General features: G+C 73.0%; 50 protein-coding genes, 1 tRNA gene and 1 riboswitch (2 of these 52 only partly in view). Of the genes, 35 read left to right on the top strand and 16 right to left on the bottom strand.

Annotated features, from left to right (window positions below):
• The 19 genes from tmk to OF852_RS07825 form a co-directional block, all read left to right on the top strand.
• A protein-coding gene (gene tmk, locus OF852_RS07915) for a dTMP kinase (protein WP_271118631.1) crosses the window boundary here: on the top strand, positions 1-453 show its 3' portion. Its footprint begins 180 nt before the window's first position; only the last 453 of its 633 coding nucleotides appear in the window; the start codon falls outside the window, past its left edge; the stop codon is at positions 451-453.
• Positions 453-1607, top strand: a complete 1155-nt coding sequence (locus tag OF852_RS07910) for a DNA polymerase III subunit delta' (protein ID WP_442908608.1) — start codon at positions 453-455, stop codon at positions 1605-1607. The genes tmk and OF852_RS07910 overlap by 1 nt, the downstream gene beginning before the upstream one ends.
• Entirely contained in the window at positions 1604-3169 is a 1566-nt protein-coding gene (locus OF852_RS07905) for an alpha/beta hydrolase (protein ID WP_271118630.1), read from the top strand. Before OF852_RS07910 ends, OF852_RS07905 begins: the two co-directional genes overlap by 4 nt.
• 48 nt (positions 3170-3217) lie before the next feature.
• Positions 3218-3862, top strand: a complete 645-nt coding sequence (locus tag OF852_RS07900; protein ID WP_271118629.1) for a TetR/AcrR family transcriptional regulator — start codon at positions 3218-3220, stop codon at positions 3860-3862.
• Positions 3863-3911: 49 nt separating this feature from the next.
• Positions 3912-3984 (top strand) — tRNA-Thr (locus OF852_RS07895).
• 136 nt (positions 3985-4120) lie between these two features.
• Positions 4121-5203 (top strand): DNA glycosylase AlkZ-like family protein, encoded by a 1083-nt coding sequence (locus tag OF852_RS07890; protein ID WP_271118628.1) that lies wholly within the window; start codon positions 4121-4123, stop codon positions 5201-5203.
• Between the two features lie 162 nt (positions 5204-5365).
• On the top strand, positions 5366-6172 hold the full coding sequence (locus tag OF852_RS07885) for a hypothetical protein (RefSeq protein ID WP_271118627.1): 807 nt from the start codon (positions 5366-5368) through the stop codon (positions 6170-6172).
• 53 nt (positions 6173-6225) lie between these two features.
• Positions 6226-7215 carry a Gfo/Idh/MocA family protein gene (locus OF852_RS07880; RefSeq protein WP_271118626.1) on the top strand — a complete coding sequence of 330 codons (990 nt, stop codon included), beginning with the start codon at positions 6226-6228 and terminating at the stop codon, positions 7213-7215.
• A 9-nt stretch (positions 7216-7224) separates the two neighbouring features.
• Positions 7225-9075: a D-alanyl-D-alanine carboxypeptidase gene (locus OF852_RS07875; protein ID WP_271118625.1), complete on the top strand. Its 1851-nt coding sequence runs from the start codon at positions 7225-7227 to the stop codon at positions 9073-9075.
• 58 nt (positions 9076-9133) lie between these two features.
• The gene (locus tag OF852_RS07870) at positions 9134-9712 is read left to right on the top strand and encodes an isochorismatase family protein (RefSeq protein ID WP_271118624.1); all 579 of its coding nucleotides are present in this window, start codon (positions 9134-9136) and stop codon (positions 9710-9712) included.
• A 147-nt stretch (positions 9713-9859) separates the two neighbouring features.
• Positions 9860-10810, top strand: coding sequence for a MaoC/PaaZ C-terminal domain-containing protein (locus tag OF852_RS07865; RefSeq protein ID WP_271118623.1), 951 nt, complete (start codon positions 9860-9862; stop codon positions 10808-10810).
• A gap of 97 nt (positions 10811-10907) precedes the next feature.
• Positions 10908-12272 (top strand): MFS transporter, encoded by a 1365-nt coding sequence (locus OF852_RS07860; protein WP_271118622.1) that lies wholly within the window; start codon positions 10908-10910, stop codon positions 12270-12272.
• Positions 12269-13270 carry a MaoC family dehydratase gene (locus OF852_RS07855; protein WP_271118621.1) on the top strand — a complete coding sequence of 334 codons (1002 nt, stop codon included), beginning with the start codon at positions 12269-12271 and terminating at the stop codon, positions 13268-13270. Before OF852_RS07860 ends, OF852_RS07855 begins: the two co-directional genes overlap by 4 nt.
• Before the next feature lie 14 nt (positions 13271-13284).
• Positions 13285-14976 (top strand): thiamine pyrophosphate-binding protein, encoded by a 1692-nt coding sequence (locus OF852_RS07850; RefSeq protein ID WP_271118620.1) that lies wholly within the window; start codon positions 13285-13287, stop codon positions 14974-14976.
• Positions 14977-15002: 26 nt separating this feature from the next.
• Entirely contained in the window at positions 15003-16217 is a 1215-nt protein-coding gene (locus OF852_RS07845) for a CaiB/BaiF CoA transferase family protein (RefSeq protein WP_271118619.1), read from the top strand.
• Positions 16217-16933 (top strand): GntR family transcriptional regulator, encoded by a 717-nt coding sequence (locus OF852_RS07840; RefSeq protein WP_271118618.1) that lies wholly within the window; start codon positions 16217-16219, stop codon positions 16931-16933. The genes OF852_RS07845 and OF852_RS07840 overlap by 1 nt, the downstream gene beginning before the upstream one ends.
• Positions 16930-18375 (top strand): xylulokinase, encoded by a 1446-nt coding sequence (locus tag OF852_RS07835; protein WP_271118617.1) that lies wholly within the window; start codon positions 16930-16932, stop codon positions 18373-18375. Before OF852_RS07840 ends, OF852_RS07835 begins: the two co-directional genes overlap by 4 nt.
• Positions 18376-18402: 27 nt before the next feature.
• Positions 18403-19869, top strand: coding sequence for an NAD-dependent succinate-semialdehyde dehydrogenase (locus OF852_RS07830; protein WP_271118616.1), 1467 nt, complete (start codon positions 18403-18405; stop codon positions 19867-19869).
• Between the two features lie 95 nt (positions 19870-19964).
• Positions 19965-20525, top strand: a complete 561-nt coding sequence (locus OF852_RS07825) for a hypothetical protein (protein WP_271118615.1) — start codon at positions 19965-19967, stop codon at positions 20523-20525.
• 9 nt (positions 20526-20534) lie between these two features.
• On the opposite strand, the gene OF852_RS07820 is transcribed toward OF852_RS07825, so the two are convergent.
• Positions 20535-22421 carry an ABC transporter ATP-binding protein gene (locus OF852_RS07820; RefSeq protein ID WP_271118614.1) on the bottom strand — a complete coding sequence of 629 codons (1887 nt, stop codon included), beginning with the start codon at positions 22419-22421 and terminating at the stop codon, positions 20535-20537.
• Positions 22422-22435: 14 nt separating this feature from the next.
• Positions 22436-22642, bottom strand: coding sequence for an AsnC family protein (locus OF852_RS07815; protein ID WP_271118613.1), 207 nt, complete (start codon positions 22640-22642; stop codon positions 22436-22438).
• A gap of 111 nt (positions 22643-22753) precedes the next feature.
• Here OF852_RS07815 and OF852_RS07810 point away from each other — a divergent pair, with 111 nt between their 5' ends.
• From OF852_RS07810 to OF852_RS07800, 3 genes are read left to right on the top strand one after another with little or no spacing between them, the layout of a single operon-like run.
• On the top strand, positions 22754-23680 hold the full coding sequence (locus OF852_RS07810; protein WP_271118612.1) for an ABC transporter ATP-binding protein: 927 nt from the start codon (positions 22754-22756) through the stop codon (positions 23678-23680).
• Entirely contained in the window at positions 23677-24528 is an 852-nt protein-coding gene (locus tag OF852_RS07805; protein WP_271118611.1) for an ABC transporter permease, read from the top strand. The genes OF852_RS07810 and OF852_RS07805 overlap by 4 nt, the downstream gene beginning before the upstream one ends.
• Positions 24529-24530: 2 nt before the next feature.
• Positions 24531-25367, top strand: a complete 837-nt coding sequence (locus OF852_RS07800; protein ID WP_271121139.1) for an ABC transporter permease — start codon at positions 24531-24533, stop codon at positions 25365-25367.
• A gap of 52 nt (positions 25368-25419) precedes the next feature.
• Here OF852_RS07800 and OF852_RS07795 read toward each other — a convergent pair whose 3' ends face one another.
• The 5 genes from OF852_RS07795 to ribD all read right to left on the bottom strand — a co-directional run bounded on the left by OF852_RS07795 (position 25420) and on the right by ribD (position 30363).
• On the bottom strand, positions 25420-26763 hold the full coding sequence (locus OF852_RS07795; RefSeq protein WP_271118610.1) for an MFS transporter: 1344 nt from the start codon (positions 26761-26763) through the stop codon (positions 25420-25422).
• 139 nt (positions 26764-26902) lie between these two features.
• Complete coding sequence (gene ribH / locus OF852_RS07790; RefSeq protein WP_271118609.1) at positions 26903-27379, bottom strand: 6,7-dimethyl-8-ribityllumazine synthase; 477 nt, start codon at positions 27377-27379, stop codon at positions 26903-26905.
• Positions 27376-28683 (bottom strand): 3,4-dihydroxy-2-butanone-4-phosphate synthase, encoded by a 1308-nt coding sequence (gene ribB, locus OF852_RS07785; RefSeq protein WP_271118608.1) that lies wholly within the window; start codon positions 28681-28683, stop codon positions 27376-27378. Before ribB ends, ribH begins: the two co-directional genes overlap by 4 nt.
• Complete coding sequence (locus OF852_RS07780; protein ID WP_271118607.1) at positions 28680-29309, bottom strand: riboflavin synthase; 630 nt, start codon at positions 29307-29309, stop codon at positions 28680-28682. The genes ribB and OF852_RS07780 overlap by 4 nt, the downstream gene beginning before the upstream one ends.
• Position 29310: 1 nt before the next feature.
• Entirely contained in the window at positions 29311-30363 is a 1053-nt protein-coding gene (gene ribD / locus OF852_RS07775; RefSeq protein ID WP_271118606.1) for a bifunctional diaminohydroxyphosphoribosylaminopyrimidine deaminase/5-amino-6-(5-phosphoribosylamino)uracil reductase RibD, read from the bottom strand.
• 103 nt (positions 30364-30466) lie between these two features.
• Positions 30467-30594, bottom strand: a riboswitch (FMN riboswitch).
• A gap of 224 nt (positions 30595-30818) precedes the next feature.
• Here ribD and OF852_RS07770 point away from each other — a divergent pair.
• A complete protein-coding gene (locus OF852_RS07770) occupies positions 30819-31718 on the top strand; it encodes a type IV toxin-antitoxin system AbiEi family antitoxin domain-containing protein (RefSeq protein ID WP_271118605.1) in 900 nt (299 codons plus the stop codon).
• Between the two features lie 117 nt (positions 31719-31835).
• Here the strand turns inward: OF852_RS07770 and OF852_RS07765 are convergent, their stop codons facing one another.
• From OF852_RS07765 to OF852_RS07745, 5 genes are all read right to left on the bottom strand, one after another.
• Positions 31836-32585 (bottom strand): HAD family hydrolase, encoded by a 750-nt coding sequence (locus OF852_RS07765; protein ID WP_271118604.1) that lies wholly within the window; start codon positions 32583-32585, stop codon positions 31836-31838.
• The gene (locus OF852_RS07760; protein ID WP_271118603.1) at positions 32582-33178 is read right to left on the bottom strand and encodes a GNAT family N-acetyltransferase; all 597 of its coding nucleotides are present in this window, start codon (positions 33176-33178) and stop codon (positions 32582-32584) included. The genes OF852_RS07765 and OF852_RS07760 overlap by 4 nt, the downstream gene beginning before the upstream one ends.
• Positions 33178-34182 carry a tryptophan--tRNA ligase gene (trpS, locus tag OF852_RS07755; protein WP_271118602.1) on the bottom strand — a complete coding sequence of 335 codons (1005 nt, stop codon included), beginning with the start codon at positions 34180-34182 and terminating at the stop codon, positions 33178-33180. The genes OF852_RS07760 and trpS overlap by 1 nt, the downstream gene beginning before the upstream one ends.
• Before the next feature lie 71 nt (positions 34183-34253).
• The gene (locus OF852_RS07750; protein WP_271118601.1) at positions 34254-35087 is read right to left on the bottom strand and encodes an exodeoxyribonuclease III; all 834 of its coding nucleotides are present in this window, start codon (positions 35085-35087) and stop codon (positions 34254-34256) included.
• Between the two features lie 58 nt (positions 35088-35145).
• Positions 35146-36219: a YihY/virulence factor BrkB family protein gene (locus tag OF852_RS07745; RefSeq protein ID WP_271118600.1), complete on the bottom strand. Its 1074-nt coding sequence runs from the start codon at positions 36217-36219 to the stop codon at positions 35146-35148.
• Positions 36220-36389: 170 nt separating this feature from the next.
• Between OF852_RS07745 and ptsP the strand changes: the two genes are divergently transcribed.
• From ptsP to OF852_RS07720, 5 genes are all read left to right on the top strand, one after another.
• The gene (gene ptsP / locus OF852_RS07740) at positions 36390-37976 is read left to right on the top strand and encodes a phosphoenolpyruvate--protein phosphotransferase (protein ID WP_271118599.1); all 1587 of its coding nucleotides are present in this window, start codon (positions 36390-36392) and stop codon (positions 37974-37976) included.
• Between the two features lie 139 nt (positions 37977-38115).
• On the top strand, positions 38116-38538 hold the full coding sequence (locus OF852_RS07735) for a Fur family transcriptional regulator (RefSeq protein WP_271118598.1): 423 nt from the start codon (positions 38116-38118) through the stop codon (positions 38536-38538).
• Positions 38539-38587: 49 nt separating this feature from the next.
• Complete coding sequence (locus OF852_RS07730; protein WP_271118597.1) at positions 38588-40072, top strand: catalase; 1485 nt, start codon at positions 38588-38590, stop codon at positions 40070-40072.
• A gap of 139 nt (positions 40073-40211) precedes the next feature.
• Positions 40212-44702 carry a hypothetical protein gene (locus OF852_RS07725; RefSeq protein ID WP_271118596.1) on the top strand — a complete coding sequence of 1497 codons (4491 nt, stop codon included), beginning with the start codon at positions 40212-40214 and terminating at the stop codon, positions 44700-44702.
• 148 nt (positions 44703-44850) lie between these two features.
• On the top strand, positions 44851-46038 hold the full coding sequence (locus OF852_RS07720) for a Fic family protein (protein ID WP_271118595.1): 1188 nt from the start codon (positions 44851-44853) through the stop codon (positions 46036-46038).
• A gap of 15 nt (positions 46039-46053) precedes the next feature.
• On the opposite strand, the gene OF852_RS07715 is transcribed toward OF852_RS07720, so the two are convergent.
• The 4 genes from OF852_RS07715 to sdhC are packed head-to-tail and all read right to left on the bottom strand — an operon-like array spanning position 46054 to position 49445.
• Complete coding sequence (locus OF852_RS07715) at positions 46054-46815, bottom strand: succinate dehydrogenase iron-sulfur subunit (RefSeq protein WP_271118594.1); 762 nt, start codon at positions 46813-46815, stop codon at positions 46054-46056.
• Position 46816: 1 nt separating this feature from the next.
• Complete coding sequence (gene sdhA, locus OF852_RS07710; RefSeq protein WP_271121138.1) at positions 46817-48628, bottom strand: succinate dehydrogenase flavoprotein subunit; 1812 nt, start codon at positions 48626-48628, stop codon at positions 46817-46819.
• Positions 48628-49110, bottom strand: coding sequence for a succinate dehydrogenase hydrophobic membrane anchor subunit (locus OF852_RS07705; RefSeq protein WP_271118593.1), 483 nt, complete (start codon positions 49108-49110; stop codon positions 48628-48630). Before OF852_RS07705 ends, sdhA begins: the two co-directional genes overlap by 1 nt.
• Positions 49110-49445 carry a succinate dehydrogenase, cytochrome b556 subunit gene (gene sdhC / locus OF852_RS07700; RefSeq protein WP_271121137.1) on the bottom strand — a complete coding sequence of 112 codons (336 nt, stop codon included), beginning with the start codon at positions 49443-49445 and terminating at the stop codon, positions 49110-49112. The genes OF852_RS07705 and sdhC overlap by 1 nt, the downstream gene beginning before the upstream one ends.
• Positions 49446-49739: 294 nt before the next feature.
• Here sdhC and OF852_RS07695 point away from each other — a divergent pair, with 294 nt between their 5' ends.
• The 7 genes from OF852_RS07695 to OF852_RS07665 form a co-directional block, all read left to right on the top strand.
• On the top strand, positions 49740-50861 hold the full coding sequence (locus OF852_RS07695; RefSeq protein ID WP_271118592.1) for a mannose-1-phosphate guanylyltransferase: 1122 nt from the start codon (positions 49740-49742) through the stop codon (positions 50859-50861).
• Entirely contained in the window at positions 50858-51844 is a 987-nt protein-coding gene (locus tag OF852_RS07690; protein ID WP_271118591.1) for a nucleoside hydrolase, read from the top strand. Before OF852_RS07695 ends, OF852_RS07690 begins: the two co-directional genes overlap by 4 nt.
• Positions 51845-52013: 169 nt before the next feature.
• Positions 52014-53105 carry a BMP family lipoprotein gene (locus OF852_RS07685; protein WP_271118590.1) on the top strand — a complete coding sequence of 364 codons (1092 nt, stop codon included), beginning with the start codon at positions 52014-52016 and terminating at the stop codon, positions 53103-53105.
• A 98-nt stretch (positions 53106-53203) separates the two neighbouring features.
• A complete protein-coding gene (locus tag OF852_RS07680; protein ID WP_271118589.1) occupies positions 53204-54703 on the top strand; it encodes an ABC transporter ATP-binding protein in 1500 nt (499 codons plus the stop codon).
• On the top strand, positions 54700-55953 hold the full coding sequence (locus OF852_RS07675; RefSeq protein ID WP_271118588.1) for an ABC transporter permease: 1254 nt from the start codon (positions 54700-54702) through the stop codon (positions 55951-55953). The genes OF852_RS07680 and OF852_RS07675 overlap by 4 nt, the downstream gene beginning before the upstream one ends.
• Positions 55950-57227, top strand: coding sequence for an ABC transporter permease (locus OF852_RS07670; protein ID WP_271118587.1), 1278 nt, complete (start codon positions 55950-55952; stop codon positions 57225-57227). Before OF852_RS07675 ends, OF852_RS07670 begins: the two co-directional genes overlap by 4 nt.
• Positions 57228-57283: 56 nt before the next feature.
• On the top strand, positions 57284-57335 hold the beginning of the coding sequence (locus tag OF852_RS07665; RefSeq protein ID WP_271121136.1) for a cytidine deaminase. 302 nt of this gene lie beyond the right edge of the window; the window shows 52 of its 354 coding nt (coding positions 1-52); it begins with the start codon at positions 57284-57286; the stop codon falls past the right edge of the window.

Genomic DNA, 57335 nt, shown 5'->3' with positions numbered 1-57335 from the left:
GCCCCGCGCGCCGAGGCGCTCCTCTACGCGGCCGATCGCGCCCACAACATCGCGACCGCCGTGCGACCGGCGCTCGAGCGGGGCGAGATCGTCATCCAGGACCGCTACCTCGACTCCTCCGTCGCCTACCAGGGCGCCGGCCGGGTCCTCGACGCCGACGAGGTGCGGCGCCTCTCGCTCTGGGCGGCCGAGGGCCTGCTGCCCGACCTCACCATCCTGCTCGACCTCGACCCCGCCGCCGGCCGCGAACGGCTCGACGCGTCGCGCACCCGGTACGACCGGCTCGAGGCCGAGGAGCAGGACTTCCACGAGCGGGTCCGTGCCGCCTACCTCGCGCTCGCCGAGGCGGAGCCCGGGCGCTTCCTCGTGCTCGATGCGAGCGAGGCGCCCGAGGTGCTCGCCGAGCGCATCCGCGTCCGCGTCGCCGAGCTGCTCGAGGCGGGCTCGCGCTGATGGGCTGGGACGAGGTCGTCGGGCAGGATGCCGCGGTCGCCGCCGTGCGGGCCGCAGCCGAGCGGGGCGAGGGCATGACCCACTCCTGGCTCATCACCGGCCCGCCCGGCTCCGGGCGCTCCAACCTCGCCTACGCCTTCGCCGCCGCGCTCATCGCGCGAGACGGCGAGGATCCCGCCGCCGTCGAGGCGCAGGTCCACGCGCGCACCCACCCCGACCTCGGCGTCCTCAGCACCGAGCGCGTCATCATCGCGATCGAGGAGGTGCGCCAGCTCGTCGCGAAGAGCCAGTTCTCGCCCTCCTCCGGCCGCTACCGGGTCATGGTCATCGAGGACGCGGACCGCATGACCGAGCGCACCTCCAACGTCCTCCTCAAAGCGCTCGAGGAGCCGCCGCCGCGCACCGTCTGGATCCTCTGCGCGCCGAGCGAGGCCGACCTCATCCCCACGATCCGCTCGCGCGTCCGCTCGCTCCGACTCCGCGTGCCGACCGTGCGCGAGGTCGCCGCCCTCCTCGAGCAGCGCGACGGCGTGCCGGCCGCGATCGCCGAGACCGCGGCCCGCGAGGCCCAGTCGCACATCGGCATGGCGCACCGCCTCGCGACCGACGCCGACGCCCGAGAGCGCCGCTCGCGGACGCTCCAGGCCGCACTCGGCATCCGCAGCGTCGGCGGCGCCGTCCGGGCGGCCGCCGAGCTCCACGAGATCGCCGCCGCCGACGCGAAGGCCATCACCGAGGAGCGGGATGCCGTCGAGCGCGAGGAGGCGCTCAGGTCCCTCGGCGTCGAGCCCGGCGGCACGGTGCCCCCGGCGCTCCGCGCCCAGCTCAAGCACCTCGAGGAGGATCAGAAGCGGCGCGCCACCCGCAGCCTCCGCGACGGCCTCGACCGCATCCTCGTCGACCTCCTCTCCCTCTACCGCGACGTGCTCGTCACCCAGCTCGGCGTCGGCGGCGAGCTCGTCAACGCGGCGATCGCCGACGGCATCCGGGAGGCCGCGGCGCTCGGCGACGCACCGCAGACCCTCGCCACCCTCGATGCCGTCGCCGAGGCGCGCACGCGGATCGAGGGCAACGTCGCGCCGCTCCTCGCGATCGAGGCGGCGCTCGTGAGCGCCGTCCGCGTGCGCGAGGCACAGCCCGGAGGAGCGCGGTGAGCGCCTCGCGCCCGCGCGGACCGCGCCGCGCGCGCGCCAGGATCCTCGTCGCGCTCGCGGTCGCCGCCGCGGTGCCGCTCGTCCTGAGCGGCTGTCTGGCCTGGTTCCAGGCGCCGCGCATGGAGCCCGCGTCGACGCCCACGGGGGAGGAGGTCGCCGCCGATCTCGAGCCCTACTATCACCAGGTCCTCGAATGGGAGGGATGCGGCGACGGCATGCAGTGCGCGACCGCGACCGCGCCGCTCGACTGGGCGTCGATCGACGGCGAGGACATCGAGCTCGCGCTCGTGCGCCAGCCCGCCCAGTCGGGTGAGGCGCGGGGCTCGATCCTCGTGAACCCCGGCGGGCCGGGCGGCTCGGGCGTCGACTTCGTGCTCGAGAACGTCGACTACGCGACGAGCGAGCGCCTCCAGTCGGCGTACGACATCGTCGGCTTCGACCCGCGCGGCGTCGGGCGGTCGAGTGCCGTCAGCTGCGCGGACGACGACGCCGCCCTCGACCACTACCTGTACGACGTCCCCGATGCGCCGCGCGGCGGCGACGCCTGGATCGCCGCCTCTGAGCAGAGCAACCGAGAGTTCGGGGAGGCCTGCCTCGAGCACACGGGGCCCCTCCTCGAGCACGTCGACACCGAGAGCGCGGCGCGCGACCTCGACATGCTGCGCGCCGCCCTCGGCGACGAGACGCTCGGCTACCTCGGCTACTCCTACGGCACCTTCCTCGGCGCGACCTACGCCGAGCTCTTCCCGGAGAAGACGGGCCGGCTCGTGCTCGACGGCGCCCTCGACCCCGCGGCGAGCGAGGACGAGGTCTCGCTGAGGCAGGCGATCGGCTTCGAGAGCGCATACCGCGCCTACCTCGAGGACTGCCTCGAGCGCGAGGGCTGCCCGTTCCGCGGCACCGTCGAGGCCGCGCAGGAGGAGACGCGCGGCATCCTCGACCGCCTCGACCGGAGCCCGCTCCGCTCCGTCGACGGGCGCGAGCTCGGCAGCGGCACCATGTTCACCGCGATCATCCTGCCGCTCTACAACCCGACGAGCTGGCCTGCCCTCGACTCGCTGCTCGAGAGCGTCCGGACGGGGGATGCGACGGTCGCCTTCAACCTCGCCGACCAGTACTACGAGCGGGATGCCTCGGGCCGCTACGCGAGCAACGCGACCGAGGCGCTCATCGCCATCAACTGCCTCGACTACACGAGCGACGACGACCCCGCGACCATGCGGGAGAAGGCGGCGGCGCTCGTCGACGCGGCGCCTGTCTTCGGACCGCAGCTCACCTACGGCGGCACGGGCTGCGCGCAGTGGCCGTTCCAGAGCACTCGCGAGCGCGGGCCGATCGCCGCGGCCGGCTCCGCCGACATCCTCGTCGTCGGCACCACGAACGATCCGGCGACGCCGTACGTGTGGTCCGAGCGGCTCGCCGGGCAGCTCGAGAACGGACACCTCGTCACCTACGAGGGCGAAGGGCACACCGCCTACAACAAGTCGAACGCCTGCGTGAACGACGCCGTCGACGACTACCTCATCGACGGCACGGTCCCCGCGGCGGACCCCCGCTGCTGAACCGGCCGTGCGCGGATGCAAACTTGCAGGCTGTGAAAGAATATCCGCGTGACTGACGACGACGCGCCGATCGGGCTCCGCGAGCGCAAGCGGATCGCCACCCGGCGCGCCATCCAGCTCGCCACCATCCAGCTCGTGCGCGAGCGCGGCATCGACGGCGTCACCGTCGAGGACATCGCCGGCCGCGCCGACGTCTCGCCGCGGACCTTCTTCAACTACTTCCCCTCCAAGGACTCGGCGCTCGCCGGCGACACCCCGCACCTCCCCGAGGCCGAGATCCTCGAGCGCTTCGTCCACGGCCGGCAGCCGCTGCTCCTCGACCTCGGCGACATGCTCGCCGACGCCGTGCAGCAGAACCTCCAGGACCTCGAGCTCGTCCAGCAGCGGCGCGAGCTCGTCAAAGCCAACCCGCAGATCATGGCGCTCCGCATGGCCGGGATGCGCAGCTTCGAGGACGAGCTCGTCCACGTCGTCGCCCGCCGCCTCCGGGCCGAGCGCGCCCGCCCGGTGGACGCCGCGGAGACCGACCGGGAACGCGAGGAGGCGCGCCTCGTCACCTTCGTCGCCGTCGGCGCGATGCGCGCCGCGTGGGTGACCTGGGCTGACGGATCCCACCCCGAAGGACTCGGGGTCCTCATCCACGACGCCCTCGCCGATGCGGCCGCCCTCCTCGGTGCGGCGAGCCCGCGCTGATCGGCTATGATCGTCAATCGTGCCGCTGAGCCCATCAGCTCGGCGCCACGCCGCCTTAGCTCAGTCGGTAGAGCGTTTCACTCGTAATGAAAAGGTCGTGGGTTCGATTCCCACAGGCGGCTCTGTACCTTCTGTCGCGCCGCCGCTGCTGCGGCGCGAGTCGTGGACGGCGGGGTCCGGCGCGCGGGGTGCGCTCGCCGCGGATGCGGGGGGCGCGCGACGCCGGAGGGTGTCGGCGGGCGGGGCTAGCCTCGGGTCGTGGGCATCGTGCGGCTGGATCGGGACGAGGCGCGGCGCATCGCCGTGCGCGCCGCCGGCCTCGATGACGAGCCGCCGGGCGAGCTCGTGGAGCTCGCCGGTGCCCTCGCGGGTCTCCGCGTCGAGCTGACGACGACGGTCGCGCCCGCCGCCGACCACATCGCGGCCACGCGCCTCGGCCGCGACTACCGGCTCGGGCAGGCCGACCGCGCACTCGCGGCCGGGCGGCTCTTCGAGCGCGACTGGGTGCTGCATCCGATGTCGGAGCTGGGGCTCCACCTCGCCGGCATGAGCCTCGACGTCGAGGGCGGGCAGGCGCAGCGCTGGGTGGAGGCGAACGAGCCGTTCCGGCAGGGGATCCTCGACCGGATTGCCGACCTCGGCCCGCTGACCTCGCGCGAGATCCCCGACGAGGCGGTCGTGCCGTGGCCGTCTACCGGCTGGACCGACGACCGCAACGCGACGCAGATGCTCCAGCTCATGCACGTGCAGGGTGATCTCGCGGTCGTCGGGCGCGTCGGACGACTCCGCGTCTGGGACATCGCCGAGCGCGTCTACCCCTCCGACACGGTCGCGGTGCCGCTCGAGGAGGCCCGCCGCCGCCGCGCCGAGCGGTTCCTCGCGGCATCCGGCCTCCTCCGCGACAGCACGGCCGCCCTCCACCACACGCTCCGCGACGCCTACCCGGTCGGCGAGCTCGCGGAGATCGACGGGGTGCCGGGGCGCTGGCGCGTCGACCCCGCGCAGCTTGGCCGGCCGTTCCGCCGGCGCCGCGCCGCGATCCTCTCGCCGTTCGACCGGCTCGTCGTCGACCGCGAGCGCCTCGAGCCCGTCTTCGGCTACGAGTACGCGCTCGAGATGTACAAGCCGAAGGCGGTGCGGCGCTGGGGCGGCTTCGCGCTGCCGATCCTGCTCGGCGACCGGCTCGTCGGCAAGCTCGACGCCCGCGCCGATCGGAGCGCGGGCGTGCTCCGGGTCGCCGCCGTCCACGAGGACACGCCACTCGGCGCCTCCGAGCGCGAGGAGGTGGAGGGGGCGATCGAGGAGCTCGCGGCACTCCAGGGGCTGCGCGTCCGACGGTGATCGGCGAGCCCGGGGGCACGGCGGCCGGGCCCCGGCGCCGACCCTGAGGGCGGCCCCAGAGCGGGGGAGGAACCGTCGCGTCGGCGAGCTCGAGCGGAATAGCCTGATGAGCAGGCGGTTCTGAGGGGTTCCGCCAGGGGATGTCCACCGGGGGGTGCCAGGATGCGCCGCATCATCGGGCTGGGAGCGGTCTTCGCGATCGCCCTCGCCGTGATCCTGCCCTTTGCGGGCGGCGGCGGCCCGTCCTTCCTCCGGCCCGCGTCGGCCTCGACCGCCGGAGCCGCTCTCGACCCGTCTCGTCCGCTCGCCGGCATCCACGCTGCCGCCTCGATCGAGGGTGCCGAGGCGCGCGCGGCGGGGACGCCGACGGCCGAGCCGGCGACGGGCCGCGACACCGAGCACCTCGCGCAGCAGCCCCTCCCCGCCCCGACGCCCGAGCCGCCCGCGGGCGGCGGCGCCCTCGCCCAGCCGCCCGCCGGCGGATGCCCGGGGATGCCGGGCGGCGGCGCGCCCGGCGCGCCCGGCGCGCGGAGCCCCCTCGGCGTCGGCGGCACGACGGCCGGCGACCTCGCGGCCTTCGCGCAGGCCTACAACGCGATCCGCGTCGCGAACTGCCTCCAGCCGTTCCCGATGTCGAGCATCCGCTACGACGCCTGCATGGAGCAGCGCCTCTTCTGGATGGCCGAGGATCCGAGCACCGACCCGATGAGCGCGTGGGGCCACATGGGCTCGCGGCGCAGCGACGGCACGCCGAGCGTCGGCTGCGACGGCAATCTCGCGGGCGGCTCCGGCAACTCGGGGGCGACGGTCGCGCAGAAGTGGTGGGATTCGGCCGCGCACCGCGCGTCGCTCTACCGCCCCGGCCCCTCGCCCGCGGGCGCCTGCGTGTACTTCGCGATGTCGCACGGCGGCGTCCCGGACGAGCCCGCCTCCTTCACGCGCGCCGCCGCCCGCTGGGGCGGCTGCTGAGACCCCTCCCGGAGAACGGGGATGCGGCGGCCGGATCCCGATAGCGTGAGGGCATGACGACGCTGCGATGGGGCATCCTCGGGACGGGCGGCATCGCCCGGACCTTCACCCGCGACCTGCTGGATGCGGGACTGACCGTGCAGGCGGTCGGCTCGCGCGGCGAGGACCGCGCCCGCGCCTTCGCCGAGGAGTTCGGGGTGCCGAGCGCGCACGGCTCCTACGAGGCGCTCGCCGCCGACCCGGAGGTCGACGTGATCTACGTCGCGACGCCGCATCCCATGCACGCGGCGGACGCGGAGCTCGCGCTGCGCGGCGGCAAGCACGTGCTCGTCGAGAAGGCGTTCACGATGAACGAGGCGGAGGCCGCGCGGCTCGTCGACCTCGGCATCGAGACGGGCCTCGTGGTCATGGAGGCGATGTGGACGCGGTTCCTGCCGCACATGGTCCGCATCCGCGAGCTCCTCGCCGAGGGGGCCCTCGGCGAGATCCGCGCCGTCATCGCCGACCACGGGCAGTCGCTCCCGACCGACCCGGAGCATCGCCTCCAGAACCCGGAGCTCGGCGGCGGGGCGCTCCTCGACCTCGGCATCTACCCGGTGTCCTTCGCGTGGGATGTGCTCGGCGAGCCGGTCGAGGTCCACGCGACGGCCACCAGGACGCCGACCGGCGTCGACGGCTCGACCGCCGTCCTCCTCCGCAATGCGGAGGGCGCGGTCGCCCTCGTGCACACCGTGCTCGACGCGCGGAGCCCGAACACCGCGTCGATCACGGGCACGCGCGCGCGCATCGAGATCGACGACACCTGGTACCAGCCGACCTCCTTCCGACTCATCGCGACGGACGGCGAGGTGCTCGAGGCCTACGAGTCGCGCATCGAGGGGCGCGGGATGCAGTTCGAGGCGCTCGAGATCGAGCGGCTGGTGCGGGAGGGGCACACGACCTCGCCGCTCATGTCCGGGCGCCAGAGCGTCGGCATCATGCGGACCCTCGACGAGATCCGCCGCCAGATCGGGCTCACCTACCCGTCAGATGTCGCCAGCTAGCATGGGCCGGTGACCGACGACGAGCAGCCCATGTCGCGCCGTGAGGCGCGCGATGCGGCCGAGCGGGCGGCGCGCGAGGAGCAGGAAGCTCAGCCGCCCGTCGAGCCGGAGACCTTCACCTCGATCATCGCCGGCCCGGATGCGGCTCGGCTGAGCGACGCGCCCGCCGAGCCCGCTGCGCCGGCCGAGTCCGCTGCGCCAGCCGAGCCCGCGCCGACGCAGGCCTTCGCCGCCCCCGCCGAGCCCGCCGCCTCCGACGCCCCGACGACCGCGTTCCCGGAGGGGCCCGCCGACGCCACCGAGGTCTTCGCCCGCCGCCCCGAGCCCGTCGAGTCCCCGTTCCCCACCGCCTTCCTCGAGCCGGCGGCGATGGCCCCCGCACCCGCGCCGCCCGAGATCGACGTGCCCGGTCCGCCGCGCGGCGGGGGCGACGGGCCCGTCGCCGGCATCGCCGCGATGGTCCGCCGCAACCCGAGGGCCTGGCTCGCGGGCGCGCTCGGCCTCGCCTTCCTGCTCCTCGCGACCGGCTCCTTCGCGCTCGGCTCGGCGATCGGCGCGGCGACGGCGGCGCCCGGCGCGCCGACGGTCGGCGAGGAGCCGGTCGCGGAGCGCCGCGCCCCGGACGGCGCCCCCGGCGCCGTGCCGATCAGCACCTGCTCGATCGCGGCGCAGCGCGGCGCCGACGCGCTGAAGACCCTCTCGGGCGTCGTGCTCGACGCCGACGGCGACCCGCTCCTCTCGATCGACGGCGAGGAGCCCGTGAACTCGCCCGCCGCCGTGAAGCTGGTCACGGCATCCACCGCCCTCGCGGTCATGGGGCCGACCTTCCAGATCTCGACGCGCGTCACGGACGGCGTCGAGGAGGGCGAGATCGTGCTCGTCGGGCGCGGCGACGCGACCCTGAGCCGCCTTCCGGGCAGCCAGGAGGGCGTCTACCAGGGTGCCCCGAAGCTGTCCGATCTCGCCGAGCAGGCCGTCTCCGCCTTCGCGCAGCGGCATCCCGAGCAGCAGATCGAGCGGGTCTCGCTCGACACGAGCTACTGGTCCGAGGCCACGGCCCCCGGCGGCTGGCCGAGCGACGCGACGGCGCAGGGGCGGGTGTCGCTCCCGAGCCCGCTGCAGGTCGACGGCGACCGCGAGGACCCCGCGAAGGCGTCGAGCCCGCGCTCCGACGACCCGGCGGCGCGCGCCGGCCAGGCCTTCCTCGACGCCCTCCGCGCGGCGGACGGCGCGGGCGTCCTCGCGGACGACGTCGAGGTGGCGGGCGGGGAGGCCGCGGACGGCGCGACCCTCCTCGGCGAGGTCTCCTCGCAGCCGCTCAACCGCCTCGTGACGCAGATGCTCCAGTCGGGCGACGAGACGCTCGCCGAGATGCTGGCGCGGATCGCCTCGGTCGAGTCGGGCGGCGACGGCGCCTCGGGCTCGCTCGCGGCCTCCGCCTCCTCGGCGCTCGCGACCTACGGCGCCGACACGGAGGGCCTGTCGATCCGCGACGGCTCGGGGCGCAGCGGCGAGAACCGGGTGCAGCCGACGGCGCTGGCGGAGCTCATGGTCGACGTGCGCGAGGGCCGTCAGCAGCTCGCGGTGGTGCGCGACGCGATGTCGGTCGCGGGGGAGTCGGGACTGCTCGCGCAGCGCTTCGGCGGGGATGCGGCGAGCGCCCGCGGGAAGGTCACGGCGGTGAGCGGCAGCAACGCCGGCGCGACGAGCCTGACGGGCTGGATCGAAGCCGACGACGGCACCCAGCTGACCTTCTCGCTGACGGCCTCGGGCGAGGGCGTCAACGACTCGACGCGCACGGCGCTGGATGCGGTGGTCGCCCGGGTGGCCGCCTGCGGCGAGCGCCTCGCGAGGTACTGAGCGGAAGCACCCTGATCACCGCGTCGCGTCTCGCGGCGCCGAGCCGGACGGAGGCGGCATGGCCCGCGCGCTCCTCATCATCGACGTGCAGAACGACTTCACGGAGGGCGGCGCCCTCGGGGTGGAGGGCGGCGCCGAGGTCGCGGCCCGCGTGACCCGGCTCCTCGAGGCGGCGCCGGACCGCTACGAGCTCGTGGTCGCCTCCCGCGACTGGCACGACGGCGGGAACGACAACGGCGGCCATTTCGCGGTCGATGCCGCGCCCGACTTCGTCGACACCTGGCCGGTGCACTGCGTGGCGGGCACGCCGGGGGCGGAGTACCACCCGGCGCTCGACACGAGCCGCGTCGACGTCCACGTGCGCAAGGGCCAGGGCGCGCCCGCGTACTCGATCTTCGAGGGCACGACGGATGCGGGCAGGACGCTGCTCGAGGAGCTCGAGGACCGCCGCATCGACGAGGTCGACGTCGTGGGGATCGCGACGGACCACTGCGTGCGCGCCTCGGCGCTCGACGCCCTCGCGGCCGGCCGCGGGGTGCGGGTGCTGGAGCAGTTCGTCGCGGGCGTCGCGCCGGTGTCGAGCGCGGCCGCCCTCGAGGAGATCCGGGCGGCCGGCGGGGAGGTCGTGCCGGGCTGAGCGCGCCGCGCTCGACGCGCGCATCGGAGCATCGACGGCCGCCGGGCTTGACACCCGGCGGCCGTCGCCGTATCGTCATCGTCTAGTTGTCTAGACAAATTCTCTCGACGACGTGGAACACCGCACCGACCCGATGGAGGAGCGACGATGACGTCCCTCAAGGAAGCCCGCTACGAGCTCGTCGAGATCCCCGAGGCCTTCGGCCCGGTGACCGTCGAGGTGGACCGGCGCAAGATCCTCGACTACGCCTACGCGCAGGACGAGCTGCGCGACTGGTACCTCGTCGACTCGCCGTTCGGCGGCCCCGTCGGCCATCCGCTCGTGCTCGCCAACGACCTCCTCTTCCTCTTCTACGACAAGTACGACGGCAACACCGCACAGGGCCTCCACACCCACGAGCGCCTCCGCTTCCACGCCCCCGTCCGCCTCGGCGAGACCGTCGTCATCGAGGGCGCCTACACCGAGAAGGTCGAGCGCCGCGGCCAGGGCTACGTCACCCTCGAGGCGACCGCGCGGGGCGAGGACGGCCGGGTGCTCGTCGAGCACGTCGGCAAGGAGATCATGCGCACAGTCGCCGGCGAGGTCGTCGGCAAGGGGCGCTCCGCCGGCGAGCAGCGCTCGCGCACCGTGCTCGGCACGGTCGACGCCGCGCTGCCCGTCGTCGAGCGGGCCGCGCACGGCCTGCCCGAGCGCGCCGGCATCCCGAGCCGCACCACCCGCTTCACGCAGGACCAGATGTCGGTCTTCTCCTGGGCCGGCAAGGGCTACGCGAACGTCCACACGAGCCTCGCGAAGGCCGCCGAGTCCGGCCTCGACCGCACCATCGTGCAGGCGCAGCAGCAGACCGGCCACGTGCTCGCCAACCTCGTCGACGTCTTCGGCGCGAGCTGGTTCACGAGCGGCGAGATCGACATGCGCTTCATCTCGCCCGCCTACGTCGGCGAGGAGCTCACGACCTCCGGCGCCGTCGTCGGCGAGCAGGACGGCCGCCTCGAGCTCGAGGTCTGGATCGACAAGGCCGACGGCACCCGCACCGCCGTCGGCTGGGCCTCCGCGGAGATCTCCGAGGACGCGGCCCGACCGAGCACGCTCGCCTGAGCGTGCCGCCGCACCGCGGCGACCCAGGCGGCACCCGCCGCCGCACCGAACCCACCGCATCCATCCACCGGATCATCACGGAGACGAGGACGTCACCATGACCAGCAGCACCCCCGCCGCACCCCCGGCGACCCAGCAGGAGCGCACGAAGCTCGCGAAGCGGGCCGCCGTCGCGAGCCTCGTCGGCACCGCCGTCGAGTGGTACGACTACTTCATCTTCGGCACCGCCTCGGCGCTCGTCTTCGGGCGCCTGTTCTTCCCGAGCGACGGCGACCCCATCTACGGCACCCTGGCCTCCTTCGCGGTGTTCGGCGTCGGCTTCTTCGCCCGCCCGCTCGGCGGCATCGTGTTCGGGCACTTCGGCGACAAGTTCGGCCGCAAGGCGGCGCTCGTCACCACGCTCATGATGATGGGGATCTCGACCTTCCTCATCGGGCTCCTCCCGACGACCGAGCAGATCGGCATCGCGGCGCCCATCCTGCTCGTCCTCCTGCGTCTCGTGCAGGGCTTCGGCGTCGGCGGCGAGTGGGGCGGCGCCTCGCTCGTGGCCGTCGAGTACGCGCCCGAGGGCAAGCGCGGCGCCTACGGCAGCTTCCCCCAGATCGGCAACGCCGTCGGCCTCGTCTTCTCGACGAGCATCTTCGCGCTCGTCTCCACGCTGCCGGACGAGCAGCTGCTCAGCTGGGGCTGGCGCCTGCCGTTCCTGCTCAGCGCCGTGCTCATCGCGGTCGGCCTCTTCATCCGCTTCAAGCTCACCGAGACGCCGACCTTCCAGGCCGCCCAGGAGCAGCTCGAGGCGAAGGCCGCCGCCGACGCCCCGAAGGAGAAGCTGCCGATCACGGAGCTGTTCCGCCGCTTCAAGAAGCCGCTCCTGCTCGCGATGGGCATGCGCTTCGGCGAGGCGGTCTTCGGCTACATCATCCTCACGATCGGCCTCACCTTCGCGGTCGGCTACACCGACATCCCGCGCACGCACGTGCTCATCGCGTCGACCATCGCGGCCGCGATCGCGATCTACACCTACTTCTTCTTCGGCAAGCTCTCGGACCGGATCGGCCGACGCCCGGTGTTCATCATCGGCGCGGTCGTGGGCGCCGTCGTCGTGTTCCCGTTCTTCTGGATCCTGTCGGCCGACAGCATCCCGCTCATGTACGTCGCCTACGCGGTCGCCTACGCGATCGGCGTCGGGGCCGTCTACGGCGTCGAGCCCTCCTTCTTCTCCGAGCTGTTCGGCACGAAGGTGCGCTACACGGGCGTCTCCCTCGCGGCGCAGGTCCCCTCGATCCTCATCGGCCTGTGGCCGCTGCTCTCGACGGCGCTCCTCATCGCGACCGACGGCGACCCGTGGCCGATCGCCCTCATCACGGTCGGCTCCCTCGTGATCGGCGGCGTCTGCGCGTTCCTCGCGCCCGAGACCAACCGCGCGGACATGACGAAGGTCGGCGAGGAGGACGCCCGATGACGGCGCCGGAGCGCCCCTGGCGCGACCTCGTCGACCCGCGCCGCGCCGTCGAGGTCGACGACCTCGAGGCCGGGCTCAAGGAGCCGGAGTTCGAGCAGCTCGAGATCCCCGAGCAGCTCGGCCCCGCGACCGTCGTCGTCGACGACCACAAGATCAAGCGCTTCGCCTTCACGCAGGACGACCACCACCCCTGGCACCTCGAGGCGAGCCCCTTCGGCGGCCGCCGTGTCGGCCACGCCGCGCTCCTCGGCAACGACCTCGTGCAGCTGTTCACGACCGTCTACGCCGCGAGCCGCGTCGTCGGCCTGCACACGGAGGAGCAGCTCTGGTTCGACTCGCCCGCCTTCCTCGACGAGCAGGTCGTGCTCGAGGGCACCTACACCGAGGCCTACGAGCGTCGCGGCCAGGGCTATGTCGTGATGGAGGCGACGGCGACCGGCGAGGACGGCCGCAGCATCCTGCGCCACCGCGGGGTCGAGATCCTGCGCACGCGCCCCGGCGATGTCGCGGGCCGCGGCAGCGCGGCCCCGGCGGCCGACCAGCGCCGGGTCACGGGCGAGGTGCCGGAGGGCGCCCCCGCCTTCGACCCGGCGGCGCCCGCCGCGGGCCAGGTGCTGCCCGTCCTGCCGAAGACGATCACGGTCGAGCAGGCCGCGGTCTTCTCCCGGGTCGGGGAGTACGTGCGCAACGTCCACAACGACCTCGCGCTCGCGAGGGAGGGCGGGATGCGCGTCCCCTTCGTGCAGGGACAGCAGCAGTTCGGCGTCCTCGCCGAGCTCCTCACGCGCCAGCTCGGCGCCGGCTTCCTCGCCGGCGGGTGGATGCGGGTGAAGTTCCTCAAGACCGTCGACGTGCACGAGCCGATCGAGGCGGGCGGCATCGTGACCGCCGTCGCCGACGGCCGCGTCGAGCTCGACATCTGGGTCCGCCGTGCCGACGGCGGCCTCAGCGCCGCGGGGTGGGCCAGCGCGCCCCTGCCCGCATCCGAAACCGAATGAGAGGCAAGAACACCATGAGCGAGACCATCACCGGCGGGCAGCTGGTCGTCCGGATGCTCGAGTCGCTGGGGGTGACGAAGGTCTTCGGCGTCGTCGGCGGCCAGACCCTCGCGATCACCGACGCCATCATCGACACCCCGTCGATCGAGTTCGTCCACACCCGCCACGAGAACGCGGCGGCCGTCATGGCGGACGCCTACGGCCGGCTCACCGGGCGCCCCGCGGTCGCGATCTCGACCACCGGACCGGGCGCCACGAACCTGCTGACCGGCGTCGGCGGCGCGTTCCGCGACTCGAGCCCCGCGATCATCATCACCTGCAACAACAACGGCGAGAACATCCACAAGGACGACGCGCAGAACGCCGACCACGTCGAGATCTTCCGCCCCTTCGTCAAGTACGGGCGGCTCGTCGCCCACGCGACGAGCATCAAGCAGGCGATGGAGGAGGCCTACATCAACGCGATGACGGGCAACCCCGGTCCCGTCCACCTCGACTTCGCCCGCGACACCATCGAGCTCCCCGTCGAGAACCCGCCCGCCGTGCCGGCCGTGCACCCCGCCCGCAGCTGGGTCGGGACCCGCCCCGTCGCGGCGCCCGACGAGATCGCGACGGTCGCCGCGCGCGTCCTCGCCGCCGAGAAGCCGGTCATCTGGGTCGGCAACGGCGGCAACCGGGGGCAGGCCTCCGAGGCGGTCCTCGCGCTCGCGGACGCGCTCAGCATCCCCGTCATCACGACCTTCAACGGCATGGGCGCCGTCCCGACGACGCACCCGCTCGTCTTCGGCGCGCTGAGCCGCATGGGCACGAACCTCTCGACGCGGGTCATCGGCGACGCCGACCTCGTGCTCGCGCTCGGGAACAGCCTCAACGCCGTCTCGACGACGCGCTGGCGCCGCGCCCTGCCCGAGATCGTCCAGGTCGACATCGACCCGACCATGATCGGGCGGTACTACGCGGAGGTCACGGCCGGCGTCGTCGGCGACCTCGCGTCCTTCGCGCGCGACCTCACGGCTGCGACGGCGGACGGGGCGGAGGCCGCACGGGCGGGCCGCGCCGGGTGGATCGCCGAGCTGCAGGAGGCGGAGCGCACGTGGTGGGCGCTCTCCGACGAGCTCGAGCCCGAGAACCCCGGCACCGTCTCGCCCGCCGTCGTCGTGCGCGCCCTGCGCGAGGTGACGCCGCGGGACGCCGTGCTCATCCCGGATGCCGGCAACCCGGGCGTCTGGTCCTTCCTCTGGGAGATGGACGAGCCCTACCGATACATCAAGCCGGTCGGCTTCGGGAACATGGGCTTCGCGCTCCCCGCGGCGATCGCCTCCGTCGTCGACGACCCGGCGCGCCCGGTGCTCGCGCTCATCGGCGACGGCTCGCTCGGCATGAGCCTCGGCGAGCTCGAGACGCTCGCCCGCGCCGGCGGCCCCGTCGTCATCGTCGTGCTCAACGACTCCAGCTACGGCAACATCCGCCAGGAGCAGGTGCTGCACTTCGACGGGCGCACCATCGGCGTCGACTTCCTCGAGGTCGACTTCGCGCAGGTCGCCCGCGGCATGGGCTTGGATGGGAAGCGCGTGACGGAGGTCGGCGAGCTCGTCGAGGCCGTCCGCGAGGGCTACGCCTCGGGGAAGCCCGTCGTCATCGACGTCGTGCTCGACCGCGAGGCGAACGCCTGGACGTACCCGGCCTTCGTGCCGCACGGCGCCTGAGCGGCGCGACAGGAGGGAAGACCGCGATGACGCAGGACGCACCGGCGGCAGCCGGCAGCCCGGGGCCGCTCGACGGCGTGAAGGTCCTCGACCTCTCGCGCTTCATCGCCGGCCCGCTGTGCGCCCAGATCCTGGGCGACTTCGGCGCCGAGGTGGTGAAGGTCGAGCGCCCGCGCGGCGAGGACTCGCGCCACCACGGCCCGTACTGGCAGGGCGAGAGCATCTACATGTTCCTGTACCACCGGAACAAGCAGGCGGCGACGCTCGACACCCGGCATCCGCGCGCGCTCGCGATCCTCGAGGATCTGGTGCGCTGGGCGGACGTCGTCGTCGAGAACTTCCGGCCCGGCACGATCGAGCAGATGGGGCTCGGCTACGAGCGCATGCAGGAGCTCAACCCGGACGTCATCCTCGTCTCGCTCTCCGGCTTCGGCCAGACCGGCCCGGACTCCCGGCGCGCGCTCTTCGATGCGATCTCGCAGGCCTCCTCGGGGCTCATGAGCATGACGGGGGAGCCCGACGGCAAGCCCACGCTCTCGGGCACCTACATCGCCGACTACACGACCGGCTACCAGGGTGCGATCGGCGCGATGGCGGCGCTCATGCACCGCGATCGCACCGGCGAGGGCCAGCTCGTCGACATCGCGAGCTACGACACCATGTTCTCGGCGCTCGGCACGCGCCTCATCGCGGAGCTCATGCTCGGCCTCGAGATGCCGCGCTCCGGCTCGCGCGACCTCCTCACCGCCCCCGTCAACGTCTACGAGGCCTCCGACGGGCCCATCTACATCCAGGCGGGGACCGCCTCCCTGTTCCCGAAGCTGTGCGCCGTGATGGGCCGCGCGGATCTCGCCGAGGACGAGCGCTTCGCGAGCGTCGAGGGCCGGATGGCGGAGCAGGAGCACCTGGAGGGCGCGATCCAGGCGTGGGCGGGCGCCCTCCCGCGCGCCGAGATCGGGCGGCTGCTCGACGAGGCGGGCGTCCCGTACGCGGAGGTCGCGAGCGTGCGCGAGGTGTCGCGCTCGCCGCAGATCGCCGCGCGCGGCATGATCGCCGAGGTCGAGCACCCCGTGCACGGCACCATCCGCATGCCGGCCAACCCGATCCACATGGAGAAGAGCCCGCCGACGGTGCGCAAGGCGCCGCCGAGCGCGGGGGAGGACAACCTCCACGTCTATCGCGACATCCTCGGCTTCGGCGAGGATGAGATCGATCGGCTGAAGGCGGAAGGGGCCATCTGATGCAGCGGGCTCCCATGTACCGGGTGATCTACGACGACATCGTCGCGCAGATCCGCTCGGGCGTGCTCGAGCCCGCCGCGCAGCTCCCCAGCGAGCACGAGCTCGCGAAGCAGTACGGCGTGAGCCGGATGACGGTTCGGCAGGCGATGGACCTGCTCGGCTCGGACGAGCTCGTCATCCGCAAGCAGGGCTCGGGCACCTTCGTGCGCGAGCACGCCCGCCTGGGCCGCCGCTTCAACCGGCTGCGCTCCTTCGCGGACGAGCTCGTCGACTCCGAGGTGCCGATCACGAGCGAGATCGTGCGCGCCGAGCTCGCGGCCGCGACCCCCGCCGTCGCGGCCGCGCTCCGGCTGGATGTCGACGACCCGGTGAGCCGCCTCACCCGCGTCCGCCTCGTCGACGGCGTGCCGGCGGCGCTCCAGGATGCCTGGGTGCCGTACGCGATCGCCCCCGGCATCACGCGCGAGCCGCTCGTCGAGGGCTCGCTCTACCGGACGCTCGCGGAGCGCCACCACGTGGAGCTGCGCTGGGCCGACCAGTCGATGACGGCCGCGCTCCTCGGCGAGGAGGAGGCGGCGCTGCTGCGGGTGCCGCCGGGGGGCGCGGTGCTCCACGGCCTCCGCACCACCTACTCGACCCGCGAGGAGCCCGTCGAGTTCACCTCCGGGTGGACCCTGCCGAGCTTCCCGCTGCTGCTCCGGATCGACGCCGAATGAGCACCGCACCCCGCGCCGTCGTCGCCGTGGACGTCGGCACCTCGGCGGTGCGCGCCGCACTCGTCGACGCGGATCGCGGCCTCCTCCGCTCGACCCGCGTCGCCCGCGGCGGCGCCGTCGGCGGCGAGCTCTTCGACGCCGAGCTGCTCCTGGAGGAGGTGCGCCGCGCGCTCGCCGAGCTCGAGGTCCAGCCCGGCGAGGCGCCGGCGGCCCTCGCGATCTCCGCCCACATCGGGACGGTCGCGGTGGATGCCGAGCTCCGTCCCGTCGTGCCGGGCGGCGGCTGGGCGGACCCTCGGGGTCTCGGCCGCCTCCACGGCCTCCCGCCGGAGGAGCTCGCGGGGCTGCTCGCGGCCGCCGGCCGGCCGGCCGCCTCGGGCGGTGCGCTCGCCCTCGCGCTCGAGCTGCGGGCGGCGGGACTCGGCGATCGGGTCGCCGCGCTCCTCAGCCCCAAGGACCTCCTCGTCGCGCGGCTCACGGGCGAGCTCGCGACCGACACGGTGGACGCCGCCTACACGCTCGCCTCCGACATCCGCCGGCGCGACTGGCAGGGCTGGGCGCTCGAGGCGGCCGGCATCCCCGCCGCCTGGGTGCCGCGGCAGCTCGCGCCCCACGAGACGGCCGGCGCGCTGCGGCCCGCCGAGGCGGCGCGCTGCGGCCTGCCGGCGGGGACCCGGGTGGTCGCGGGCGGGCCGGACGGCTCGGTCGGGATCGGGCTCCTCCTCGGCGAGCGCTCCGATGAGATCGCCGACGTGGCGGGCACGACGGACGTCATCGGCCGGCTGATCGACGACCCCGCCGAGGCGCCCTCGGGCGCGATCGTGAATCCGGCCCTCGCCCCCGGCCGCTGGACGGCGGGCGGCGCGACCGGCATGACGGGCGGCGCGGTCGCCCGCTGGCGCGCCCTCCTCGGCCCCGTCGACGACGCCGGGCTCGCCGCCGTCCCGGCCGGCTGCCGCGGCCTCCTCGTGGTGCCGAGCCTCTCGGGCGGACGCTTCCCCCGCTGGGATGCCGGGTCGCGCGGCGCGGTCGTCGGCCAGTCGCCCGACCACGGCCCCGCCGAGTTCCTGCGGGCCGCCCAGGAGGGTGCGACCTCCACGGTCCGGGAGGGCATCGACCTCCTCGACCCGGCACCGCTCGGCGCGCGACGCGCCGTCGTGCTCGCGGGCGGCTCGGCCCGATCCGAGCATCTCGTCCGCCTTCGCGCGGACGCGCTCGGCCGCACCCTCCGCGTCGCGAGCGACCCCGATGCGACGCTCCTCGGCGCCGCGGGGCTCGCGCTCGTCGGCGCGGGCCTCGCCGGCGGGCTCGACGAGGCGCGCGAGCGGCTCGGGGTCCGGCTGCGGGACGTCGACCCGGAGGAGGGCGCGGCCCGCCGCTACGACGAGATCCACCGCACCTGGCAGGAGGTCCGCGACCGGACCTCGGCGCCCGGGTCCTGAGTGCGGGATGATGCACGAGGAGGAACCATGACCGACGAAGCCCAGCTCATCCAGTCCGTGCCGACGCAGCTCCTGATCGGCGGCGCGTGGACGGACTCCTCGACCGGCGCGACGCTCGCCGTGCGCGACCCCGCCACGGGCGAGGTCCTCACGCGCATCGCCGACGCATCGCCCGAGGACGGCATCCGCGCCCTCGATGCCGCGGTGGAGGCCGCGGAGGCCTGGGCGGCGACCCCCGCCCGGAAGCGCGGCGAGATCCTGCGCCGCGCGTTCGACCTGCTGCAGGAGCGGGCCGACGACTTCGCGCTGCTCATGACGCTCGAGATGGGCAAGCCGCTCGCGGAGTCGCGCGGCGAGGTCGCCTACGGCGGCGAGTTCCTGCGCTGGTTCTCGGAGGAGGCGCCGCGCATCGCGGGCCGCTACGGCGCGAACCCCGAGGGCACGGGGCGCATGATCGTGTCGCAGCGTCCCGTCGGCCCGTGCTACCTCATCACGCCGTGGAACTTCCCGCTCGCGATGGCCACCCGCAAGATCGCGCCCGCGCTCGCCGCCGGCTGCACGGTCGTCGTGAAGCCGGCCGAGCTCACGCCGCTCACGACCCTCGCCCTCGCGGCGCTGCTCATCGAGGCGGGGCTCCCGGAGGGCGTCGTCAACGTCATCACGACCTCGAGCTCGAAGGAGGTCTCCTCGCCGATCATCGCCGACCCGCGGCTCCGGAAGCTCAGCTTCACCGGCTCCACGCCCGTCGGCGTGCAGCTCATGAAGCAGGCGGCCGACGGCGTGCTCCGCACCTCCATGGAGCTCGGCGGCAACGCGCCGTTCGTGGTCTTCGAGGACGCGGATCTCGACCAGGCCGTCGAGGGCGCGCTGGCCGCGAAGTTCCGCAACATCGGCCAGGCCTGCACGGCCGCGAACCGCTTCATCGTCCACGAGGACGTCGCCCCCGAGTTCGCGCGCCGCGTCACCGAGCGGGTGGCGGCGATGCGGGTCGGCCGCGGCACGGAGGACGGCATCCAGATCGGGCCGCTCATCGACGACCGCGCGGTCGCGAAGGCGGTCGAGCTCGTCGAGGACGCGGTCGGCCGCGGCGCCGCCGTCGAGACGGGCGGCAGCGCGATCGAGGGCACCGGCACCTTCTTCCAGCCGACCGTCGTCACGGGCGTCGCGCCCGGCAGCGAGATCCTCCGCCAGGAGATCTTCGGCCCGGTGCTCGCGATCGCGACCTTCGGCGAGGAGGCGGAGGCGGTGCGGCTCGCGAACGACACCGAGTACGGGCTCGTCTCCTACGTCTTCACCCGCGACCTCGCGCGCGGCCAGCGCATGATCGACGCCCTCGACACCGGGATGATGGGCCTCAACGTCGGCGTCATCTCGAACGCGGCGGCGCCCTTCGGCGGGGTCAAGCAGTCGGGCAACGGCCGCGAGGGCGGGCTCGAGGGCATCCACGAGTACCTCGAGACGAAGTACACGATGACGCCCGACCCCTTCGCCTGAGCTCCTCGGGAGGGGTTCTGGCCGACACGCCGTCCCAGCCGACCGCGTCGGCGGCGTGTCGACCGAGACCCCTCCCGAGGAGGTAGGGTCCCGGCATGCCCACCGCCGCCGAGCAGCTCGGCCTCGACGCCCCGGAGGTCGAGGTCGCCGAGAGGGAGGCGCTGTCCCGCGCCGTCCCGCGCGGGCTCGCCGCCCTCCTCGTCGTCGCCGTCATCGCGGCCGGGCTCGTCGTCGGCTGGACGATCTTCGCCGACACCGTCGGCCGCACGCCGGCGGGGCTCTGCGGCCGCATCCTGCTCCCCTGCGAGCTCGACTCGGCCGAGCGCGCGGGCGAGCTCGGGCGGCTCGCGCTCCCGGCCGGCAGCGTGCTCGTCGAGGGCAGCGAGACGCGCGTGCCGACCCCGCGCTTCGACGCGGTCGTGCGCCTGCCGGAGGGGACGGCGTCCCCGCTCGAGGGCACGAGCTACCAGCCCGTCGATCCGACGGACGGCTGGGCCGTGAGCCCCGGGGATCTCGGCATGGCCGCCCCCGAGTACCTCGCGTACCGCGACCAGGACGACCCCGAGGTCCGCTACGACGCCGCGATCGGCGTCGATGCCGAGGGCGCGACCCTGCTCCTGCTCCGCGCGGTCGACGAGGGCGAGCGGGGCCGCTGAGCGCGTGACCTAGACGAGCAGCTGGTGCTTCGCGAGGTCGCGGTAGAGCGGCACGGAGGCGACGAGCTCGGAGTGCGTGCCGACGCCGGCGACGCGGCCGCGGTCGAGGACCACGATGCGGTCGGAGTCGACGACGGTCGAGAGCCGGTGCGCGATGACGAGCAGCGTCCGGTCCTCGGCGACCGTGTCGATCGCCTCGCGGAGCAGCTGCTCGTTGAGGCCGTCGAGGGAGGCGGTCGCCTCGTCGAGGAGCAGGATCGGGGGCGCGGCGAGCAGCGCACGCGCGATCGCGAGCCGCTGGCGCTCGCCGCCGGAGAGCATGACGCCGTCCTCGCCGACCTGCGCGTCGAGGCCGAGGGGGCTGCGGCCGAGCACCTCGCCGAGGTTGACCGCGCGGAGGACCCGCTCGCAGGCCTCGTCGGAGGCCCCGGGCGCGGCGAGCAGGAGGTTGTCGCGGATCGTGCCCGCGAGCACCGGCGCATCCTGCTCGACGTAGCCGATCTGCCCGCGCAGGGCGTCGCGCTCGAGGCCGCGGACATCCTTCCCGCCGAGCCGCACGACGCCCGACTCGGGGTCGTAGAAGCGCTCGACGAGCGCGAGGACGGTGCTCTTGCCCGCGCCCGAGGGGCCGACGAGCGCGACGCGGGAGCCGCGCGGCACCTGGAAGCTCACGCCCCGCAGCACCTCGCCCTCGCGCCGGGCGTCCTCGTCGCCGAGCTCCGCGAGCGCGGCCTCGCCGACCGCGGCCGCGACCGTCTTCTCCGTCTCGGTGCGGTGGGCGGCGTCCGGGTAGCCGAACACGACCTCCTCGAACTCGATCGCCGCCGCCGCGTCGCCGTCGGGTGCCGGGGTCGCGGCCGCATCGTCCGCGTCCTCGGCGGGGGTGCGCACGATCTCCTGGATGCGGCCGAGCGCGCCGAGCGCCTGGTTGACGGAGTTGATGGCCCCGAAGGCCTGCCCGAGCGGCATGATCATCATGAAGAGGAACAGGATGAACGCGACGAGGTTCGCGATCGTCAGCTCGCCGGAGGCGACGCGGAAGCCCCCCACGCCGAGCACCACGAGGAACGACACCTGCATCGCGATGCCCGCGATCGGCACGACGAGGGCCGAGATCTTCGCGACCTTGACGCCCGCGCGCCAGGCACCGACCGCATCCCGCTCGACGACCTCCGTCTCGCGCCCGGTCGCGTTCGCCGCGCGGACGGTGCGGATCGCGCTGATCGCGCGCTCGACGGCCGCCGCGAGGTCGCCGACGCGCTCCTGCTGCTCGCGGCTGGCGACGCGGATCCGCGCCGAGAGCAGCGTGACCGCGACGACCGAGACCGCGACGACGAGCACGGTGAGGCCGAGCAGCACGGGGTCGAGGACGAGCATCGCGATGAGCGCGCCGAGGAAGAGCAGGGCACCGCCGACCGCGTCGAGGAGGCCCTGCGTCATGACGGCGTAGAGCAGGGTGGTGTCGCTGCCGACGCGCGAGACGAGGTCGCCCGTGCGGCGCGTGTCGAACTCCGAGATCGGGAGGCGCAGCATCCGGCGCACGAGCTGGCGGCGGGCCGAGAGCACGACCGAGGTGCCGGTGCGCTGGAGGATGTAGTGCTGGAGGCCGCTGAGGACGGCGGAGCCGACGACGAGTCCGATGAGCACCCAGACGAGCCAGCCGAGCGCGCGGCCCGCCTCGACGATCGAGATGACCTGGCTGACGAGCAGCGGCTGCGCGAGGGAGGCGGCCGCGCTGAGGATGCTGAGCACGATGACGGCGGCGAGGGCGCCGCGGTGCTCGGTGAGGTAGGGGAGGAGCTCGCGGAAGCTCGCGCGGGGGCCGTCGTCGGCGGCGGCGCGTCGGCCGAGGAGCCCCCGGCGGGGCGCGGTGGATCGGGTGTCGGCGGTGCTCATGTCTCTCCTCGGCGCTATCGGCGCCCGTACCTCTTGTGGACGGCCTGCCGGCTGACGCCGAGCGCGGTCGCGATCATCTGCCAGCCGCATCCCTGCGCCCGCGCCTGGCGGACGAGCGCGGCCTCCTGCCGGAGGAGCTCCTGCTGCCGGGCGCGGAGCTCGCGCAGCTCGGCGAGCGGCCCCGGGGGCGGGGTCTCCTCGGCGAGGGGGCGGGCTGGCACGCGTCAACCGTAGTTGACACTCGGCTGGACGTCAACTCAGGTTGACACGGCGCGCCGCGAGATATGTGGACGGTGCTCACATGTCGGAGGTGGGCGGCTAGGCTCGCTCTCGTGTCCGCCCCCGTCATCCACGCCGCAGCCCTCACGAAGCGCTACCAGGAGATCGCCGCCGTCGACGGCATCGACTTCGACGTCGCGCCGGGGGAGTCCTTCGGGCTGCTCGGGCCCAACGGGGCCGGCAAGTCCACCACGATGCGCATGGTCGGCGCCGTCTCGACCCGCACGAGCGGCGAGCTCTCGATCCTCGGGCTCGACCCCGACCGCTCCGGCCCCGAGATCCGCGCGCAGCTCGGCGTCGTCCCCCAGCAGGACAACCTCGACTTCGAGCTGCGCGTGCGCGAGAACCTGCTCGTCTACGGGCGCTACTTCGGCCTCCCGCGCGACCGCGTCGCGCAGCGGGCCGACGAGCTCCTCGCCTTCGCCCAGCTCGAGGAGAAGGCGAAGGCCAAGGTCGACGACCTCTCCGGCGGCATGAAGCGGCGCCTCACGATCGCGCGCGCCCTCATCAACGACCCCCGCATCCTGCTGCTCGACGAGCCGACCACCGGACTCGACCCGCAGGCGCGCCACATCCTCTGGGATCGGCTGTTCCGGCTCAAGGAGGAGGGCACGACGCTCGTGCTCACCACCCATTACATGGACGAGGCGGAGCAGCTCTGCGACCGGCTCGTCGTCGTCGACTCGGGCCGGATCATGGCCGAGGGCGCGCCCGCCGCGCTCATCCGCGAGCACTCCAGCCGGGAGGTCGTCGAGGTGCGCTTCGGCTCCGAGCGCAACGAGGAGGCCGCCCGCCGCATCGAGGGCGTCGGCGACCGGACCGAGACCCTGCCCGATCGCGTGCTCGTCTACGCCGCCGACGGCGAGGCGGCGCTGCGCCGCATCCTCGAGCTCGGCCTCGAGCCCGTCACGAGCCTCGTGCGGCGCTCGAGCCTGGAGGACGTCTTCCTCCGCCTCACGGGGCGGAGCCTCATCGAATGAGCGCCCCCGCATCCCAGGCGGCGCCGGCGGGCGCCCCGGCCGCCCCCGTCGCCGCCCTCCCGCGCCGCTTCGGCGCCTGGTACGTGACCGAGCACAACCTCCGCCGCCTCAAGAACTACGGCGGCACGATCGTCGCGACGATCCTCGGCACGCCGCTGCTCTACCTCTTCGCCTTCGGCGTGGGGGTCGCGACGCTCGTGACCGGCAACGAGGGGCCGGGCTCCGAGGACGGCGTGAGCTACCTCGCCTTCGTCGCGCCCGCCCTCCTCTGCGCGGCCGCGATCACGGTCGCCTCCGAGGAGTTCACGTACACGATCATGATGGGCTTCAAGTGGAACCCCATCTTCGTCGGCATGAACGCGGCGCCGATCAGCGCGCGTCAGATCGTCGACGGGGTGGTGCTCTTCGTCCTGCTCCGCATGCTCGCGACGGCGCTCGTCTACTACCTCGTCATGCTCGCCTTCGGGGCCGTCCCCTCGCCCGCCGGGGGCGCGCTCGCGGTCCTCGTCGCCGTGCTCACGGGCCTCGCCTTCGGCACGCCCCTCATGGCCTACAGCGCCTCCCTCACCGAGGACCGGGGCCAGTTCGCGATGATCATGCGCTTCATCGTGCTGCCGATGACTCTCTTCAGCGGCACGATGTTCCCGCTCGAGACGCTCCCGTGGTTCCTGCAGTGGGTGGGCTGGATCTCGCCGCTGTGGCACGGCGCGGAGCTCTCGCGCGTGCTCGCGTACGGTGCGGCCGAGGCGCCCTGGCTCACCGCGATCCATCTCGTGTACCTGCTCGCGCTCGCCGTCGTCGGCTGGCGGCTGGCCGTCCGCATCTCGACGAGGAGGCTCGACCGGTGAGTGTGCCCTCCAGCGCCCCCGCCCGCGCGGTCCGCGGCTCGCGGGGCCCAGGCCCGCGCGGCGTGCGCGCGCTGTATGCGGGCAACGCGCGCAGCGTCATGTACCGCGGCTGGTTCGCGACGAAGTCCTCCAACTGGGCCGTCGTCGTCTCCGGCTTCTTCGAGCCGATCTTCTACCTGCTCTCGCTCGGGATCGGGCTCGGCAGCTTCATCGGGCCGGTCGTCCAGGGCGACGGCGAGCTCCCCTACGCCGCGTACATCGCGCCCGCGCTCCTCGCCGTCTCGGCGATGAACGGCGCCGTCTACGACTCGACGTGGAACGTCTTCTTCAAGATGCACTTCGGCAAGCTCTACCAGGGCATGCTCGCGACGAGCCTCGGGCCGCTCGACATCGCGCTCGGCGAGATCGCGCTCGCGCTGCTCCGCGGCGGCGCCTACGCGACCGGCTTCATGATCGTCATGCAGGCGCTCGGGCTCAACCTCGCCTGGACGGCGATTCTCGCCCTCCCCGCGATCCTGCTCATCGCCTTCGGCTTCGCGGCCGTCGGGATGGCGATCACGAGCTACCTCAAGACCTTCCAGCAGATGGACTGGGTCAACTTCGTCATGCTGCCGATGTTCCTGTTCTCGGCGACCTTCTACCCGCTGACCGTCTACCCCGAGCCGATCCAGTGGCTCATCCAGGCGCTGCCGCTCTGGCACGGGGTCGAGCTCGTCCGCGGGCTCACGACCGGCGTCCTGGGGCCGGCGATGTTCGTGCACGTCGGCTACTACCTCGTCATGATCGCGGTCGGTCTCGTCGTCGCGACCCGGAGGCTGCGCGCCCTCTTCCTCGACTGACCCCGCCTCCCCGCGCCCGCATCCAGGGGCTCGGCCGTTCGGCCGCGGAGGCTCAGGCCACGTTCGACTCGTACGCGATGTCGCGCGTCTCGCGGCTGAGGAGCAGGGCCACGAGCGTCAGCACCGCCATGGCGCTGAGGTACACGCCGACCAGCCAGATGCTGCCGCCCGCCGCCGTCCAGAGCGCGACCGCGATGAAGGGCGCGACCGCGGCCCCCAGGATGCTCGACACGTTGTAGCTGATCGCCGAGCCCGTGTAGCGGACGTTCGTCGGGAAGAGCTCCGGCAGGATCGACGCCATCGGCCCGAAGGTGAGGCCCATGAGCGAGAAGCCCACGATGAGCAGCGCCATGATGCCGGCGAAGCCGCCGCCCGCGAGCGGGACGAAGAGCAGGCCGAAGACGAGGATGCCGGCCGTCACGACGATGAGCGTCAGGCGCCGCCCGAAGCGCTCCGCGAGCGGTCCCGAGACGAGCGTGAAGACGCCGAAGAACACGACGCCCACGATGAGCATGATGAGGAAGTCGGTGCGCTCGTAGCCGAGCCCGCCCGGCTGCGCGTCCGCCGGCGTCGTCCCGAAGGTCAGCGTGAACGTCGTCATCAGGTAGAAGAGCACGTAGGTCGCGAGCATGATGAAGGTGCCGAGGATGAGCGGGCGCCAGCTCGTCCGGAAGACGCGCGCGAGCGGCAGCTTCGCGACGTGGCCCTCGTCGACGACCTTCTGGAACGCGGGCGTCTCGATGAGCTTGAAGCGCACGTAGAGGCCGACGATCACGAGGATCGACGAGGCGAGGAAGGGCACGCGCCAGCCCCACGACTGGAAGGCCTGCTCGTCGAGGGCGGTCGCGAGCACGAGGAACACGCCGTTCGCGAGGATGAAGCCGATGGGCGCGCCGAGCTGCGGGAAGGTGCCGTAGATGGCCCGCTTCCCCTTCGGGGCGTTCTCGGTCGCGAGGAGCGCCGCCCCCGACCACTCGCCGCCGAGGCCGAGGCCCTGGCAGAAGCGCATCGCGACGAGCAGCGTCGGCGCGAGCACCTCCCACCCGGGCGTGAGGCCGGTCGGGAGGATGCCGATGACGAAGGTCGCGATGCCCATGGTGAGGAGGGAGGCGACGAGCGTGCCCTTGCGGCCGATCCGGTCGCCGAAGTGCCCGAAGACGATCGAGCCGAGCGGCCGCGCGACGAAGGCTGCGCCGAACGCGGCGAAGGACTTCAGCAGCGAGGTGGCGGGGTCGTCGCCCGGGAAGAACAGCGCGGGGAAGACGAGGACGGCCGCGGTCGCGTAGACGTAGAAGTCGTAGAACTCGATCGAGGTGCCGATGAGGCTCGCGAAGATGACGCGGCCGCGGGGGTTGGCGGGCTTCGGCGAGGTCGTGGCGGCGGGCGTGGATGACATGGTGCTCCGAGGGGACGGCGTGAGCACGGGAGCGGGTCGGGGGAGCGGCAGGGGTGCGTGCGGACTCGACCGCGCGACGCTGCCCGTGCAAGACGAAAGGGGGCCCGCTCGTGGCGGACCCCCAATACCCTACGCCCGTCTAGGAATCGCCGCGGACCGCCCGCAGCGCGCGCGCCGTCGCGACGACCGCCTCCGCCGCCTCCCGGCCCTTGTCCTCCTTCGAGCCCGGGAGCCCGGCCCGGTCGATGCCCTGCTGCTCGTCATCCAGGGTGAGCACGCCGAAGCCCACCGGCTTGCCGGTGTCGAGCGCGACGCGGGTCAGGCCGTCGGTCGCGGCGTTCGAGACGTAGTCGAAGTGCGGCGTGCCGCCCCGGATGATGACCCCGAGGGCGACGACGCCGTCCGCGCCCGCCTCGAGCACGGCCTTCGCGACCACGGGCAGCTCGAAGCTGCCCGGCACGAGCACCTCGGTCACGGTCGCACCGGCCTCCTCGAGCGCGGCGCGGGCGCCCGCACGGAGGCCGTCCGAGATGGCCTCGTGCCACTGACCCGAGACGATCGTGATGTCGAGGCCCGAGCCGTCGAGGTCGAGGGTGGGGGATCCGGCGCCGCTCATGCGGAGAGTCCTCTCTTCGTGATGGTGTTCTCGATGACCTCGTCGAGGTCCTCGTGGGTGGGGAGCGCGTGGCCCATGCGGTCGCGCTTCGCGTCGAGGTAGCCCTCGTTGAACTGGCCGACGCCGACGACGAGCGGCACGAGCTCGGTCACCTCGATGTCGCGCTCGCGCAGCTGCCGCGCCTTCTCGGGGTTGTTCGAGAGCAGGCGCACCGAGCCGATGCCGAGATCCTTGAGGATGCCGGTCGCCGCCCCGTAATCGCGGGCGTCCGCGGGGAGCCCGAGGCGCAGGTTCGCATCGAGCGTGTCGAGGCCGTCCTCCTGGAGGCGGTAGGCCTTGAGCTTGTTGATGAGGCCGATGCCGCGGCCCTCGTGGCCGCGCAGGTAGATGACGATGCCGCCGCGGGTGTCGATCTCGCGGAGCGCCGCCTCGAGCTGCGGACCGCACTCGCACTTCAGCGAGCCGAAGGCCTCGCCCGTGAGGCACTCCGAGTGGACGCGGACGAGCGTGCCGTCCGCGGGCGCCCGGCCGTCGGGGCCGTCCGAGATCCAGGCGACGTGGTCGGCCCCGGTCGAGCGGTCGCGGTAGGCGCGCACGCGGAAGCGGCCGAACTCCGTCGGGACGCTCGTCTCCACCTCGAAGCTCACGCGCTCGAAGTCCGGCACGTCGACGACGGGCTCCGGGTCGCGCGAGCAGTTCCGCTCCTGCATGAACTCGATGAGGCTCTCGATCGTGACCACGAGGACGCCCTCGCGCTCGCCCAGCTCGATGAGGCCCGGCAGGCGCATCATCTCGCCGTCGTCCGCGACGATCTCCGCGATCGCGCCGACGGGCTCCAGGCCCGCGAGCTTGAGGAGGTCGACGGTCGCCTCGGTGTGGCCGTCCCGCTCGCGCACGCCGCCGTCCACCGCCCGGAGGGGGAGGATGTGGCCGGGCCGGTTGAGCGCGCTCGGCAGCGAGGCCGGATCGGCGAGCACGCGCAGGGTGTGGGCGCGGTCGGCGGCGCTGATGCCGGTCGAGAGCCGGTCGGCCGCATCCACGCTCACCGTGTACGCCGTGCCGCGCGGGTCCTCGTTGTCGGCGACCATGAGCGGCAGCCCGAGCCGGTCGGCGATCTCGTTCGTCATGGGGGCGCAGATGAAGCCGGAGGAGTTGCGGACCGTCCACGCGATCCACTCCTGGCTCGCCGTCTGCGCGGCGAGGATGACGTCGCCCTCGTTCTCGCGGCCCTCGTCGTCGGCGACGATCACGGGTCGGCCCTCGCGCAGGGCGATCAGGGCCTCGGGGATGCTGGCGAGGCTCATGCGGAGACCTCCTCCTTCTGGAACGCGAGCAGGCGCTCGACGTGGCGGGCCAGGATGTCGGTCTCGACGTTCACGGCATCCCCGACCGCCTTCCGGCCGAGGGTCGTCGCGGCGAGCGTCTCGGGGATGAGCGAGACCTCGAGCCACTGCTCGGCCTCGGCCGCGTCGCTCACGGCGCTCACCGTGAGGGAGGTGCCGTCGAGCGTGATCGAGCCCTTGCGGGTGACGAGCGGCGCGAGCTCGGGGCTCAGCGCGAAGCGCACGATGCGCCAGTTCGACTCGTCCTCGATGCGGAGGACGCGGGCGGTGCCGTCGACGTGCCCCTGCACGATGTGCCCGCCGAGCCGGGAGCCGAGGGATGCGGCGCGCTCGACGTTCACGAGCTCGCCCGGCACGAGGGTGCCCAGCGTGCTCATCGCGATCGAGACGCCCATGACATCCGCCGTGAAGGTGTCGGCGGTCTGCGCGACGACCGTGAGGCAGACGCCGCTGATCGAGATCGAGTCGCCGTGGCTCGCGTCGCTCACCGCGATCGGCGCGCGGACGGTGAGCCGCGCCGCGTCGCCCTCGGGCTGTCGCTCGAAGGCGAGCACCTCGCCCAGCTCCTCGATGATGCCGGTGAACATGTCAGGCCTTCTTCCGGGGTCGGGCGAGGAGCATGAGGTCCTCGCCGAGGTGCTCGATCGCGCGCACCTCGAGGTGCAGCGCGTCGGAGATCGTGGGGATGCCGAGCTCGCCCAGCGCGAGGCGGCCGCCGCCCAGCAGGACGGGCGCGAGATAGACGACGAGCTCGTCGGCGAGACCGGCCGCGAGGAACGCGCTCGCGACCGTCGGCCCGCCCTCGACGTAGACGCGCCGGATGCCGCGCGCGTGCAGAGCCTCGAGGGCGGCGCGGAGGTCGCGCGAGCCCGTCTCGATGACGCCCGCCGGATGCGCGTGGAGGCGCGCGTCGGCGGGGATGCGTCGCTCGCCGAGGACGACCGGCACCGGCTGGTGGGCGAGCAGCTCGCCCGCGTCGCCGCGCGCCGTGAGGCTCGGGTCGTCGGCGAGCGCGGTCTCGGTGCCGACGAGGATCGCGTCGTGCTCGGCGCGCTGCTCGTGCACGCGCTGCCGGGCGGCGGCGCCCGTGATCCACCGGCTCGTGCCGTCGGCGGCGGCGGCACGGCCGTCGAGGCTGGACGCCCACTTCACCGTCACCCAGGGGCGGCCGCGGCGCACCGCCGTGAGCCAGCCCTCGAGACGCTGCTCGGCCTCCTCGGCGAGCACGCCGCCCACGACCTCCACCCCCGCCTCGCGGAGCCGCTCGCCGCCGCCGCGCGACACCTCGCCGGGGTCGCTCACGGCGTAGACGACGCGCGAGATGCCGGCCGCGAGGAGCGCCTCGCTGCAGGGGCCGGTGCGGCCCGTGTGGTTGCAGGGCTCGAGGGTGACGACGGCGGTCAGGCCGCGCGCGTCGGACGGCCGCGGCAGCTTCGCGAGCGCGTCGATCTCGGCGTGCGGCGTGCCCGCACCGCGGTGCCAGCCCTCGGCGACGGTGCGGCCTCCCGCATCCAGGAGCACACAGCCGACCTGTGGGTTGCCGCCGGTGAGGGGACCGCGGGCGGCGAGGTCGAGGCCGTGGCGCATCGCGGCGCGCTCGGCGTCGGTCGCCGCGTCGCTCGCGGCGGGCGTCTCGGTCATCCGGCGGTCCTCGGTCTCGGTCCTTCTGGACGGGTCCCGGGGTCGACGCCAGGTGCGGCGGGCTCCAGTGCGCTGCCGGCTGAAGCCGACGGCACGCTCGAGCCTGTGCATCCTCCCATCCGGACTGTCACCGTCGGTCCCGGAATTCCACCGGATCAACCCCGACCCTCTCGGATCGGCGCTCGCGGACTCTCACCGCCGGTGCGGAATCTCACCGCCCCCGGAGCACGTGCTTCGTGTTCTGCAGTCTACCAACGCCGCCTCGCGCGCCGTATTCCCGCGTCGCATCCCGTCATCCGCGGCGCCGCGCGCCCGGTCCGCGTCTCGGAGGATGCTCGCGCTCGGCCCGGCGATCGACCCTGAGCCCGGCATCCTCCGAGACGCGGTGCGACGATCTCTCCACAGATCGGCGCCGTGCGGCACGCGCCGAGCCGATGGGCGGCGATGCTCGCGGGATGGACGCTCGGATCTGGACGACGGCCGAGCTGCGAGCGCGCGGGATCCGCCGACGAGGGCTCGAGCGGCAGCTCGACGACGGGGTGCTCCAGCGCCTCCGGCGCGGCTGGTACGCGACCGCGGGCGTCGACCCCGCGGTCGCGGCGGCGGTGCGGGCCGGGGGCAGGCTGGCCTGCTGCTCCGCCCTCGCGGCGATGGGCGTCTGGACGCTGCTCCCGGACGATCGCACGCACGTGCAGCTGGATGCGCACGAGACGACGGTGCGCCGCTCGGCGGATGTGCGGCTCCACTGGGCGCCGCTGTCCGACCCCGGCGACGCGAGCCGAGGGGCGGTGGGCATCGTCGACGCGCTGCTGCAGGCGTCCGGATGCCTCGACCGGCTGCCGTTCGTCGCCGCGGTCGACAGCGCCATGCATCTCGGCCTCCTCCGCGAGTGGCAGCTCGACGAGCTCAGGGCGGCGCTCCCCGCCGAGCGGCGGTCGCTCCTCGATCACGTCGAGTCCACCGCCGAGTCCGGATTGGAGTCGATCATGCGGGTCGCGCTCCGCGACCTCGGGCTCGCGGTCACGGCGCAGAGCTGGATCGGCGGGGTCGGGCCGACGGATCTCGACGTGGAGGCCGCGGTCGCCGTCGAGACGGACGGCGACCGCTGGCACGACGCGACCGTGTCGACGCGCGACCGGGAGCGCGATGCCGGATTCATCCTGGAGGGCCGGACCGTCCTGCACTTCAGGTACGCGCAGGTCGTGTACTCGCTCGACTGGTGCGTCGGCGTCGTCATCGCCGCGCTCGAGGTCCACCGCGGGGTGCCGGACGGGCGGCGGAAAGCTGCGCGCGCTCGCCGCCGGCTCGCTCGGGCGGTACCGCGTCTCGGAGACTCGAGCCGGGAAAGGGCCTGAGGAGTCGAGCGCACGGGATCCTCCGAGCCCCGGTCCGCGACGCGGCGGGCCGGTCGGGGTGCGCGGTGCTCAGCGCGGGACGCGGCTCGAGCCCGCCGGCACGTCGAGCGGGACCGCTCAGCCCGAGAACGCCGCGCCGAGGAGCGGCGGCAGCTCGTCGAGGGTGCGGATGACGTGCGCGCCCGCCTCGGCCGCCGCCGCGAGGTCCTCGGGCGCCGCGACGCCGGGCCGGTCGATCCAGACGCCGGTGAGGCCCGCATCCGCCGCGCCGATCGCGTCCGTGCGGAGGCGGTCGCCGACATAGCAGGCCTCGTGCGGCTCGACGCCGAAGACCGCGCAGGCGAGATGGAAGATGCGCGGATCCGGCTTCGCGACGCCGACCTCGCCGCTCGCCACCACGTGCTCGAGGTGCGCCTCGAGCTCGATCGCCCTGACCTTCGCCATCTGGAAGGTCAGCTCGCCGTTCGTGATGAGGCCGATGCGCATCCCCGCCTCGCGGAGCGCGCCGAGACAGCGCAGCGCATCCCCGTGGAGTGCCCAGGTGCGCTCGTACTCGACGAGATAGCCGTCGAACCAGGCGTCGGCGTCCTCGTCGCGCGAGAGATCGAGGCCGTAGGGCGCGACGAAGCCGCGGGCGCGCTCGCGGCGCTGCCCGAGGAAGTCGAGCTCGCCCGCGAGGTAGCGATGGTAGTGCTCCTCCTCGAGCGCGTTCCAGCGGGCGAAGTCGGCGGCGCCGTCCGCCTGGAGCGCGGCGTCGCCGAGGGTGAGCCGGTGCGCCGCGATCCCCTCGCGGACGCTTCCGCGGTGGTCGAAGAGGGTGTCGTCGAGGTCGAGCATGACGACGCGGATGCCGGTCACGCCGGTCACGCCGGCCACCCGGGCTTGCGCTCGCGCGGTTCGCCCCGACCGAGCTCCGCGTGCCACATGTCGTGCATGCCCCGGTCGCCGAGCGGCGCGGGCCGGATGCCGGTGAAGCGGAACCCGAGGCGCTCCGCGACCGAGCGGGATGCGGCGTTGCCGACGACCGCCTCCCAGCGCACCGTCGCGACCGCGAAGGGCGCCGGGGCGGGCGCCGGGGCGGGCGCCGGCGCACCGTCGCCGAGCGCCCAGTCGAGCACGGCGCCCGCCGCCTCCGGCATGATCCCCCGACCCCGGTGCGGGCCGCCCAGCCAGAAGCCGAGATTCGCGCGGTCGCCGTCCTCGACGCGCAGCCCGACGAGGCCGAGGAGCTCGCCCTCCGGCTCGGCGCGGATCGCCCAGGTCGCCTCGCGATCCCAGGCCCAGCCGCTCACGACGTACTCGCGCACGAAGGTCTCGGCGTGCGCCCGCGTGTACGGCCAGGGCGTCGTCATGACGCGCTCGAAGAGCGGATCGGCGCAGTACTCGGCGATGAGCTCGACGTCGCGCGCCTGCGGCTGGTCGAGGACGAGCCGCGGGGTGCGCAGGGCGACGGGCTCCATCAGGCGCGGCGGAGGAACCCGACGCGGTCGTAGACCCGGGCGAGCGTCGCGTCGGCGACCCCGGCCGCGCGGTCGGCGCTCGCGGCGAGGATGCGGTCGAGCTCGGCCGGGTCGTCGAGGAGCTCGAGCGCCCGTGCGCGGATCGGGGCGAAGGTGTCGGCGACGAGCTCCGCGAGATCCTTCTTGAAGTCGCCGTAGCCGCGCCCCGCGTACTCCGCCTCGAGCTCGGGGATGCCGCGCTCCGACAGCGCCGAGTAGATGGCGAGCAGGTTCGAGACGCCCGGCTTCGCGCCCGGGTCGTAGCGGACGCTGCCCTCGGAGTCGGTCGTCGCCGACTTGATCTTCTTCGCCGTCTTCGCCGGGTCGTCGAGCAGCCAGATGACGCCCTTCTCGCTCGAGGCCGACTTCGACATCTTCGCGGTCGGCTCCTGGAGGTCGTAGATGCGCGCGGTCGACGACTGGATGCGGGCGGTCGGCACCGTGAAGGTCTCGCCGAAGCGCGCGTTGAAGCGCTCCGCGAGGTCGCGGGTCAGCTCGACGTGCTGGCGCTGGTCGTCGCCGACGGGCACCACCTCGGTGCCGTAGAGCAGGATGTCGGCCGCCATGAGCACGGGGTAGGCGAAGAGCCCGAGGGAGGCGGCATCCGCGCCCTGGCGCGCCGCCTTGTCCTTGAACTGGGTCATCCGGCTCGCCTCGCCGAAGCCCGTGATCGTGTCGAGCACCCAGGCGAGCTGGGGGTGCGCGGCGACGTGCGACTGGATGAAGAGGGTCGAGCGCGCCGGGTCGATGCCCGCGGCGATGTACTGCGCGGCGGTGCGCCGGGTCGCCTCGCGGAGCTGCGCGGGATCCTGCGCGACCGTGATCGCGTGGAGGTCGACGACGCAGAAGAAGGCGTCGAACTCCTCCTGCATGGCCCGCCACTGGAGGAGCGCGCCGATGTAGTTGCCGATCTGGAGGGAGTCGGCGGACGGCTGCATGCCGGAGAAGAGGCGGGGCTTGGGCATGGGGTCCATCCTGCCAGGCGGCGTCCCGGGACGCGTCCGCTGCGGGGCGCTCCTCGACGGGCGGTCGGCGGCTACAGCTCGTAGTCGACGACGACGGGCGCGTGATCCGACCAGCGGGCGTCGTACGACTCGTAGCGGTCGACGGCGTACGAGGTCGAGCGGTCGGCGAGCGCCTTCGTCGCGAGCTGGTAGTCGATGCGCCAGCCGACGTCGTTCGGGAACGCCTGGCCGCGGTTCGACCACCAGGTGTAGGGGCCGTCGACCTCGCCCGCGTGCTTGCGCCCGACATCCACCCAGCCCATCCCGGCGCCGTCGTTGTAGCCCTCCGCGTCCTCGGCGCCGATCATGCGGTCGAGGTAGGCGCGCTCCTCCGGGAGGAAGCCCGCGTTCTTGACGTTGCCCTTCCAGTTCTTGATGTCGAGCGTGCGGTGGCCGACGTTGAAGTCGCCCATGACGACCGCGAGCGGGTTGTGCGCCGCGAGCTCGGGCAGCCGCTCGGCGAAGGCGTCGAGGAACCGGAACTTCTCGACCTGCTTGGGCGTGCCGACGGCGCCCGAGTGGACGTAGGCGGAGACGACCGTGACGATCGTGCCGTCGACCTCGTAGTCGGCCTCGAGCCAGCGGCCCGCGCTGTCGAAGTCGTCGGGGCCGAAGGTCACACGGTGGATGGAGGCCTTCCGGCGGCTCGCGATCGCGACGCCCGCGCGGCCCTTCGCGGTCGCGGCGTCGTGGAGGATGTCCCACTCCGGCCCGAGGAGCTCCTCCACGTGCTCGGTCTCGGCCCGGACCTCCTGCAGTGCGAGGATGTCGACCCCGCGCGCGGCGACCCAGTCGCCCATCCCCTTGCGGTAGGCGGCGCGGATGCCGTTGACGTTGACGGAGGCGATGCGGGTGGGGGAGGCCATGATCTCCACCCTAGGGTCGGGCGCCGACACCGCGGCCCCGGGCGCCGCGCCCGCCCCGCTACTCGATCGGGCGGATGCGGGTGCGTCCCCGGCGGCGGCCGACCGGTCGGCCGACCGCGTAGCCGAGCCGGCCGAGCACCTCGGCGGCGCGCGCCACCTGATCCTGCTGCTCGGCCTCGTTCACGACGATCTCGCGGTCGGCGAGCCCGACGGCGATCCACGACCCGGCGATGAGGATCACCTGGCACACGAAGTTGAAGAAGATCAGCAGACCGAGGATCACCGCGAAGGAGGCGAGGAGCGGGTTGCTCGAGGCGCCGCCGAGCAGCGCGGAGCCGAGCACCTTGAGCACGCCGAGGCCGGCGGCGCCGAGCAGCGCGCCGCCGCGCAGCCGAGCCCAGGGGATGTCGACCCCGGCGAGGAAGCGGAAGAGCCCCGCCAGCACCGCGGCGTCGAGCGCGAACATGACGACGAGCGTGACGACCCGCCCGACGACGTACGCGAGCGGCGACTCCGATTCGACGCCGACGAGCCCGAGCAGCCAGCCCGTCGCCGAGGAGCCGACGACCGACAGCACGGAGGAGACGATGAGCGCGACGCCGAAGACGAGCGCCATCCCGAGGTCCTTGAGCTTGAGCAGCACCGGGTTGCCGGAGGGCTGCGGCAGGTCGAACATCACCCGCACCGCGTCGCGCGCGGAGGCCAGCCAGCCGAGCGTGGTGACGAGGAGGCCGACGATCGCGATGACGCCCGCCCAGCTGACGATGCTCGCATCCAGCAGCTGCTCCGGCTTGATCGCGCCGTTCCCGTCGCCGCCGTCGATGAGGCCCGGCACCGACTCGGACAGCGTGCGGATGACGGAGTCGCGGAGACCGATGTCGCCGCGCAGGACGAGCCCGAGGATGGAGAAGCCGGCGAGCAGCGCGGCGAACACCGCGAACAGCGCCTGGTAGGCGAGGCCGGAGGCGAGGAGCGGGCCGCGCGCCTGCGCGTAGTGCTGGAAGACGCGCACGGGACGCGTCGCCATGATCTTCTGAACGAGGCCCATGGCCTTCGCGACGATCCCCTCCGGCTCCTCGGCGACGGCGCGCGTATGCCGCCCGATGACCTGCTCGTCCCGCGTCCCTGCCATGCCTCCACGCTATCCACCGGAGCCTCCCTCCCCACCTGTGCGTCGCTGGGGAATCGCCCGGCCGGGCCGCCCACTAGGCTGACCCGAGGCCTGAACGATGGAGAGGAGCCCCCATGGAACTCCGTGGAGTCGGAGTCGGTCGCGGACTCGCGATCGGACCGCTGAGGAAGATGCCGGAGCCGCTGCCGGATCCGGCCGACGAGCGTCACGGGGGCGACGCGGCGGCCGAGCAGGCGAAGGTGGATGCGGCGGTCGAGACCGTCGCGGCCGACCTCACCGCCCGCGCGCAGAAGGCCGGGGGCGAGGGTCAGCAGGTGCTCGAGGCGGCCGTGCTCATGGCGCAGGACCCGATGCTCGCCGACGACGTCAAGGCCCGCATCGAGGCGGGGTCGACGGGGGAGCGCGCCGTCTTCGACGCGTTCGGGTCCTTCCAGGAGCAGCTCGTCGCGATGGGCGGCTACATGGCCGAGCGCGCGACCGACCTGGCGGACGTCGCCCAGCGCATCATCGCCGCCCTCCGCGGCGTGCCGGCGCCGGGCGTCCCCGAGTCGGACGAGCCCTTCATCCTCGCGGCCCGCGACCTCGCGCCCGCCGACACCGCCCTCCTCGACCTGACGAAGGTGCGCGGCCTCATCACGCGCGACGGCGGCCCGACGAGCCACACCGCGATCCTCGCCCGCGCGAAGTCGATCCCCGCCATCGTCGGCGTCACCGGCATCCTCGACGTCGAGGAAGACACCGTGCTCGCCCTGGATGCGGCGGCCGGCACCGTGACGACCGAGCCGGATGCGGCGCTCGTCGCCGACATCGAGGCCCGGATCGCCGAGCGCGCGGCGCAGGCCGACGCGCCCATCACGGACGGGGCGCTCGCCGACGGCACGAAGGTGCCGCTGCTCGCGAACCTCGGCTCGCCGAAGGACGCCGCGGCCGCGGTCGAGCTCGGCGCCGAGGGCGTCGGCCTCTTCCGCACCGAGTTCCTCTTCCTCGACGCGAAGGAGGCCCCGAGCGTCGAGGGCCAGCAGGCCCAGTACACGGAGCTGCTCGAGCACTTCCCCGGCAGGAAGGTGGTCGTGCGCGCGCTCGACGCCGGCGCCGACAAGCCGCTCGCCTTCCTCAACGACGCCCACGAGGAGAACCCGGCGCTCGGGCTCCGCGGGCTCCGCGCCCTCCGCGCCAGCGAGCAGATCCTGAAGGACCAGCTCACGGCGCTCAAGGGCGCGCAGGATGCGACCGAGGCCGACCTCTGGGTCATGGCCCCGATGGTCGCGGACGCGGAGGAGACCGAGTTCTTCGTCGAGTACGGCAAGGGGCTCGGGCTGAACACGGTCGGCGTCATGGCGGAGGTGCCCTCGCTCGCGGTCGTCGCCGACCAGGTGACGGCGATCGCCGATTTCGTCTCGATCGGCACGAACGACCTCACGCAGTACACGCTCGCGGCGGACCGCATGCTCGGCTCGGTCGCCTCCTATCAGGACCCGTGGCACCCGGCCGTGCTCCGCCTCGTGAAGCAGCTCGGGGATGCGGGGGCCGAGGCCGGCAAGCCGGTCGGCATCTGCGGCGAGGCGGCGGCGGACCCGCAGCTCGCGGTCGTGCTCGTGGGCCTCGGCGCGACGACGCTCTCGATGACGCCGGCGGCGCTCGCCGATGTCCGCGCCGCGCTCGGCGAGGTCACGCTCGACGAGGCCCGCGCGAAGGCGGCCGCCGCGCTCCGGGCGACGACCGCGCAGGGCGCGCGCGACGCGGCCCGCGACGCCTAGGCGCGTCCGCGCGTCGGGAGGGTTTTCGGACGACACGCCGGCGCGGCGCCCGCGCCACGCGGGACGCGCCCGGAAAACCCTCCAGACGCGCCCGCCTGGAGTTCTGTTCTTTTGAGGTGTTCACGATAAGGTGGAGTCCGTGACGAGCAGCACGAACGAGTCCCGCATCCGCGGGGCCGGTCTGCGGGTCACGGCACCGCGCCTCGCGGTGCTCGACGCCGTGATGCAGGCGCCCCACCGCGACGCGGAGGCCATCCGCCGCTCGCTCGGGGACGCGCATCCCGCCCTCTCGGTCCAGTCGGTGCACAACGTGCTCCACGACCTGAGCGAGGCCGGGATCCTGCGGCGGATCGAGCCGGAGCGCTCCGCGGCGCTCTACGAGGCGCGCGTCGACGACAACCACCACCACGTGGTGTGCCGCTCCTGCGGCGCCGTCGCCGACGTCGACTGCGTCGAGGGGGAGGCCCCGTGCCTCCATCCCGCGGATGCGGCGGGGTTCGTGATCGAGCAGGCCGACGTCGTGTTCTGGGGCCGCTGCCCCGCGTGCGCCCGGCAGAGCTGAGCGCGCGGCTCGTCGCGAGTCCGCCGACGACACGACCAGGAGACCCCTCGTGACGAACCCCACCCCGACGACCACCACGAACAGCGGCGCGCCCGTCGCGAGCGACCAGCACTCGCAGAGCGTCGGCGCCGACGGCGCGATCGCGCTCGTCGACCACTACCTCGTCGAGAAGCTCGCCCAGTTCAACCGCGAGCGCGTGCCGGAGCGCGTCGTGCACGCGAAGGGCGGCGGCGCCTTCGGCCGGCTCGTCGTCAAGGAGGACGTGAGCGCCTACACCCGCGCCGCGCTCTTCCAGCCCGGCACCGAGACCGAGCTCCTCATCCGCTTCTCCTCCGTCGCGGGCGAGCAGGGCAGCCCCGACACCTGGCGCGACCCGCGCGGCTTCGCCGTGAAGTTCTACACGAGCGAGGGCAACTACGACCTCGTCGGCAACAACACCCCCGTCTTCTTCATCAAGGACGGCATCAAGTTCCCCGACTTCATCCGCTCGCAGAAGCGCCTCCCCGGCTCCGCGCTGCGCAACCACGACATGCAGTGGGACTTCTGGACCCTCCAGCCCGAGTCCGCGCACCAGGTGACCTGGCTCATGGGCGATCGCGGCCTCCCCGCCTCCTGGCGGAAGATGGACGGCTTCGGCTCGCACACCTACCAGTGGACCAACGCGGCCGGCGAGCGCTTCTGGGTGAAATACCACTTCGAGACGAACCAGGGGAACCACATCCTCACGCAGGAGCAGGCCGACACGATCGCGGGCGAGGACGCCGACTTCCACCGCCGCGACCTCTTCGACGCGATCGAGGCGGGCGACTTCCCGAGCTGGGAGCTGCACGTGCAGGTCATGCCCTACGAGGACGCCAAGACCTACCGCTTCAACCCCTTCGACCTCACGAAGGTGTGGCCGAAGGGCGACTACCCGCTCATCCACGTCGGCACGGTGACGCTCGACCGCAACCCGGAGAACTTCTTCTCGCAGATCGAGCAGGCCACCTTCGCGCCGTCGAACTTCGTGCCCGGCATCGGCCCGAGCCCCGACAAGATGCTGCAGGCCCGCATCTTCAGCTACGCCGACGCGCACCGCTACCGGGTCGGCACGAACCACGCCGACCTCCCCGTCAACGCGCCGAAGTCGGAGCGGAGCACCTACTCGAAGGAGGGCGCCATGCGCACCTCCTTCAGCTCGCCCGACACCCCGGTCTACGCGCCGAACTCCTTCGGCGGCCCGGCGGCCTCGCCCGAGCAGGCGGGGGATGCGGGCAACTGGGCGCAGGACGGCGAGCTCGTGCGCGCCGCGGCGACCCTCCACCCCGAGGACGACGACTTCGGCCAGGCGGGCACCCTCGTGCGCGAGGTGCTCGACGACGCGGCGCGCGACCGCCTCGTGGCGAACATCGTCGGCCACGTCTCGGGCGTGACGATCCCGGAGCTGCGCGAGCGGGTGCTCGCCTACTGGCGCAGCGTCGACCCGCAGCTCGGCGATCGCGTCGCGGCGGGCCTCCCCGAGATCGCGTCGCCGCGGAGCACGCTCCGCCGCTGAGGCGTCGACCGCGCGTCTGCGCCCCCGTCCGGGGTGCAGACGCGCGGCCCCCGTCTCGGTAGCGTGCAGGTGCGGCGCGTGCCCGATCACGCGCCGCACCCACGGGAGAGGGGGGTCTGCCGTGCACCGGAGGGGGTCCGTGCGCGCAGCCGTGCGCGCCGTCGCCATGCTCGCGACCCTCGGCGTCGCCGCCGGCGGGCTGCTCGTGCTCGCGCCGGGCGCGGCACTCGCCGCCTCAGCCGCCCCGGCCGCCGCGACGGCTGCGGCATCCCTCTCGGTCCGCGTCCTCGCCCCGGGCGGCGGGCCGCTGGGGGCCGTCGAGGTGACGGCGCTCGAGGTCGACGGCGGCCACATCGAGCCCTGGGTCGACGGCACCGTGCCGACCGGCCGCACGGGCGCGACCGGCCTCGTGACGCTGACCGGCCTCGACCCCGAGGCCGACACGACCCTCCTGCTCCGGGCGACCGGCTCCTCGGGCAGCCGCTTCACGCAGTTCCTCGGCGGCGTCGGCACCGCCGAGCGCGCCGAGCTGCTCGAGCTGCACCCGGGCGCCAACCAGCTGGATGTCGCGCTCGCCGAGCACGCGACGATCACCGGGCGGGTCATCGGCGACGTCGACCGCGTGCCGCGCGCGAACGTCCTCGCCACGGCGTACAAGGACGACGGCGCGGGCTTCGCGCCCTTCGCGACGGCGACGACGGCGAAGGACGGACGCTACGCCCTGACCGATCTCGACCCGGGCTCGTACCGCATCCGCTTCACCGCGGCGCGGAGCACCGGGCTCGCGCCGACGTGGTTCGGCGACCAGGGCCGCGGTCAGGCCGGCGAGATCAGCGCCGCCGCCGGCACGACCGCGCTCCAGTCGCAGTCCATGCTGCCCGGCGCTCGCGTCACGGGAACCGTGACCGGCACGGGCGGAGCACCCGTCGACCAGGTCGAGGCGATCGCCTACCCGGTGCGCGACGGCGCGCCGCAGACCTCGGAGCGCGTCGCGGCGACCGCCCTCACCGACGCCGCGGGACGCTTCACGATCACCGGCGTCCCGAACGGGGAGGTCGTCGTCAAGCTCGTCGACCGGGTCGCGGAGGGCGCGGGCGGGGCGAGCTATCGCACGCGCTACGCGGGGACGGGCGCGCCCGCGACCTGGGAGACGGCGCAGCGGTACGCCGTCGTCCGCGGCGGCGCCATCGGGACCGGCACGAGCGCGATGGCCGCGGTCGGCTCCTCCGCGCCGCAGCTCGCGATCGCCCTCGCGAGCCCGGATGGCGCGCCCGTCGCCGACGCGACCGTGCTCCTCGCGCAGGATGACGGCGACGACCGGCGCATCGCGCAGACCGATGAGGAGGGCCGAGCGTCCTTCAGCCGTCTCGCGCCGGGCTGGTACCGCGTCGGCGCCGTCCGCTTCGACGAGACGGGCGCCCTCGCGACGACGCCGATCGCCGAGCGCGTGCAGATCGGCGAGAGCACGACGAGCCTGAGCCGCGTCCTCCCGGCGGCCTCGCTGCCGAGCTGGAGCACGGCGCCGCGCATCGACGCCCCCGACGGGACCGCGGTCGGCGCGACCGTCCGGGCCGTGGCCGCCTCCGACGCCGCGGGGGCGGCGCTGAGCTACCAGTGGCTGCGCGACGGGCGCCCCGTGAGCGGGGCGACGGCGTCGGCCTACGTGCTCCGCGGCGCCGACGCCGGACGCGCCGTGACCGTCCGCGTCACGGCGACCGGCTTCGCCGAGCTCGTCCGCCGCAGCCGCGTCGTCGACCTCGGCCGGCCGGTCTCGCCCGCCCCGGCCGCCCGCAGCATCCAGGCGCCCGCGATCCTGCCGGTCGAGCGCGCCGTCGTCGGCACGGTGCTCCGGGCCCACCCGGGCACCTGGGATGTCGCGGGCCTCGGCTTCGCGTACCAGTGGCTCCGCGGCGGCCAGCCGATCGCGGGCGCGACCGGCTCGACCTACACGATCACCGGCCAGGATGCGGATGCCGGCGTCGCGCTCTCGGTACGCGTCGCCCCCGTCGCGCTCGGGCGGCTCGAGTCGCCGGCGCTCACGACGGGCTCCGTCCTGGCCCAGCCCGACAGCGCGCCGCGGCTCGTGACGACGCCGACCGTCTCGCGCTCGAGCACGGCCGTGAAGGTCTCGGCGGGCAGCTGGTCGGTCGCCTCGCCCACGATCACGGTGCGCTGGCTCGTCGACGGCGTCGACACGGGCGCCGTCGGCTCGACCTTCGGATTGCGCGGCGTGAGCGCCTCGGCCGCGATCACCGCGCGCGTCACCGCGACGAAGGCGGGCCATGGGAGCGCCTCGACGCTCGTGCTCGCGCGATCCGGCCGGGTGGCCGCCTCCGCCGCGACGCCCGCCCTCGTCGTCAACCGGACGGCGGGCGCGGGCTCGCCCGTCCATGTCGGCGACCGGCTCGAGGCGGGTGCCGCGCGCGTCGCCTATCCGGACGCCGCGGCTCCGGCCCCGGCGCTCCGCTACCAGTGGCACGTCCGCGGCAAGGCCGTGAAGGGCGCCACCTCGGCGGCCTACGTCGTCCGCGCCGCCGACCGCGGCGGCAGCGTGCGCGTCGTCGTCACGGCGGTCTCCCGCTGGTACGGCTCCGTCGCCGTCTCGACCGCCGCGGGGACCGCCCAGCCCGACGACGCCCTCGTGCGGGCCGCCGCATCCCCGCGCGTCCTCGGCTCGGGAGCGCTCGGGACCGCGCACCGCGCCGAGCTCGACGGCTCCTTCGGGGCTCGTGCCGCGCTCGCCTGGCAGTGGGAGCGGCGTGCGGACGCGAGCTCGCCGTGGGCGGCGATCTCGGGCGCCCGGCGCACCGTGTACACGCCGTCCGCGGGCGCCTCGGGCGAGCTCCGCGTCCGCGTGACCGCCTCGCGCTCGGGCTTCGCGAGCTCGGTCCGCGCCTCGGAGCCGGTCGCGCTCGCCGAGCTGGCGGCGCCCACCGTGCTCGCCGTGCCGCAGCTCTCCGGGCTCGCCGCCGGCCGTGCCCGGATCGGCGCGGTCGTCCAGGCCTCGGCGCCCGTCCTCGACCGAGCGGCGACGGCGCGGCGCCTCGAGTGGCAGAGCTGCTCCGGCGCCATGGCCGACTGCGCCGCCGGCCTCGGCTGGGAGCCGGCGCCGGGGGAGCGGACGACGAGCCGGTACACGCCCACGGCCGAGCTCGCCGAGGGCGCGCAGCTGCTCCGAGTCCGCGTCGAGTCGGACACCGCGCTCGGCACGGTGTCCGCCGTCTCGGCGGCCGTGCCCGTCGTCGCGGGCCCGATCACCCGCACGGCGGCGACCCGCGTCGTCGCGAGCGGTGCCGAGCTCCGCGTCCAGACCGCCGTCACCGCACCCGGCGCCGAGATCGCCTACCGCTGGCTCGTCGACGGTCGCGAGCGCGCCGACGCGACGAGCTCGAGGCTCGCGCGAGCTGGGATCACGGCGGCGGCCGTCGAGGTCGAGGTCACGGTGCGCGCGCCCGGCTACGAGCCCTCGGTCCAGCGCATCCTCGCGCAGCGCGGGGCCGCACCGCGGTCCGCGGCGCGGCGCCCCGAGGGCGGAACCTCCGCGCAGCCGCTCCTCGCGCCCTCGGGAGTCTTCACCTATCCCGCGGGGTCGGAGCCCGACGCGCGGTACCGCTACCAGTGGTACGCGAACGGGAAGGCCATCCGCGGCGCGACCAAGTCCGCCTACCGGCCCTCGCCGAAGGCCGTCGGCACCCGCTTCGCCGTCAAGATGCGGGCGACCTCGCCGCGCTACGGCACCGCGACCCGGACCTCCGCGACCTTCGTCCTCGCGAAGCAGCGCCTCCCGTTCCCGGAGGTCCGGATCGCGGCCGCGGCACCGATCCCGGCCGGGAGCGTCCGCACGGGCGACAAGATCCGCGCGGTCGTCTCGTCGTCGGGCGTCTCGGGCGTCGCGTACCGCTACCGCTGGCAGGTCGCGGAGTCCAGCGGCTGGCGCGACGTGTCCGGCGGCCGCAGCGAGCCCGCCTACGTCGCGAAGGAGCACACCCCGGCCGCCGGCCGCACGTACCGCGTCCTCGTCACGGCGTCGAAGTCGGGGTACACCACCGTCGAGGGGGTCTCGAACGTGCTCGTGTCGGTCGCCGAGCCGATCGCGCAGCTCGCACCGCCCGAGCTCTCGGCGGCGCGGGTCGGCGTGCCGACGGCGGTGGACGAGGGGCGCTGGAGCACCGACGTGAAGCTCTCCTACGCCTGGTACCTCGACGGCCGGCTGATCCCCGGAGCCGATGATCCCGGGTACGTGCCGCTGCCCTCGCAGGCCGGCGGCGAGCTGAGCGTGCGGATCTTCATCTGGAGATCCGGCTGGGGTGCGCCCGCCGATTCGGACCGGATGCTCGGACCGGTGCGGATCCAGGACGGCGCGGCGCCGACGGGCTCCGTCGCGATCGCGGGGACCCCCCGGGTCGGCTCGACGCTCACGGCGACGCCGGGACGCTGGAGCGTCGACGGCCTCCGATTCGGGTACCAGTGGCTCGCGGACGGCGAGGTCATCCCCGGCGCCGTCGAGCGCAGCTACGTCCCGACCGCCCAGCAGGCGGGGATGCGGATCAGCGTGCGCCTCACGGCCACGCGTACCGGATACCTCCCCGGCACGGCGACCTCGGCCGCGACGTCGGCCGTCACCGGCTGAACGCCTGTGATGCGCAACGTGGAACTTCGGGTCCAATATAAAGACGATTGGACGATATAGGCATAACTTTCCGGCTAAGCCATAGGGTCATGCGGATCCTTGTGGATAACTTATCGGCTGTTGTTGGTCTTGGTTATAAGATCCGATCATGCGGATCGACGATTTCACATCGCAGGAGTGGGGGTGGATCACCCAGATCCCCGGCGATCGGTGGGCCTTCCCCTACTTTCTCCCGAAGCCGATCCCGCGAAGCATCATGCTCGGAGAGCAGACGGTGCTCGCACTCTCGGACGCCGATGCCGCCCTCGGAGAGCTGGCGGGTCTGGGAACCCTCATCCGTGACCCTGAGCTGCTGCTCGGTCCATCGCTTGCCCAGGAAGCGCTGTCGAGCTCTCGGATCGAGGGGACTCAGGCCTCGCTGAGCGACGTCCTCGCCGCTGAGAGCGACGGCGTTCCGGCTCGCGATGAGAACCTCAAAGAGGTGTCGAACTATCTCGACGCGGCCGAGCAGGGGGTCGAGCTCATCGACTCGCTCCCGATCACGCAGCGCTTCTTCTGCGCACTTCACGAGACGCTGATGACGGATGTGCGCGGCGAGGAGAAGAGCCCTGGCGAGATCCGACGATCGCCGGTCTGGATCGGCTCGACGAATGCCCGCCCGGAGACCGCGAAGTTCGTGCCCCCTCACCAGAGCCATCTCGGCGATCTGCTCGCGGATTGGGAGCGCTACGTCAACGAGCCGAGCCAGACGCCCGCGATCGTGAGGTGCGCGCTCATGCACTATCAGTTCGAGACCATCCACCCCTTCCTCGATGGCAACGGGCGGATCGGCCGGCTGCTGATCGGCTTCGTCCTGATGTCCGAGCAGCGGCTCCCTGCGCCGATCCTCTACATCTCGGGCTACTTCGAACGCAACCGGCAGCAGTACTACGACCGGCTTCAGGCTGTCCGAGAGCGCGGCGAGATCGACGAGTGGATCCAGTTCTTCTGCGCCGCCGTCGCGGCCCAGGCCCGAGAGAGCGCGGCGCGCATCCGGCGCCTCGTCGAGATCCGGGAGCAGTACCGTGCTGACACGCAGACCGATCGCTCGGCGCTCCCCGGTCTGGTCGATCTCGTCTTCCGCAACCCTCTCGTCACCGTCGGCGCGGTGCAGCGCGCGCTCGACGTGTCTCAGCCGACGGCATCGGCACTCATCAAGAAGGCCGTCGCGCGGGGGTGGCTCCGGTCACTCGGCCGCTGGGGACGAGGCGGCCGGGAGCGCTGGCTCGCTGACGACATCTGGCAGGCCGTCGCGAGTCCGCTCGACCAGGAGGCAGCATCCCCGCGATCCTCGTGACGAGGAGGGACGGAGCTAGGGGCGGCCCCGCAGGACCGCGTTCTTGACCTCCGCGATCGCCTTCGTGACCTCGATGCCGCGCGGGCAGGCATCCGTGCAGTTGAAGGTCGTGCGGCAGCGCCACACGCCCTCCTTGTCGTTGAGGATGTCGAGGCGCACCTTGGCGCCCTCGTCGCGGCTGTCGAAGATGAAGCGGTGCGCGTTCACGATCGCGGCCGGGCCGAAGTACTGCCCGTCGGTCCAGAAGACGGGGCAGGAGGACGTGCAGGCGGCGCAGAGGATGCACTTGGTGGTGTCGTCGAAGCGGGCGCGCTCGGCGACGGACTGGATGCGCTCCTTGCCGTCCTTCGGCTTGGCGTCCGCGACGAGGAAGGGCTGGATCTCGCGGTAGGAGGCGAAGAACGGCTCCATGTCGACGATGAGGTCCTTCTCGAGCGGCAGGCCCTTGATCGCCTCGACGTAGATCGGCTTCGACACGTCGAGGTCCTTGATCAGCGTCTTGCAGGCGAGGCGGTTGCGGCCGTTGATCCGCATCGCATCCGAGCCGCAGATGCCGTGCGCGCAGGAGCGGCGGAAGGTGAGCGAGCCGTCCTGCTCCCACTTGATCTTGTGGAGCGCATCGAGGATGCGGTCGGTCGGGTACATCTCGACGTCGAAGTCCTGCCAGCGCGGCTCCTCGTCGACCTCCGGGTCGAAGCGGCGGATGATGACGGTGACGGTGAACGACTGGATGGGCGCCTCGGGAGCGGGGGCGGCATCCTCCACGACTGCGGTCATGTCAGTACTTCCTCTCCATGGGCTGGTAGTTCGTGATGACGACGGGCTTCCAGTCGAGCCGGATGTGGTCGTCGGCGAGCGAGGAGTGCGCATCGCCCGTGAGGTAGGCCATCGTGTGCTGCATGTAGTTCTCGTCGTCGCGCTTGGGGAAGTCGTCGCGCATGTGCCCGCCGCGGCTCTCCTTGCGGTTGCGCGCGGAGTAGACGACGACCTCGGCGAGGTCGAGGAGGAAGCCGAGCTCGATCGCCTCGAGGAGGTCGGTGTTGTAGCGGCGGCCCTTGTCCTGGATGGACACGTTGAGGTAGCGCTCCCGCAGCGACGCGATGGTGTGCGTCACCTGCTCGAGCGACTCGTCGGTGCGGAACACCTGCGCGTTCTTGTCCATCTCGTCCTGCAGCTCCTTGCGGAGCGCGGCGATCCGCTCGGTGCCGCTCGCGTTCCGCATCGTCTCGACGAGCTCGCGGACGCCCGCGGCGGGGTCGTCGGGCAGCGGCGTGAAGTCGACCGTCTTGACGTAGTCGGCGGCGTTGTTGCCGGCGCGCTTGCCGAAGACGTTGATGTCGAGCAGCGAGTTCGTGCCGAGGCGGTTCGAGCCGTGCACGGAGACGCAGGCGCACTCGCCGGCGGCGTAGAGGCCGGGCACGACGGTCGTGTTGTCGCGGAGGACCTCGGCGGCGACGTTCGTGGGGATGCCGCCCATCGCGTAGTGCGCGGTCGGCATGACCGGCACCGGCTCGACGACGGGGTCGACGCCGAGGTAGGTGCGGGCGAACTCGGTGATGTCGGGCAGCTTCGTCTCGAGCACCTCGGCGCCGAGGTGGGTGCAGTCGAGCAGCACGTAGTCCTTGTGGGGCCCCGCGCCCCGGCCCTCGGCCACCTCCTGCACCATGCAGCGGGCGACGATGTCGCGCGGTGCGAGGTCCTTGATGGTGGGGGCGTAGCGCTCCATGAAGCGCTCGCCGGACGCGTTGCGGAGGATCGCGCCCTCGCCTCGCGCGCCCTCGGTGAGGAGGATGCCGAGCCCGGCGAGGCCGGTCGGGTGGAACTGGAAGAACTCCATGTCCTCGAGCGGGAGGCCCTTGCGCCAGACGATGCCGACGCCGTCGCCCGTGAGGGTGTGCGCGTTGGAGGTCGTCTTGTAGATCTTGCCGAAGCCGCCGGTCGCGAAGACGATCGCCTTCGCCTGGAAGACGTGGATCTCGCCGGTGGCGAGCTCGTAGGCGACGACGCCCGACGGCTGCTCACGGGTGGTCCCGTCACCGGCGTCGACCTCCGTCATGACGATGTCGAGCGCGTAGTACTCGTTGAAGAAGTTGACGCCGAGCTTGACGCAGTTCTGGAACAGCGTCTGGAGGATCATGTGCCCGGTGCGGTCGGCCGCGTAGCAGGCGCGGCGGACGGGCGCCTTGCCGTGGTCACGCGTGTGGCCGCCGAAGCGCCGCTGGTCGATCCGGCCCTCGGGGGTGCGGTTGAAGGGGAGGCCCATGTTCTCGAGGTCGAGGACCGCGTCGATGGCCTCCTTCGCGAGGATCTCGGCCGCATCCTGGTCGACGAGGTAGTCGCCGCCCTTGACGGTGTCGAAGGTGTGCCACTCCCAGCTGTCCTCCTCGACGTTCGCGAGCGCGGCGGCCATGCCGCCCTGCGCCGCGCCCGTATGGGATCGGGTGGGGTAGAGCTTGGTGATGACGGCCGTCTTCGCCTTGGGGCCGGCCTCGATCGCGGCGCGCATGCCGGCGCCGCCGGCGCCCACGATGACGACGTCGAACTGGTGGTAGTGGACGCCGTCGATCACGTCCCCGTCCTGGAACTCCATCACTTCACCAGGTTCGCGCAGATGGAGGGGAGCAGGTGCGCCTGGTCGGCGGGCACCGGCGGGCAGGGGTCGAAGGTGTAGATCACGAGGGTCCCGAGGATGAGGAGGACGGCGGTCGCCGCAGCGAGCGAGCCGAGGAGGACGGTGCGGATGCGGCCCGCGGAGTAGTCGTTGATGATCGTGCGCATGCCGTTGGCGCCGTGGATGAGCGCGAGCCAGAGCAGCGCGGTGTCCCACACGATGAAGAAGGGGTTCGCCCACTTGCCGGCGACGAAGGCGAAGTCGATCGCGGAGACGCCGTCGCCGGCGACGAGGTTGACGAAGAGGTGGCCGAAGATGAGCACGACGAGCACGACGCCCGAGATGCGCATGTAGAGCCAGCCCCACTTCTCCCAGTTGACGCCGCCGCGCGCGGCGATCGCGCTGCGGGGCGCGTTGGGGGCCGGGATCGCCCGGCCGCTCTCACCCTGACGGACGGTCATCACTCGCCTCCGAAGACGTGCATGAGGTGGCGCGGGAGGAAGCCCGCCATCGTGACCGCCCAGAGGCCGAGCACGACCCAGAACAGCACGCGCTGGTGCCGCGTGGCCCAGCTCCAGAAGTCGACGAGGATGATGCGCAGGCCGTTGTAGGCGTGGAAGACGATCGCCGCGACGAGGCCCGCCTCGCCGAGGCCCATGATCGGCGTCTTGTAGGTGCCGATCACCGCGTTGTACGCCTCGGGGCTGACGCGGACGAGCGCCGTGTCGAGGATGTGCACGAGGAGGAAGAAGAAGATCGCGGTGCCGGTGATCCGGTGCAGGACCCAGGACCACATGCCGGAGCTGCCGCGGTAGAGCGTTCCGGCCGGGCGGCGGAGCCCGGCTGCGTCGCCGGAGGCTCCCGGCCCACCCGATCCGGATTCGATGGTGGTCGGCGGTGCCTCGGTCGCCACGGGTCCTCCCCTGCGCGCGTCGTCCCTGCGCTGCGTCGTCGTCGCTATGCCGCCAGTGTAGGCCGCAGGCCCCGTGATCGCAGGTCAGGCGAGCCTAAGTCGCTTGACGTCGAGAGATCTCCCGGAGGGCCGGAGACGGAGGGCGCCTCACAGCGTGCGACCTCTATCGTTGTCGGCATGACGGCTCACCCTCCCGCCCTCGACCGCTTCTACGGCGTGATCCCCGCCGGCGGCGTCGGCTCGCGCCTGTGGCCCCTCTCCCGGGCGAGCGCCCCCAAGTTCCTCCACCCGCTCAGCGGCTCCGGCGAGAGCCTCCTCCGCGACACCTGGCAGCGTCTGGCCCCGCTCTCGGGCGCGCAGCGGATCATGGTCGTCACGGGGCGCGCGCACGAGCCCGCCGTCATCGAGCAGATCCCCGAGCTCGACGCCCGCAACCTCGTCCTCGAGAGCTCGCCGCGCGACTCCTCGGCGGCGATCGGCCTCGCCGCCGCGATCCTGCGCCGCCGGGAGCCGGACGTCATCATCGGCTCCTTCCACGCCGACCACGTGGTCCGCGGCGTCGCCGCCTTCGGGCAGGCCGTCCGCGAGGCCGTGGAGGTCGCCGACGAGGGCTACATCGTCACGATCGGCATCACGCCGTCCGAGCCCTCGACGGGCTTCGGGTACATCCGCGCGGTCGACTCGATCGGCCTCCCCGACCACGGCGGCGTCCTCCTCGCCGACTCCTTCACCGAGAAGCCCGACCTCGACACCGCCATCAGGTACCTCCACTCGGGCGACTACCTCTGGAACGCGGGCATGTTCGTCTCGCGCGCCGACGTCCTCGTCGAGCAGCTCCGCGCCGCCGAGCCGGGCCTCGTCGAGGGCCTCGAGGAGATCGCGGCCGCGTGGGACACCGAGCAGCGGGATGCGGTGGTCGAGCGGATCTGGCCGGAGCTCACGAAGATCGCGATCGACTACACGGTCGCGGAGCCGGCCGCCGCGCAGGGGCGCCTCGCGGTCGTCCCGGGCCGCTTCTCCTGGCACGACGTCGGCGACTTCGCGACGATCGCCCAGCTCGGCTCGCAGGGCCGGCCCGGTCAGCTCGTCACGATCGGCGACTCCGAGTCGGTCATGGGGGACGAGGCGACCGGCCTCGTCTACAGCGCGACGGGTCGCGTCATCTCGCTCATCGGCCTCACCGACATCGTCGTGGTGGACACGGCCGACGCCCTCCTCGTCACGACCACCGCGAACGCGCAGCGCGTGAAGCAGGCGGTCGAGCAGCTCAAGGCCGCCGGCCGCGACGACGTCCTGTGAGCGCCGGGGCCGGGGCTCGCGTCCCCTTCATCCTCGACACGGACACGGCGCAGGACGACTGCGTCGCGATCCTCGTCGGCCTCCTCGACCCGGCGGCCGACCTGCGCGCGATCACGATGGTCGCGGGCAACGTCGGCTTCGACCGGCAGGTGCGGAACGCCTGGATGACGCTCGACGTCGCCGACGCGATCGGCACCGTGCCCATCCACCTCGGCGCCCGCCGCCCGCTCGTGCGCGACTGGGTCTCGGCGGAGAACGTGCACGGCGACGGCGCGGGCGGGCTCGAGATCGACGACTCGGGGCTCGAGCCCGAGACCGAGCACGCGGTCGACGCGATGATCCGGATCTGCGCGGAGCAGCCCGGCGAGGTCTCGATCGTCGCGATCGGGCCCCTCACGAACATCGCGCTCGCGGCCGTCAAGGACCCGGACTTCGCGCGGAACGTGAAGCGGCTCGTCATCATGGGCGGCTCGAACAACGACCGCGGCAACATCACGGCGGCCGCCGAGTTCAACTTCTACGTCGACCCCGACGCCGCGAAGACGGTCTTCCGCGCCGGCTTCGACATCCAGGTCGTGCCGTGGGCGCCGCTCACGCTGCGGGATGCCGTCCTCGACCGCGAGGGGATCGCGCGTCTCGAGGCGGTCGGCACCCCGCTCGCCCGTTTCGTCGTCCGCGTCTGCGAGGCGACGCTCGCCTTCGACGAGTCGGTCGGCATCCCCGGCTCCACGCACCCCGACTCGCTCTCGGCGGCGATCCTGCTGCACCCCGAGCTCGTGCTCGAGGAGTCGCGCTACGCGGTCGACATCGAGGCGGGCTCCGAGCTCACGCGCGGCTACTCCGCCATGTCGTGGGGCGTGCACGGGCTCGAGGCGAACGCCTCCGTCGTCGAGCGCGTCGACGGGGCGGCGTTCTTCCGGCTGCTCGGCGAGCTGCTCGCCCGCGAGACGGTTCCGCCCAGGCCCTTCCGGCCCGAGCTCTGAACCCCGTCCGGGGCCGGATGTTGCCGCCGCGTTTCGCGATGGTCGCGCTTCGGTAACGGATGCGCTCCAGCCGGCATCCGGCCTCGTGCGCACGCCGACATATGGCGTAATCTCCACCCAGAACCGTGCCCGCGTCGCCGCGCGCAGGCCGCACCTGGAGGACATTCACGTGAACGCAATCACCCGCAAGCGGGGCCTCGCCGGCCTCGCGCTTCTCGGCGCCGTCGGCGTCACGCTCGCCGGCTGCGCCGCGCCGCCGGAGGAGGGCACCGGCGCCGAGGAGAGCGACTTCCGCGCCTGCGCCGTCTCCGACGAGGGCTCGTGGAACGACAAGTCGTTCAACGAGGCCGCGTACGGCGGGCTCGAGGAGGCCAAGGAGACCCTCGGCATCCAGATCTCCGACGCCGAGTCGAACGACACCGAGGACTTCGAGCCGAACCTGCAGCAGATGATCGACGCGGGCTGCGACGTCACCTTCGCGGTCGGCTTCAACTTCTCGCTCAACGACACGATCTTCAACGTCGCCGACGCCAACAAGGAGTCGCACTTCGTCTGGATCGACGGCTGGAACCAGGGCCAGGACAACCTGAAGCCCATCACGTACTCGATGGACCAGTCCTCCTACCTCGCCGGCTACCTCGCCGCGGCGTACTCGACCACGAAGGTCATCGGCACCTACGGCGGCCTCGACATCCCCGCCGTCACCACCTTCATGGACGGCTTCTACTACGGCGCCAAGGCCTACGAGGAGGAGAGCGGCACCGCCGTCACCGTCCTCGGCCGCGACCCCGAGAAGGGCACCGGCACCTTCACCGACCCCGAGCTCAGCTTCGGCGACACCGAGGGCGCGAAGTCGATCTCGGCCGGCCAGCTCGCCGACGGCGCCGACGTGATCTTCCCGGTCGCGGGCGGCCTCTTCTCCTCGACCGCCGAGGCGATCCGCGACTCCGGCAAGGACGCGGTCTTCCTCGGCGTCGACAAGGACGTCGCGGTCACCTCGCCCGAGTACGCGGACCTCGTCCTCACCTCGGTCGAGAAGCGCATGACGCAGGCCGTGCTCGACGTCATCACCGCCCTCCAGGACGGCGAGGACTTCACGGTCGAGCCCTACGTCGGCACCCTCGAGAACGACGGCACGGCGCTCAGCGACTTCGGCGCCTACGACGACAAGGTCTCGGACGAGATCAAGACGAAGCTCGACGAGCTCAAGGCCGGCATCATCGACGGCTCGATCGAGCTGCCGACCGCGACCGAGGGCTGATCGGCCCGACACACAGCACGCACGCGACGCGCCGGGGTGGATGCGCATCCACCCCGGCGCGTTGCGCTTCGGCCCGATTCGGGCAGGATTGACCGCATATGAAACTCGAACTCCGTGGCATCACCAAGCGCTTCGGAACGCTGGTGGCCAACGACGCCATCAGCATCACCGTCGAGCCGGGTGAGATCCACGCCCTCCTCGGCGAGAACGGCGCCGGCAAGTCCACGCTCATGAACGTCCTGTTCGGCCTCTACCAGGCGGACGAGGGCGAGATCCTGCTCGACGACGAGCCGGTCTCCTTCTCGGGCCCCGGCGAGGCCATGACGGCCGGCATCGGCATGGTGCACCAGCACTTCATGCTCATCCCCGTCTTCACCGTCGCCGAGAACGTCATGCTCGGCCACGAGCCGACGAAGGCGGGCGGGGTCCTCGACCTCGCGACCGCCCGCGCGACGGTCCGGGAGATCTCCGCGCGCTTCGGCTTCGACGTCGACCCCGACGCGCTCGTCGAGGACCTCCCGGTCGGCGTGCAGCAGCGCGTCGAGATCATCAAGGCCCTCTCCCGTCAGGCGAAGGTGCTCGTGCTCGACGAGCCGACCGCCGTGCTCACGCCGCAGGAGACGGACGAGCTCATGACGACGATGCGCCAGCTCGCCGACGCCGGCACCTCGATCGTCTTCATCACCCACAAGCTCCGCGAGGTGAAGGCCGTCGCCGACACCATCACGGTCATCCGCCACGGCAAGGTCGTCGGGAACGCGGACCCGGGCGCGACGCCCGCCGAGCTCGCCTCCCTCATGGTCGGCCGCGCGGTCGAGCTCCGCGTCGACAAGACGCCGGCGGGCGCGGGCGAGGACGCCCTCGTCGTCGACGGGCTGACGCTCTTCGACGTGCTCGGCCACAAGGTCCTCGACGGCGTCTCCTTCACCGTCCGCGCGGGCGAGATCGTCGCCGTCGCGGGGGTGCAGGGCAACGGCCAGACCGAGCTCACGGAGGCGATCCTCGGTCTCCGGCACGGCCTCCACGGCTCGGTCACCCTCGACGGCGCGGAGCTCGTCGGGCGCAGCCCGCGGCAGGTGCTGGATACGGGGGTCGGCTTCGTGCCCGAGGACCGGAAGAAGGACGGGCTCGTCGCCGAGTTCTCCATCGCCGAGAACCTCATGCTCGACCGCAGCTACCGCGGCCCCTTCACGAAGGGCTGGGGCGTCGACTTCGCCCACCGCGACGAGTTCGCGGAGGCGTCGATCGAGGAGTTCGACATCCGGACGCGCTCCGCCGCGACGCCCGCCGGCCGCCTCTCGGGCGGCAACCAGCAGAAGGTCGTGCTCGCGCGCGAGCTCAGCCGCGACCTCAAGCTCTTCATCGCATCCCAGCCGACGCGCGGCGTCGACGTCGGCTCGATCGAGTTCATCCACGAGCGCATCGTCGAGGTGCGCGACACCGGAGTGCCCGTGCTCATCATCTCGACCGAGCTCGACGAGGTCACCGCCCTCGCCGATCGCATCGCGGTCATGTACCAGGGGCGCATCATCGATGTCGTGCCCGCCGACACCCCGCGCGAGAAGCTCGGGCAGCTCATGGCGGGGGTGACCGAGTGAGCGCCGAGACGCCCGCGGCCCCGACGACCGGCCGCCAGGCCTCCGGGCTGCTGCGGGAGATCGCGAGCGGCGGCCCCGTCCGCATCCTGCTCGCCGTCGTCCTGTCGCTCATCGTGGGCTCGCTGCTCATCATCTTCACGAACGAGCGCGTCCTCGCGACGACCGGCTACTTCTTCGGCCGGCCCGGCGACTTCTTCGCGGCCGCCGCCCAGGCCACCGGCGACGCGTACGCGGCGCTGTTCCGCGGCTCGATCTACAACTACCGGGCCGAGACCGCCGAGGGCGCCATCCGCCCGCTCACCGAGACGCTGCGCTTCGCGGGCCCGCTCATCGCCGCCGGCCTCGGCATCGCGCTGAGCTTCCGCGTCGGCATGTTCAACATCGGCGGCACCGGCCAGCTCCTCATGGGAGCGGCCTTCGCGGGCTTCGCGAGCTTCCAGCTCCACCTGCCGTGGGGCCTCCACCTCGTCGTGGCGATGCTCTTCGGCTTCCTCGGCGCCGCGCTGTGGGCCGGGATCGTGGGCTTCCTCAAGGCGAGGACGGGCGCCCACGAGGTCATCGTGACGATCATGATGAACTACATCGCGGTCAGCCTCGTGACCTTCCTCATGCGCACGCCTGTGCTCAACGAGCCGGAGCCCGGCAACAACCCGGTGACCCGCCGCCCGGACGAGACGGCCCAGCTGCCCAAGCTCCTCGGCGACGGCTTCGACCTCCACCTCGGCTTCATCCTCGCGCTCGTCGCGGTGGCCGTGTTCTGGTGGCTCATGGAGCGCTCGACGACCGGCTTCCGCCTCCGCATGGTCGGGCTCAACCCCGACGCGGCGCGCACCGCCGGCATCAACGTCGACCGGATCTACATCCTCGCGATGGTGCTGTCGGGGCTCTTCGTCGGCCTCGCCGGCATCAACCAGGCGCTCGGCCGCGCGGGCAGCTTCGGCCCGAGCATCGACTCCAACATCGGCTTCGACGCGATCACGGTCGCGCTGCTGGGCGGCTCGAACGCGATCGGCGTGCTCTTCGCGGGCCTCCTGTTCGGCGCGATGAAGGCGGCCGGCCCCGCGATGCAGCTCGAGAACGTCCCGCCGGAGGTGCTCGTCGTCGTCCAGGGCCTCATCGTCCTGTTCATCGCGGCGCCGCCGCTCATCCGCACCATCTTCCGACTGCCCGCGCCGCCGGCCCAGAAGGAGGAGCCGCAGCTCGGCACCCGGAAGAAGCCGCGCCTCGAAGGAAAGGAGCTGGACTCGTGAGCGCCCTCGCCCCCTCGTCCACGACGCACTCCGCCGTCATCGCTCCCCGGCGCAACTGGAAGACGCCGATCGTCCTCGGCGTCGTCGCCCTCGCCGCCTTCCTCGGCTTCGGGGTCTTCGGCGACGACGAGCCGGTGCGCTTCGTCCTCACCGCACAGGATGCCGCCATCCCGGTCCCGCCGATCGAGACGAACTCGCGCATCCTCTGCCTCGTGCTCGGCGTGCTCGCGATCGCGGCGACCGCCGCCTCCGCGTGGCTCGTCGCGCAGCGGCGCAAGGTGCCGATCTGGATCCCGATGCTCACGGGCCTCGCCTTCCTCATCGGGCTCCTCGCCTGGGTCGGCGCCGGCGGCAACGTGCCGGTCGTGTTCCTCCTCACGGGCGCGCTGAGCCTCTCGGCCGCGGTCGTCTTCGGGTCGCTCGCCGGGATCATCGGCGAGCGCGTCGGCGTCGTGAACATCGCGATCGAGGGCCAGCTGCTCATGGGCGCCTTCGCCTCCGCGGTCGTCGCGAGCATCACCGACAACCTGTTCTTCGGCATCGTCGCCGCCTGCATCGGCGGCGCGCTCGTCTCGATGGTGCTCGCCGCGTTCTCGATCAAGTACCTCGTGGACCAGATCATCGTCGGCGTCGTGCTCAACGGCCTCGTGATCGGCCTCACGAACTTCTTCTACTCGGCGGTCCTGTCGGACAACAGCGCCGAGCTGAACTTCCCGGGCACGCTCCCGTTCCTCCCCATCCCGGGCCTGAGCGAGATCCCGGTCCTCGGGCCGGTGCTCTTCAACCACCGCATCACGACCTACGTCATGTTCCTGCTCGTGCCGATCGTCTGGTTCGCGCTGTTCAAGACCCGCTGGGGCCTCCGCGTCCGCGCGCTCGGCGAGCACCCGCTCGCCGCCGACACGGTCGGCATCGACGTCAACCGCACGCGCTTCTGGACGATGTCGATCGCCGGCCTCATCGCCGGCTTCGGCGGCGCCGCCCTGACGCTCGGCTCGGTCGGCGCCTTCGTCCGCGAGATGAGCGCCGGACAGGGCTACATCGCCCTCGCGGCGGTCATCCTCGGGCGGTGGAACCCCTGGCTCGCGGCGTGCGCGGCCCTGCTGTTCGGCTTCTCGCGGAACTTCCGGATCTGGGCGGGCCAGGCCGGCTCCGCCATCCCGCCGGACCTCATCGCCATGACCCCGTACCTCGTGACGCTCATCGCGGTCGCGGTGCTCGTGGGTCGCGCCGTCGGCCCGAAGGCCGTCGGCAAGCCGTACGTCAAGGAGTGAGCGTGGCACACGCGGAGATCGACTGGGCCGCGCTCAAGGCCGCGGCGACCGAGGCGATGCGTCTCGCCTACGCCCCCTACTCGCAGTACCCGGTGGGGGCGGCCGCGG

Source organism: Homoserinibacter sp. YIM 151385, assembly GCF_027912415.1.
Lineage (GTDB): Bacteria > Actinomycetota > Actinomycetes > Actinomycetales > Microbacteriaceae > Schumannella.
This window is presented reverse-complemented; position numbering and strand designations above follow the sequence as displayed.

What these genes read in the sequence shown, in the direction of transcription:
- OF852_RS07910 (WP_442908608.1), top strand. Translation starts at nt 453, where the DNA reads ATGGGCTGGGACGAGGTCGTCGGGCAGGATGCCGCGGTCGCCGCCGTG.
- OF852_RS07885 (WP_271118627.1), top strand. Translation starts at nt 5,366, where the DNA reads ATGCGCCGCATCATCGGGCTGGGAGCGGTCTTCGCGATCGCCCTCGCC.
- OF852_RS07880 (WP_271118626.1), top strand. Translation starts at nt 6,226, where the DNA reads ATGACGACGCTGCGATGGGGCATCCTCGGGACGGGCGGCATCGCCCGG.
- OF852_RS07870 (WP_271118624.1), top strand. Translation starts at nt 9,134, where the DNA reads ATGGCCCGCGCGCTCCTCATCATCGACGTGCAGAACGACTTCACGGAG.
- OF852_RS07865 (WP_271118623.1), top strand. Translation starts at nt 9,860, where the DNA reads ATGACGTCCCTCAAGGAAGCCCGCTACGAGCTCGTCGAGATCCCCGAG.
- OF852_RS07860 (WP_271118622.1), top strand. Translation starts at nt 10,908, where the DNA reads ATGACCAGCAGCACCCCCGCCGCACCCCCGGCGACCCAGCAGGAGCGC.
- OF852_RS07855 (WP_271118621.1), top strand. Translation starts at nt 12,269, where the DNA reads ATGACGGCGCCGGAGCGCCCCTGGCGCGACCTCGTCGACCCGCGCCGC.
- OF852_RS07850 (WP_271118620.1), top strand. Translation starts at nt 13,285, where the DNA reads ATGAGCGAGACCATCACCGGCGGGCAGCTGGTCGTCCGGATGCTCGAG.
- OF852_RS07845 (WP_271118619.1), top strand. Translation starts at nt 15,003, where the DNA reads ATGACGCAGGACGCACCGGCGGCAGCCGGCAGCCCGGGGCCGCTCGAC.
- OF852_RS07840 (WP_271118618.1), top strand. Translation starts at nt 16,217, where the DNA reads ATGCAGCGGGCTCCCATGTACCGGGTGATCTACGACGACATCGTCGCG.
- OF852_RS07835 (WP_271118617.1), top strand. Translation starts at nt 16,930, where the DNA reads ATGAGCACCGCACCCCGCGCCGTCGTCGCCGTGGACGTCGGCACCTCG.
- OF852_RS07830 (WP_271118616.1), top strand. Translation starts at nt 18,403, where the DNA reads ATGACCGACGAAGCCCAGCTCATCCAGTCCGTGCCGACGCAGCTCCTG.
- OF852_RS07825 (WP_271118615.1), top strand. Translation starts at nt 19,965, where the DNA reads ATGCCCACCGCCGCCGAGCAGCTCGGCCTCGACGCCCCGGAGGTCGAG.
- OF852_RS07820 (WP_271118614.1), bottom strand. Translation starts at nt 22,421, where the DNA reads ATGAGCACCGCCGACACCCGATCCACCGCGCCCCGCCGGGGGCTCCTC.
- OF852_RS07805 (WP_271118611.1), top strand. Translation starts at nt 23,677, where the DNA reads ATGAGCGCCCCCGCATCCCAGGCGGCGCCGGCGGGCGCCCCGGCCGCC.
- OF852_RS07795 (WP_271118610.1), bottom strand. Translation starts at nt 26,763, where the DNA reads ATGTCATCCACGCCCGCCGCCACGACCTCGCCGAAGCCCGCCAACCCC.
- ribH (WP_271118609.1), bottom strand. Translation starts at nt 27,379, where the DNA reads ATGAGCGGCGCCGGATCCCCCACCCTCGACCTCGACGGCTCGGGCCTC.
- ribB (WP_271118608.1), bottom strand. Translation starts at nt 28,683, where the DNA reads ATGAGCCTCGCCAGCATCCCCGAGGCCCTGATCGCCCTGCGCGAGGGC.
- OF852_RS07780 (WP_271118607.1), bottom strand. Translation starts at nt 29,309, where the DNA reads ATGTTCACCGGCATCATCGAGGAGCTGGGCGAGGTGCTCGCCTTCGAG.
- ribD (WP_271118606.1), bottom strand. Translation starts at nt 30,363, where the DNA reads ATGACCGAGACGCCCGCCGCGAGCGACGCGGCGACCGACGCCGAGCGC.
- OF852_RS07770 (WP_271118605.1), top strand. Translation starts at nt 30,819, where the DNA reads ATGGACGCTCGGATCTGGACGACGGCCGAGCTGCGAGCGCGCGGGATC.
- OF852_RS07760 (WP_271118603.1), bottom strand. Translation starts at nt 33,178, where the DNA reads ATGGAGCCCGTCGCCCTGCGCACCCCGCGGCTCGTCCTCGACCAGCCG.
- trpS (WP_271118602.1), bottom strand. Translation starts at nt 34,182, where the DNA reads ATGCCCAAGCCCCGCCTCTTCTCCGGCATGCAGCCGTCCGCCGACTCC.
- OF852_RS07750 (WP_271118601.1), bottom strand. Translation starts at nt 35,087, where the DNA reads ATGGCCTCCCCCACCCGCATCGCCTCCGTCAACGTCAACGGCATCCGC.
- OF852_RS07745 (WP_271118600.1), bottom strand. Translation starts at nt 36,219, where the DNA reads ATGGCAGGGACGCGGGACGAGCAGGTCATCGGGCGGCATACGCGCGCC.
- ptsP (WP_271118599.1), top strand. Translation starts at nt 36,390, where the DNA reads ATGCCGGAGCCGCTGCCGGATCCGGCCGACGAGCGTCACGGGGGCGAC.
- OF852_RS07720 (WP_271118595.1), top strand. Translation starts at nt 44,851, where the DNA reads ATGCGGATCGACGATTTCACATCGCAGGAGTGGGGGTGGATCACCCAG.
- OF852_RS07715 (WP_271118594.1), bottom strand. Translation starts at nt 46,815, where the DNA reads ATGACCGCAGTCGTGGAGGATGCCGCCCCCGCTCCCGAGGCGCCCATC.
- sdhA (WP_271121138.1), bottom strand. Translation starts at nt 48,628, where the DNA reads ATGGAGTTCCAGGACGGGGACGTGATCGACGGCGTCCACTACCACCAG.
- OF852_RS07705 (WP_271118593.1), bottom strand. Translation starts at nt 49,110, where the DNA reads ATGACCGTCCGTCAGGGTGAGAGCGGCCGGGCGATCCCGGCCCCCAAC.
- sdhC (WP_271121137.1), bottom strand. Translation starts at nt 49,445, where the DNA reads ATGTGGTCCTGGGTCCTGCACCGGATCACCGGCACCGCGATCTTCTTC.
- OF852_RS07695 (WP_271118592.1), top strand. Translation starts at nt 49,740, where the DNA reads ATGACGGCTCACCCTCCCGCCCTCGACCGCTTCTACGGCGTGATCCCC.
- OF852_RS07680 (WP_271118589.1), top strand. Translation starts at nt 53,204, where the DNA reads ATGAAACTCGAACTCCGTGGCATCACCAAGCGCTTCGGAACGCTGGTG.